At 70.8% G+C, this 57,334-nt stretch carries 47 protein-coding genes and 3 pseudogenes (1 of these 50 cut by a window edge); 33 read left to right on the top strand and 17 right to left on the bottom strand.

Going from position 1 to position 57,334, the window contains the following annotated elements:
• Positions 1–116: 116 nt before the first annotated feature.
• Positions 117–284 (bottom strand): annotated as a pseudogene (locus ACSDQ9_RS10835) (sunset domain-containing protein); the annotation flags it as partial.
• A 1,036-nt stretch (positions 285–1,320) separates the two neighbouring features.
• On the opposite strand from ACSDQ9_RS10835, the gene ACSDQ9_RS10840 reads away from it, so the two are divergent.
• A complete protein-coding gene (locus ACSDQ9_RS10840) occupies positions 1,321–1,830 on the top strand; it encodes a peptidylprolyl isomerase (RefSeq protein ID WP_435146895.1) in 510 nt (169 codons plus the stop codon).
• Positions 1,831–1,837: 7 nt separating this feature from the next.
• A pseudogene (locus ACSDQ9_RS10845) lies at positions 1,838–2,491 on the top strand (rhomboid family intramembrane serine protease); the annotation flags it as partial.
• A 164-nt stretch (positions 2,492–2,655) separates the two neighbouring features.
• Here the strand turns inward: ACSDQ9_RS10845 and ACSDQ9_RS10850 are convergent.
• Together ACSDQ9_RS10850 and ACSDQ9_RS10855 are read right to left on the bottom strand one after the other, a co-directional pair.
• Positions 2,656–2,934, bottom strand: a complete 279-nt coding sequence (locus ACSDQ9_RS10850) for an Lrp/AsnC family transcriptional regulator (RefSeq protein WP_435146897.1) — start codon at positions 2,932–2,934, stop codon at positions 2,656–2,658.
• 26 nt (positions 2,935–2,960) lie between these two features.
• On the bottom strand, positions 2,961–4,901 hold the full coding sequence (locus ACSDQ9_RS10855) for a DEDD exonuclease domain-containing protein (protein WP_435146899.1): 1,941 nt from the start codon (positions 4,899–4,901) through the stop codon (positions 2,961–2,963).
• 129 nt (positions 4,902–5,030) lie between these two features.
• Between ACSDQ9_RS10855 and ACSDQ9_RS10860 the strand changes: the two genes are divergently transcribed.
• The 4 genes from ACSDQ9_RS10860 (at position 5,031) to ACSDQ9_RS10875 (ending at position 10,039) form a co-directional block, all read left to right on the top strand.
• Entirely contained in the window at positions 5,031–5,261 is a 231-nt protein-coding gene (locus tag ACSDQ9_RS10860; RefSeq protein WP_435146901.1) for a hypothetical protein, read from the top strand.
• Positions 5,262–5,378: 117 nt separating this feature from the next.
• The gene (locus ACSDQ9_RS10865) at positions 5,379–6,488 is read left to right on the top strand and encodes an NlpC/P60 family protein (RefSeq protein WP_435146902.1); all 1,110 of its coding nucleotides are present in this window, start codon (positions 5,379–5,381) and stop codon (positions 6,486–6,488) included.
• A gap of 109 nt (positions 6,489–6,597) precedes the next feature.
• Complete coding sequence (locus ACSDQ9_RS10870) at positions 6,598–8,913, top strand: glycoside hydrolase family 3 N-terminal domain-containing protein (protein ID WP_435146904.1); 2,316 nt, start codon at positions 6,598–6,600, stop codon at positions 8,911–8,913.
• Positions 8,914–8,980: 67 nt separating this feature from the next.
• The gene (locus tag ACSDQ9_RS10875) at positions 8,981–10,039 is read left to right on the top strand and encodes an ROK family glucokinase (RefSeq protein ID WP_435146906.1); all 1,059 of its coding nucleotides are present in this window, start codon (positions 8,981–8,983) and stop codon (positions 10,037–10,039) included.
• A 2-nt stretch (positions 10,040–10,041) separates the two neighbouring features.
• Here ACSDQ9_RS10875 and ACSDQ9_RS10880 read toward each other — a convergent pair whose 3' ends face one another.
• Complete coding sequence (locus tag ACSDQ9_RS10880) at positions 10,042–10,521, bottom strand: hypothetical protein (protein ID WP_435146908.1); 480 nt, start codon at positions 10,519–10,521, stop codon at positions 10,042–10,044.
• A gap of 95 nt (positions 10,522–10,616) precedes the next feature.
• On the opposite strand from ACSDQ9_RS10880, the gene ACSDQ9_RS10885 reads away from it, so the two are divergent.
• The 10 genes from ACSDQ9_RS10885 to ACSDQ9_RS10930 all read left to right on the top strand — a co-directional run bounded on the left by ACSDQ9_RS10885 (position 10,617) and on the right by ACSDQ9_RS10930 (position 21,931).
• Positions 10,617–11,363: a lysophospholipid acyltransferase family protein gene (locus ACSDQ9_RS10885; protein WP_435146909.1), complete on the top strand. Its 747-nt coding sequence runs from the start codon at positions 10,617–10,619 to the stop codon at positions 11,361–11,363.
• 14 nt (positions 11,364–11,377) lie between these two features.
• The gene (locus tag ACSDQ9_RS10890; RefSeq protein WP_435146911.1) at positions 11,378–12,205 is read left to right on the top strand and encodes a lysophospholipid acyltransferase family protein; all 828 of its coding nucleotides are present in this window, start codon (positions 11,378–11,380) and stop codon (positions 12,203–12,205) included.
• Complete coding sequence (locus ACSDQ9_RS10895) at positions 12,205–13,386, top strand: sensor histidine kinase (protein WP_435146913.1); 1,182 nt, start codon at positions 12,205–12,207, stop codon at positions 13,384–13,386. Before ACSDQ9_RS10890 ends, ACSDQ9_RS10895 begins: the two co-directional genes overlap by 1 nt.
• 14 nt (positions 13,387–13,400) lie before the next feature.
• Entirely contained in the window at positions 13,401–14,039 is a 639-nt protein-coding gene (locus ACSDQ9_RS10900; RefSeq protein WP_435147194.1) for a response regulator, read from the top strand.
• Between the two features lie 87 nt (positions 14,040–14,126).
• The gene (locus tag ACSDQ9_RS10905) at positions 14,127–15,518 is read left to right on the top strand and encodes a class II 3-deoxy-7-phosphoheptulonate synthase (RefSeq protein ID WP_435146915.1); all 1,392 of its coding nucleotides are present in this window, start codon (positions 14,127–14,129) and stop codon (positions 15,516–15,518) included.
• A 4-nt stretch (positions 15,519–15,522) separates the two neighbouring features.
• Positions 15,523–16,581 carry a threonine aldolase family protein gene (locus ACSDQ9_RS10910; RefSeq protein WP_435146917.1) on the top strand — a complete coding sequence of 353 codons (1,059 nt, stop codon included), beginning with the start codon at positions 15,523–15,525 and terminating at the stop codon, positions 16,579–16,581.
• A 217-nt stretch (positions 16,582–16,798) separates the two neighbouring features.
• On the top strand, positions 16,799–18,151 hold the full coding sequence (locus ACSDQ9_RS10915; protein ID WP_435146919.1) for an MFS transporter: 1,353 nt from the start codon (positions 16,799–16,801) through the stop codon (positions 18,149–18,151).
• Positions 18,148–19,440, top strand: a complete 1,293-nt coding sequence (locus ACSDQ9_RS10920; protein ID WP_435146921.1) for a CehA/McbA family metallohydrolase — start codon at positions 18,148–18,150, stop codon at positions 19,438–19,440. The genes ACSDQ9_RS10915 and ACSDQ9_RS10920 overlap by 4 nt, the downstream gene beginning before the upstream one ends.
• A 39-nt stretch (positions 19,441–19,479) precedes the next feature.
• Positions 19,480–20,136 (top strand): MBL fold metallo-hydrolase, encoded by a 657-nt coding sequence (locus ACSDQ9_RS10925; RefSeq protein WP_435146923.1) that lies wholly within the window; start codon positions 19,480–19,482, stop codon positions 20,134–20,136.
• A gap of 163 nt (positions 20,137–20,299) precedes the next feature.
• Entirely contained in the window at positions 20,300–21,931 is a 1,632-nt protein-coding gene (locus ACSDQ9_RS10930) for a carboxylesterase/lipase family protein (protein ID WP_435146925.1), read from the top strand.
• Positions 21,932–22,035: 104 nt separating this feature from the next.
• On the opposite strand, the gene ACSDQ9_RS10935 is transcribed toward ACSDQ9_RS10930, so the two are convergent.
• The 4 genes and pseudogenes from ACSDQ9_RS10935 to ACSDQ9_RS10950 form a co-directional block, all read right to left on the bottom strand.
• Positions 22,036–23,361 carry a hypothetical protein gene (locus ACSDQ9_RS10935; RefSeq protein WP_435146927.1) on the bottom strand — a complete coding sequence of 442 codons (1,326 nt, stop codon included), beginning with the start codon at positions 23,359–23,361 and terminating at the stop codon, positions 22,036–22,038.
• A 164-nt stretch (positions 23,362–23,525) separates the two neighbouring features.
• Positions 23,526–24,407 (bottom strand): DMT family transporter, encoded by an 882-nt coding sequence (locus ACSDQ9_RS10940; protein ID WP_435146929.1) that lies wholly within the window; start codon positions 24,405–24,407, stop codon positions 23,526–23,528.
• Positions 24,408–24,626: 219 nt separating this feature from the next.
• Complete coding sequence (locus ACSDQ9_RS10945) at positions 24,627–25,919, bottom strand: PASTA domain-containing protein (RefSeq protein ID WP_435147196.1); 1,293 nt, start codon at positions 25,917–25,919, stop codon at positions 24,627–24,629.
• A pseudogene (locus ACSDQ9_RS10950) lies at positions 25,893–26,822 on the bottom strand (protein kinase domain-containing protein); the annotation flags it as partial. The pseudogene ACSDQ9_RS10950 and the gene ACSDQ9_RS10945, both read right to left, overlap by 27 nt.
• Positions 26,823–26,992: 170 nt before the next feature.
• Here ACSDQ9_RS10950 and ACSDQ9_RS10955 point away from each other — a divergent pair.
• Positions 26,993–27,664: a thiamine phosphate synthase gene (locus tag ACSDQ9_RS10955; RefSeq protein ID WP_435146931.1), complete on the top strand. Its 672-nt coding sequence runs from the start codon at positions 26,993–26,995 to the stop codon at positions 27,662–27,664.
• A 118-nt stretch (positions 27,665–27,782) separates the two neighbouring features.
• Entirely contained in the window at positions 27,783–28,046 is a 264-nt protein-coding gene (locus ACSDQ9_RS10960; protein WP_435146933.1) for a hypothetical protein, read from the top strand.
• Here the strand turns inward: ACSDQ9_RS10960 and ACSDQ9_RS10965 are convergent.
• The gene (locus tag ACSDQ9_RS10965) at positions 28,037–29,149 is read right to left on the bottom strand and encodes a polyprenyl synthetase family protein (RefSeq protein WP_435146935.1); all 1,113 of its coding nucleotides are present in this window, start codon (positions 29,147–29,149) and stop codon (positions 28,037–28,039) included. The two genes, ACSDQ9_RS10960 and ACSDQ9_RS10965, sit on opposite strands and share 10 nt — an antisense overlap.
• A gap of 50 nt (positions 29,150–29,199) precedes the next feature.
• On the opposite strand from ACSDQ9_RS10965, the gene ACSDQ9_RS10970 reads away from it, so the two are divergent.
• On the top strand, positions 29,200–30,099 hold the full coding sequence (locus ACSDQ9_RS10970) for a methylenetetrahydrofolate reductase (protein WP_435146937.1): 900 nt from the start codon (positions 29,200–29,202) through the stop codon (positions 30,097–30,099).
• A gap of 28 nt (positions 30,100–30,127) precedes the next feature.
• A complete protein-coding gene (locus ACSDQ9_RS10975; protein ID WP_435146939.1) occupies positions 30,128–30,691 on the top strand; it encodes a DUF1707 SHOCT-like domain-containing protein in 564 nt (187 codons plus the stop codon).
• Positions 30,692–30,801: 110 nt separating this feature from the next.
• Here ACSDQ9_RS10975 and ACSDQ9_RS10980 read toward each other — a convergent pair whose 3' ends face one another.
• From ACSDQ9_RS10980 to ACSDQ9_RS10995, 4 genes are read right to left on the bottom strand one after another with little or no spacing between them, the layout of a single operon-like run.
• Complete coding sequence (locus tag ACSDQ9_RS10980; RefSeq protein ID WP_435146940.1) at positions 30,802–33,027, bottom strand: HelD family protein; 2,226 nt, start codon at positions 33,025–33,027, stop codon at positions 30,802–30,804.
• A gap of 35 nt (positions 33,028–33,062) precedes the next feature.
• On the bottom strand, positions 33,063–34,346 hold the full coding sequence (locus tag ACSDQ9_RS10985; RefSeq protein ID WP_435146942.1) for a hypothetical protein: 1,284 nt from the start codon (positions 34,344–34,346) through the stop codon (positions 33,063–33,065).
• Positions 34,343–34,936 (bottom strand): DUF4126 domain-containing protein, encoded by a 594-nt coding sequence (locus ACSDQ9_RS10990; RefSeq protein ID WP_435146944.1) that lies wholly within the window; start codon positions 34,934–34,936, stop codon positions 34,343–34,345. The genes ACSDQ9_RS10985 and ACSDQ9_RS10990 overlap by 4 nt, the downstream gene beginning before the upstream one ends.
• A gap of 28 nt (positions 34,937–34,964) precedes the next feature.
• A complete protein-coding gene (locus ACSDQ9_RS10995; protein WP_435146946.1) occupies positions 34,965–36,017 on the bottom strand; it encodes a DUF2891 family protein in 1,053 nt (350 codons plus the stop codon).
• A 185-nt stretch (positions 36,018–36,202) separates the two neighbouring features.
• Here ACSDQ9_RS10995 and ACSDQ9_RS11000 point away from each other — a divergent pair, with 185 nt between their 5' ends.
• From ACSDQ9_RS11000 to dinB, 7 genes are all read left to right on the top strand, one after another.
• Complete coding sequence (locus ACSDQ9_RS11000; protein WP_435146948.1) at positions 36,203–36,985, top strand: LamB/YcsF family protein; 783 nt, start codon at positions 36,203–36,205, stop codon at positions 36,983–36,985.
• A gap of 13 nt (positions 36,986–36,998) precedes the next feature.
• Positions 36,999–37,670, top strand: coding sequence for a 5-oxoprolinase subunit B family protein (locus tag ACSDQ9_RS11005; RefSeq protein WP_435146949.1), 672 nt, complete (start codon positions 36,999–37,001; stop codon positions 37,668–37,670).
• Positions 37,667–38,563 carry a 5-oxoprolinase subunit C family protein gene (locus ACSDQ9_RS11010; protein ID WP_435146951.1) on the top strand — a complete coding sequence of 299 codons (897 nt, stop codon included), beginning with the start codon at positions 37,667–37,669 and terminating at the stop codon, positions 38,561–38,563. The genes ACSDQ9_RS11005 and ACSDQ9_RS11010 overlap by 4 nt, the downstream gene beginning before the upstream one ends.
• Positions 38,564–38,821: 258 nt before the next feature.
• A complete protein-coding gene (locus tag ACSDQ9_RS11015; RefSeq protein WP_435146953.1) occupies positions 38,822–39,265 on the top strand; it encodes a DUF6504 family protein in 444 nt (147 codons plus the stop codon).
• A 10-nt stretch (positions 39,266–39,275) separates the two neighbouring features.
• Positions 39,276–39,710 carry an SAV_6107 family HEPN domain-containing protein gene (locus ACSDQ9_RS11020; RefSeq protein WP_435146955.1) on the top strand — a complete coding sequence of 145 codons (435 nt, stop codon included), beginning with the start codon at positions 39,276–39,278 and terminating at the stop codon, positions 39,708–39,710.
• Entirely contained in the window at positions 39,707–43,594 is a 3,888-nt protein-coding gene (locus ACSDQ9_RS11025) for a DNA polymerase III subunit alpha (RefSeq protein WP_435146957.1), read from the top strand. Before ACSDQ9_RS11020 ends, ACSDQ9_RS11025 begins: the two co-directional genes overlap by 4 nt.
• A 47-nt stretch (positions 43,595–43,641) precedes the next feature.
• A complete protein-coding gene (dinB, locus tag ACSDQ9_RS11030; protein WP_435146959.1) occupies positions 43,642–44,784 on the top strand; it encodes a DNA polymerase IV in 1,143 nt (380 codons plus the stop codon).
• 15 nt (positions 44,785–44,799) lie between these two features.
• On the opposite strand, the gene ACSDQ9_RS11035 is transcribed toward dinB, so the two are convergent.
• The 4 genes from ACSDQ9_RS11035 to ACSDQ9_RS11050 form a co-directional block, all read right to left on the bottom strand.
• The gene (locus ACSDQ9_RS11035) at positions 44,800–45,198 is read right to left on the bottom strand and encodes a DUF3040 domain-containing protein (RefSeq protein ID WP_435146961.1); all 399 of its coding nucleotides are present in this window, start codon (positions 45,196–45,198) and stop codon (positions 44,800–44,802) included.
• Between the two features lie 148 nt (positions 45,199–45,346).
• The gene (locus ACSDQ9_RS11040) at positions 45,347–47,581 is read right to left on the bottom strand and encodes a transglutaminase family protein (protein WP_435146962.1); all 2,235 of its coding nucleotides are present in this window, start codon (positions 47,579–47,581) and stop codon (positions 45,347–45,349) included.
• Positions 47,581–48,828, bottom strand: coding sequence for a DUF58 domain-containing protein (locus tag ACSDQ9_RS11045; protein WP_435146964.1), 1,248 nt, complete (start codon positions 48,826–48,828; stop codon positions 47,581–47,583). The genes ACSDQ9_RS11040 and ACSDQ9_RS11045 overlap by 1 nt, the downstream gene beginning before the upstream one ends.
• 17 nt (positions 48,829–48,845) lie before the next feature.
• Positions 48,846–49,814: an AAA family ATPase gene (locus tag ACSDQ9_RS11050; protein ID WP_435146966.1), complete on the bottom strand. Its 969-nt coding sequence runs from the start codon at positions 49,812–49,814 to the stop codon at positions 48,846–48,848.
• Positions 49,815–50,129: 315 nt separating this feature from the next.
• Between ACSDQ9_RS11050 and mraZ the strand changes: the two genes are divergently transcribed.
• The 6 genes from mraZ to ACSDQ9_RS11080 all read left to right on the top strand — a co-directional run.
• Positions 50,130–50,570: a division/cell wall cluster transcriptional repressor MraZ gene (mraZ, locus tag ACSDQ9_RS11055; RefSeq protein WP_435146968.1), complete on the top strand. Its 441-nt coding sequence runs from the start codon at positions 50,130–50,132 to the stop codon at positions 50,568–50,570.
• Positions 50,571–50,804: 234 nt separating this feature from the next.
• Positions 50,805–51,782, top strand: coding sequence for a 16S rRNA (cytosine(1402)-N(4))-methyltransferase RsmH (gene rsmH, locus ACSDQ9_RS11060; RefSeq protein WP_435146970.1), 978 nt, complete (start codon positions 50,805–50,807; stop codon positions 51,780–51,782).
• Positions 51,779–52,453: a hypothetical protein gene (locus ACSDQ9_RS11065; protein WP_435146972.1), complete on the top strand. Its 675-nt coding sequence runs from the start codon at positions 51,779–51,781 to the stop codon at positions 52,451–52,453. The genes rsmH and ACSDQ9_RS11065 overlap by 4 nt, the downstream gene beginning before the upstream one ends.
• Positions 52,454–52,617: 164 nt before the next feature.
• On the top strand, positions 52,618–54,405 hold the full coding sequence (locus ACSDQ9_RS11070; RefSeq protein ID WP_435147198.1) for a peptidoglycan D,D-transpeptidase FtsI family protein: 1,788 nt from the start codon (positions 52,618–52,620) through the stop codon (positions 54,403–54,405).
• Between the two features lie 56 nt (positions 54,406–54,461).
• A complete protein-coding gene (locus ACSDQ9_RS11075) occupies positions 54,462–56,036 on the top strand; it encodes a UDP-N-acetylmuramoyl-L-alanyl-D-glutamate--2,6-diaminopimelate ligase (RefSeq protein WP_459251764.1) in 1,575 nt (524 codons plus the stop codon).
• Positions 56,033–57,334: the 5' portion of a UDP-N-acetylmuramoyl-tripeptide--D-alanyl-D-alanine ligase gene (locus tag ACSDQ9_RS11080; protein WP_435146976.1), read on the top strand. It continues 177 nt past the right edge of the window; 1,302 of the gene's 1,479 nt are visible here — the first part of the coding sequence; it begins with the start codon at positions 56,033–56,035; the stop codon falls past the right edge of the window. The genes ACSDQ9_RS11075 and ACSDQ9_RS11080 overlap by 4 nt, the downstream gene beginning before the upstream one ends.

The following is a 57,334-nucleotide window of genomic DNA, read 5'->3' on the forward strand; positions in this document are numbered from 1 at the left end:
GATGGCAACGGCACCAGGGGGAACATAACCACGCCCCGCGGCCGGTCACCACGATGGGTGACCGGCCGCGGGCCGTTCGGCTTTGGCGCCCCCGAGGGGGCGGGCGCCGGGTCGCGTCAGCGCTGGGCGCGGGTGAAGCCGGCCTTCTCGGCGGCCTCCTCGCTGTTGAACCAGACGTCGGCGATGGTGCGGTCGTAGCCGCCCGACTCGGGCACGTGGAACTTCATCGAACGCTCGTTGCCCTTGATGGTGAACCCCTCGGGGGCGTGCTCACCCACAAACGAACCCTCGCCGTACTTGGCGCTCTCGCCGCCCTGATCGGCGCTCTCGGTCTCGACGACCGGGGTCACGTCGTTGTCGGGGGCGAAGGCCGAGTCGGCATCGTCGAAGGCGGCGTTCGCGGCGTCGTCCTCGTTGAGGTCGGACGCCGAGAAGGTCTGCACCGGCTCCTCGGTGGCGCGCTGCCCGGGGGTGTACCCGGCCGACGGCTCGTGGGCGGTCCAGCCCGAGTCCTTTGAGGTCAGGTACTGCCGAACGGCAACCGCCGCGCCGGCCAGCAGGGCGGTCGCGGCCACCAGGCCGGCGATCGTCTTGCCCACCTTGCGCTTGCGCTTGGTCTCGGGCAGGGCCAGCTCACCCTTGGCAGCGGCCAGCGTGGCGGCGGAGCGCTTGCTGGCCTCCTTCAGCGCGGGGTGCTTCTCGGCCTCGTGCAACAGCGCGACCAGCTTGGGAACCAGGTCGTCCTGCACCTTGGTCTTGGCCTGGTCGGTGTAGGGGGCCACCTGCTTCAACACCTGATCGGCGTGGGGCTGCAGCGTCTCCTTGGCCTTGCTGGCCGCCTCGGCGGCGGTACCGGCGGCAGACTTGGCGGCGGACAGCGCGATCGGGCCGAGCTTGTCGGCGGATTCGCTGGCCTTCTCCTGGGCCTGCTGCACGTACGGCGCCAGGAAGGCGACGGCGGCATCGATGGCGTCGTGGGCGCGCTCGGTGGGCGAGGGCACCTCGATGACGACCTTGTTCTTCTTCTTCTTGAGCGACAAGGGAGTTCCTCCGTTGTGTCGGGTTGCATGGCGTGATCGCCAAGTCAGCTCGTGGTCGAGCACCGCCCACGCTAGCGCGGGGTAGGTCACCGACACCGGGGATCGGGCGTTCTCGGGGGCGGTTCAGGGTGCAGATCACGCCCCGGGGTGGGCTCGGGTAGGTCCGGTGGAAGATGGCCGCCGGATCCACCAGTCGTGCCACCCCGGTAGGCTCACGGGCACCAGAAGATGTCGGGCGCGCTTTCAGGATGCATCCGGCACAGATCCAGAGGAGCAACGAGTGGCGACTGCCATCCTGCACACCAACCACGGTGACGTGTCCATTGAGCTGTTCGAAGACCAGGCTCCCCAGACCGTGAAGAACTTCGTCGGTCTCGCCACCGGCACCCAGGAGTACCTGGACCCCGAGACCGGTGAGAAGACGACGGGCAACTTCTACGACGGCCTGACCTTCCACCGCGTCATCGACGGGTTCATGATCCAGGGCGGCTGCCCGCTGGGCACCGGTACCGGCGGCCCCGGCTACAAGTTCGGGGACGAGTTCCACCCCGAGCTCAGCTTCAACCGCCCCTACCTGCTGGCCATGGCCAACGCCGGACCCGGCACCAACGGCTCGCAGTTCTTCATCACCGTCGTGCCCACCCCGCACCTCAACCGTCGCCACACCATCTTCGGCGAGGTCACCGATGAGGAGTCCAAGAAGGTCGTCGACGCCATCGCCCACGTGCGCACCGGCTTCCAGGACCGCCCGGTCGAGCCCGTGGTGATCACCTCCGTCGAGGTCAACTGACCCGCTGATGCCGGGCCCCGCTCATCCCGGGGCCCGGCATCGTCCACCCCTTTCGTCGCAGGCCCCTTCGCCCCGCGACCCCTTCGCCCACACGACCCCCGTCGCCAATGATTCGGAGCCACCCGTGAGCAACCAGCGCCAAGACTTCCGATTCACGACCGCCCCCGCGGAGAACCGGGTGACCCTCGCCCTCGTCGGGGCGGTGGTCGTGGTGGCCTTGGCCTGCTCGTTCACCCCGCTGGCCTCGTGGCTGGTGGTCGGCAGTCACCCCTCGTTGGCGTGGGAGTACTGGCGGCCGCTGTTGTACGGGTTCACGTCGGCCGGCCTGCTGCAGGCCGCCATCAACGCGGTCATCCTCTACCTGATGGGGCGCGGGCTCGAGAATGAGCTCGGCGGCGCGCATCTCGCCGGGGCGTTCGTGCTGTGCGGTCTGGGGGCGGCCACCACCATGACCCTGGTCGGGCCGCCCGTGGCGCTCAACGGGGCCATCTGTGCCGTCTTCGGCATCGTCGCCGGGTACGCCGTGCTGAAGTATCGCGCCGGCATCGACATTCGCGCCGACATCATTCTGCTGACCCTGATGGTCATCTATTCCATCGTGGTCGGCTCGCAGAACTGGATCGGGCAGCTGGGCGGCATCGTGGTCGGCGTGGGCCTCGGCGCCCTGTACGCGTACTCGCCGTGGGCCAAGGCTCGCCTCACGACTCAAGCTCGGCGCCGCCGGTGTCGCCGTGCTCTGCCTGGTGCTGCTTGCCGCGCGCTGGTCTGCCCTGGTCTGACCGGGCCGGACGCCCTGGTCAGTCGGTCGCCGGGTCAGCTGCTGGCTCAGTTGCCGCCCAGGCTGAAGGCGGCCTCCAGGTCGTGCTGCGAGAACGACCGGAAGGCGATGTGGGTCTCGGTGTCGATGACCCCGGGCACCTTGTTGAGCCGGTCCGCAATCGTGGTGGCCACCGCGTCGTGGGAGGCGACCCGCACGATCGCGATCAGGTCGATCTGCCCCGTCACCGAATAGACCTCGGTCACTCCCGGGATCTCGGCGATCTGCTGCGCGACCTCCGGAATGCGGGAGGTCTCGGCGTGGACGAAGACGATGGCGGTGATCATGCTGCGATCTTAGGCGCGTCGGGCGCTCACGCGGGACGAGCGGAGCCCCGAGCGCTGCGGCCGCCGGCCGTGGCGTCGGCTGGGGCGGCCTCGTTCCGCCCAGGGGAGGGGACACCCGCCATCCGGAGCTCGCGGCTCGTCCAGCCACCGTCGACGTCATCGGGGTCGACCAGCGCGAGCCGGTCGGGCTGCACGTCGGCCACGTGCGCGAGTTCCCCGTCGGCCAACCCGATCCGCGCTGGCCACGACCATTCGCCGTCGATCTCGATTAGCCGCACTCCCGGGAGTTCCATCCAGCTCGCGACCCGCTCGGCCTCCTCGATGGTGGCCGCCGGCAGCCAGGCCGGGCCGTCGGGCACCGACTCGGCCAGCGCCACCGCCTCGCGGGCGACCTGCTGGGGCACGCCACCGACGGGGCAATGGGCGGCGGCCGCCAGTCGTCCGCGGCGCACGACGTGCACCTCCCAGCCCGAGTCGATGCGCCGGGCGGCCACGATCTGCGAACAGCGGGCCAACGATGCGAGGCGGTGCCAGCGGCGGGTCGTGCTGGTGTAGGTCTGCAGGCGGCGGGTCAGTTCGGTCGCCTCCTCGTAGCGGTGTTGGGCGGCCAGCCGGTTCAGCTTGCTCCCGACGGCCCGCACGACCGGGCGCACGTCCTGATCGAGGGCCCGGGTCAAGGCGTCGACCACCCGGGAGTACTCCTCGGCCGCTTCGCCCAACTGGCAGGGGGACAGGCATCGTCCCATCTCACCCAGGGCGCAGCCGGGCGAGGGACGACGGGCCGACAGCCGGGTGGTGCACTGACGAATGGGGTAGGCGTCGTACAGGGCCAGGCAGCCGTCGTGGGCCGACTGCGACGACGAGAACGGGCCCCAGTAGCGAGCACCGTCGTCGGCCACCTGCCGCACGACCGACAGCCTGGGAAATGCCTCCTGGGTGAGCTTCACCCAATGCGTGCGGTGCTGCCGTTTCGACCTTCTGTTGTAGCGGGGCGCGTGGGCCGCGATGGTGCGCAACTCGCGCACCTCGGCCTCGAGTTCGGTGGCGCAGACCACGTGGTCGACCCCGTCGGCGACCCGCAGCATCTCTTCGATGCGGCCGCGCTTCTCGGAGGCCGTGAAGTAGGTGCGCACCCGGGTGCGCAGGCTGCGTGACTTGCCGACGTAGAGCACCTCGCGGCGCGTGCCGCCAGCACCGTCGGGCAGGTCGGCAAAGAACCAGTACACGCCGGGGGCATCGGGCAGACCGTTGGCCAGGGTGCGCTTGGCGCGGCGCTGGGGCGAGACCCGGTGGGTGAACTCGGTGAGGTCCTCCAGGGTGGAGACGCCGAGGTTGCCGACCCGACCCAGCAGTCCGTGCAGCACCTCGACGGTGGCCCGGGCGTCGGAGAGGGCACGGTGATTCGGCTGGGTGGTGGTGCGGAAGAACGCGGCCAGGGTGGCCAACTTGCAGTTGGGCACCTCGTCCTTCAGCAGGCTCTGGCGGGCGAGTGCCACCGTGTCGACGACCGCGCAACCGGGCCACTCGTGACCGTGACGGGCGGTGGCGCGCTTGAGGAACCCCACGTCGAAGCCGGCGTTGTGGGCCACCAGCACGCTGCCGGTGATGAACTGCAGAAAGCTCGGCAGCACCTGTTCGATGCGCGGCGCCGAGGTGACCATCTGGTTGGTGATGCCGGTGAGCACCGCGATCATCGCCGGGATGGCCTCGCTCGGATTCACCAGCGTCTGGTACTCGCCGATCACCTCGCCACCGCGCACCTTGACGGCGCCGATCTCGGTGATGCTGTCGGCATCGGAGCCGCCGGTGGTCTCGAGGTCGACCACCACGAACGTCACCTGCGACAGGGGGGTGCCCAGGTCGTCGAAACTCGGTTGGAAGCTGCGGTAGGCGGCGGTTCCCGATCGGGCAGGGGGAGACGTGCGAGCACGCGCTCGGTTGCCGGGTGGTGGGGTGGTCGACGTCATGGCGGGAACGCTAGGCGCCGACTCTGACAAAAGCCGTCGACGCGGCCCACAGGGGGTGGCCACCGATGGGGGGCGGCCAGAAAATGTCGGCGGCACGAAATTGTCAGAGGGTCAGGGTGTGCTGGGCGTATGGACTCACTCATCGTTGACTGCTCGACCTGCCAGGTGCGCGGTGTCGGCTGCGCCGACTGCGTCATGACCGTGTTGTTCGAACCCGCCGAGACCGGCCACCACCACTTCGATGCCGACGAACAGGCCGCCGTGGCGGCGCTCGCGGGCTCGGGGTTGGTGCCTCCGCTGCGGCTCGTGCGGCCGGGGCCCGGTGCGCCGGGGGAGCCTCCCGGTCGCGCGGTCGGGTGATCGCCCTGCGCCAACGGAGGGTTGGCGTGGCGATTGGCCGCGCTCCTGAAAGTCGGTTAAGATTTTCTCAGACAAGGCCGCGGGGACCCTCCGCCGTGGCGTGGAAGGGCAGTGATCGTGGCGATCGAGAACGCGTGGCGCAAGGTCTCCCTGGCCGGCGTGGGTGTCGGCCTGAGCGTGGCGGCCCTCGTGCTCCCGATGTCGCTGACGGCGCATGCCGACCCCGATGCCGTCAAGGCCGCCCAGAAGAAGCTCGAGCAGATCGAGCAGCAGGGCACCGAGATGGCCGAGCAGTACTCCAAGCTCGACGGGCGTCTCAAGGAGACCACCACCCGCATCACCGGTCTCGATGCCGACCTCAAGAAGCAGCAGGCCAAGATCACCGCTCAGGTGGGCTCCATGGGTCAGCTCGCGCTGCTGCAGTACCAGGCCAACGGCGTCGATCTGACGACCCGCCTGCTGGCCAGCCCCGACGACACCGCGTTCATTCGCAACCTGGCCACCGTGCAGAGCGTGACCACCCTGGCCAACGACCGGGTGCAGTCCTACCAGTCGTCGCAGGCCAAGCTCGAGTCGACCAAGAAGCAGCTGGCCGCCGCCAAGCAGCAGTTGGTCACCGACAAGGCCGAGCAGGCGACCCTGATCAAGCAGCAGAACAAGCGCGAGGCCGATGCTCGCGCCGTGGTCGCCACCTTGACCGCCCAGGAGCAGAAGCGCCTCGCGGCCGAGCGTCAGGCCAAGGCCGACGCCGAGGCCCGCCGGGTCGCGGCCCAGCAGACCACGTCGCGCTCCAACGGACGCCCGGCGACCACCGGTTCGTCCAACACCGGAACCGAGACCACGAAGCCGACCGTCAGCGTGCCCGCCGGCAGCTCCCGCGGGCAGGTCGCCGCCAGCTACGCCCTGTCGAAGGTCGGTGGCCCCTACGTCTACGGCGGAACCGGCCCCACCGGGTTCGACTGCTCCGGTCTGACCGGTGCCGCCTGGCGCGCTGCCGGAGTGTCGTTGCCGCGCACCTCGCAGGGGCAGTGGGGCGTCGGCGTGCCGGTGAGCGTCTCGCAGCTGCAGCCCGGCGACCTGGTCTTCTACTACTCCGGCATTAGCCACGTGGGCATCTACGTCGGCAACGGCAAGATCGTCGATGCGGCCAACCCCCGCAGCGGCATTCGGGTGACCTCGGTGACCGGCAACTACATGCCGTTCATGGGTGCCCGCCGCGTCGGCTGAGGCAGGTTCGTCGCCAGAACTGATCAGACACTGGCGCGCATTACTGAATAGGCGTTAACCTCGCCGTGAGCGGGCAACGATGCCCGTGATCATGTCGAAGGAGACGTGCATGTCACAGGTGCCCTATCTCGACCCCGCCCTGGGAGTCGAGCAGCGAGTCGATGACCTGCTGGGTCGCATGAGCGTGGCCGAGAAGGCCGGACAGCTCACCCAGTACTTCTACTTCGGCGCCTTCGCCGAGACGGCGGCCCAGGCGCAGGCCGAGGCGGGCGACGCCGAGGCCGATGCCATGCCGGTCGACGCGGAACTGTTCGCCCAGCAACCCCTCCTGGTGGAGCGGGCCCTGGCCGAGGGGGCCGTGGGGTCGCTGCTGTTCGTGAAGGACGCCGCCAACGCCAACCGCCTGCAGAAGTTGGCGATCGAGGGCAACCCGCACGGCATTCCCGTGCTGTTCGGCTTCGACGTGATCCACGGCTTCCGCACGATCATGCCCGTGCCCATCGGCGTGGCCGCCTCGTGGGATCCGCAGCTGGCCGAGGACGGCCAGCGGGTCGCAGCCCGCGAGGCCAGCGCCGTGGGCATCCGGTGGTCGTTCGCGCCCATGCTCGACATCGCCCGCGACCCCCGCTGGGGGCGCATCGTCGAGGGAGCGGGGGAGGATCCGGTGCTCGGCGCCGCCATGGCCGCGGCCCAGGTGCGCGGGTTCCAGGGTGAGTTCGCACCGGACAACATCGTGGCCGGCCCCAAGCACTTCGCCGGCTACGGAGCCGCCCGCGGCGGCCGTGACTACGACGACTCCGACATCTCCGACTCCGAGTTGCACAACGTCTACCTGCCGCCTTTCAAGGCCGCCGTCGACGCCGGAGCGGGCAACGTGATGACGGCCTACATGGATCTCAACGGCACCCCGGCCGTGTCGAACGCCTGGCTGCTGAGTGATGTGTTGCGCGGCGACTGGGGCTTCGACGGCTTCGTCGTCTCCGACGCCAACGGCGTGCGCTCCCAGGAGACCCAGCACCACGTGCCCGACCTGGCCGAGGCGGCGGCCCGGGCCCTGGTCGCCGGGAACGACATGGAGATGTGCATGTTCGACCCGGCCTTCAGCCGCATCCCCCAGGGGGTCGCCTCGGGTCGGATCAGTGCCGAGGTGCTCGACGAGGCCGTCCGCCGCGTGCTGCGGGTGAAGTTTCGCATGGGACTGTTCGAGCACCCCTTCGTCGACGAGGCCGCCGTCAGCTCGGTGCTGTCGTCCCAGCAGCACCGCGAGGTCGCGCTGCGGGCCGCCGAACGGTCGGCCGTGTTGCTCACCAATCGCGATGCCACCCTGCCCCTGGCGGCCGACGGTCTCACCTCGGTGGCCGTCATCGGGCAACTGGGTCATTCCAAGCGCGACACCGTGGGCCCGTGGGTCTTCGATCAGGACAACGACGAGACGGTCACCATCGTCGAGGGGCTGCGTGCCCTGCTCGGCGAGGGCGTCACGGTGGAGCACGCCGATGGCGTGGGCATTCCCAATCGGGTGATCCCCTCGATGTTCGACCGCATGGATGCCCTGCGCGCCTTCACCCCCGACGACCACAACGACGAGGCCGAACTGGCCCGGGCCGTTGAGCTCGCCGCCCGCAGTCAGGTGGCGGTCGTCGTGATCGGTCAGCGACAGAACCAGATCGGCGAGGCGGCCTCGACCTCGACCCTTGAGCTCGGTGGCCGACAGGTCGAACAGCTGCGTCGCATCGTCGAGACGGGCACGAAGGTCGTGGTGGTGTCGATGTCGGGCCGTCCGCTCGACCTGCGTGAGGTGGTCGACCTCGCGCCGGCGGTGCTGCACGTCTGGTACCCGGGCACCCGTGGTGGCGAGGCGGTCGCGAACCTGCTGTTCGGTCGCGTCTCCCCGGCCGGACGACTGCCGTTCACGTGGCCACGCCACGTCGGGCAGGTGCCGATGATCCTGTCCCACTACCGCACCTTCCAGCCCGACGCGCAGGGGCAGCGCTACTGGGACGAGGAGTCGACCCCGCTGTTCGGGTTCGGCCATGGGCTGAGCTACGCCACCTTCGAGTACTCCGACCTGACCGTGACCCCCGACACCGTCACGGTGGGGGAGACCGCCACCGTGACGGTGACCCTGACCAACACCTCGTCCGTCGACGCCGACGAGGTCGTGCAGCTCTACATCCACCAGCGGTGGGGCACCAGCACTCGTCCGATCAGGGAGTTGAAGGGGTTCCGGCGGGTGCACCTCCCGGCGGGGACGAGCACCGAGGTCAGCTTCGAGCTCGGGCCCGAGCAACTGCGCTACTGGTCGGGGGCGACCCGTGACTGGGTGCAGGACGCCACCCAGATCGAGGTGCACGTCGGCGGCAGTTCGGCCACGGTGGTCGAGTCGCTGCTGACGGTGACCGCGGAGGGTGGCGCCGGCGACTGACCGCGATCGGGTCGGCCACCATCCCAGTCGACGCCGCGGGTCGGGTCGCTGGGTTAGGCTCGAGTTCGTGCTCACGATCGGCATCGACATCGGCGGAACCAAGGTTGCGGCGGGCGTCGTCACCCCCGAAGGCGAGGTGTTGCGACGTCTGCAACGCCCCACCCCGTCGCACAGCCCGACCGCCGTGGAAGACGCGATCTGCGAGATCGTGGACGAGTTCTCCCGCGAGTACCGGATCGCGGCGGTGGGGATCGGAGCGGCCGGCTGGGTCGACACCGACCAGGCCGTGGTGCGGTTCTCGCCGCATCTGGCGTGGCGCAACGAGCCCCTGCGCGACCGGATCGCCGCCCGCGTGCAGGTGCCCGTGCTGGTCGACAACGACGCCAATGCCGCCGCCTGGGCCGAGTACCGCTTCGGTGCCGGTCGGTCGGCCCGCGTGGTGGTGTGCATCACGCTGGGCACCGGCATCGGTGGCGCCGTGGTGATGAACGGACGACTCTTCCGCGGCCGGTACGGCATGGCCGGGGAGTTCGGGCACATGGGTGTGGTGCCCGAGGGGCATTGGTGCCCCTGTGGCAACCGTGGATGCTGGGAGCAGTACTCCTCGGGCAATGCGCTGGTGCGCGACGCGCGGGCCCTGATTGAGGCGAAGTCACCGCAGGCCGAGGGGCTGCTCGACCACGTCGAGGGCCACGACCCGGCGCTGTTGACGGGCCCCGACATCACCGCCGCGGCGCTGGCCGGTCACCCGATGGCCATCGAACTGATCGGCGACGTCGGCACCTGGCTCGGCCGGGGGCTGGCCAATCTGGCGGCCGCCCTCGACCCCGACCTGTTCGTGATCGGCGGGGGTGTCAGCGCCGCCGGTGACCTGCTGGTCGCCCCGGCGCGGGCGGCCTTCGAACGCGGGTTGACGGGGCGCGGGTTCCGACCGGTCGCCACGGTCGCGCTGGCGCACTTCCGCAACGACGCCGGCCTGATCGGGGCCGCCGATCTCGCCCGACACTCGATCACCGAGCCGCCGGGCCCGGCCCGCGGTTTCTGGCCCCGACGCCGAGGCCGTCCACGCTCGTCCCGGTTGCAACTGCGCATCCGTGAGCTGATGGAGCCGCCCCGTCGGGGGTGACCTCACAGGTGGATGCCGTCGTCGTCCGGGTCGCGCGGCGGGCGCCGCAGGGCGCGCACGAGCAGCCACACCACCCCGCCACCGGCGGCCACCGGGCCGACCCAGACGAGGTTGGCGGGCACGTTCAGCACGAATCCGGCCAGCAGCAGCACGACCAGCCCCACGGCCAGCACCGCCGCCGCGATCCGGATGTCGGCCGGCAACGGCGGTCGAGGGCCGGGGGAGCGGTAGTCGACGTCGTCCGCGGGCTCGACGTCACCGGCGGATTCGACCCGCACGGGCGGGGCCGACTCGGGCATCCTGGGTTGGGAGATCCTGGGCTGGGGCTTCCTGGGCTCGGGCGTCCTGGGTTCGGGCTTCCCGGGCTCGGCAACCTCGACGTCGGCCTCATGCGGAGCACCGTGATCGCCACGCATGGCGCCCTCGCCGAACTCGGCCGTGACCAGTTCGGCGAACCTGCGATCGACGTCGGTGGGATCCACCCCTCCACCGTAGGTCGGCCGGCTCGAAGAATCGAGAGCGAGAGGTCAGATTGTCCTCCACCGGGCCCGATCCCGGGTGCCGTAGGGTGTGGGGCGTGTGGTACTGGTTCCTGAAGTGGACGCTCTTTCGTCCGGTGTGCATCGTGGCGTTCCGGCCGTGGATCACGGGCAGTGAGAACATCCCCGAGGGAGCCGCGATCCTGGCCGGCAACCACCTGTCGGCCGGTGACACGTTCCTGCTGCCCGCACTGATCCGGCGTCGACTGACCTTTCCCGCCAAGGCCGAACTGTTCAAGGGCGACCGCGGGTTCCGCTCGAAGGTGGTGGCCTGGTTCCTCACGGCCGTGGGTCAGGTGCCCATGGACCGTTCGGGAGGTCGCGCCTCGGCGACCGGTCTGGGACCGGTGATGCAGACCCTGGCCGATGGAGGTCTGGTCGGCATCTTCCCCGAGGGCACCCGCTCGAGCGACGGCAACCTCTACAAGGGACGAACCGGCGTCGCCCGCCTGGCCCTCGAGGCCGGGGTGCCCGTGCTCCCCGTCGGCTTCGTCAACACCGAGTTCCGCAAGGGACTCTTCGGCATCCCGGTCATGCACCGCCCGGGGGTGATCATCGGCAAGCCGATCGACTTCGGCGAGTTCGCCGGTCGCGCCGACGAGCTCAAGGTGCTGCGCCACGTCACGGACCAAGTGATGGCCGGCATCCAGGAGCTGACCGGGCAGTCCTACGTCGACGTGTACTCCACCAGGGTCAAGTACGGCGATCTGGCCGGCGGCGACCTCACCGAGCACGTGCGCGTCCGCCCCGGGGGCGATCGCGGTCGACCCGACGCCCGGGCCTGACAAGCGAGGACACCATGCCGTCGTCGAATGCCAGCTCGTTCCGCGCCGTGAAGCGCGTCGCCGGGCGCGTCGTCCATCGTGCCCTGACCCTGGTGGGAGCCCCGGCGGTCGCCGAGTTCCGCCACCTCGAGGTCGAGGGTCTCGACAACGTGCCCGCGACCGGGGCCGCGCTGATCGCCTGCAACCACCGCTCCACCCTCGACACCGCCATCGTGCAGGCCGCCCTCGACCGCACGGCACGGGTGGTGTCGGTGGAGAATGCCTGGCCCGGTCACGGTGAGGACGAGGCCGAGCGTCTCGCCGACCTGGTCGCCCAGGGCGAGCTGCTGCTGACCTTCCCCGAGGGGCAGCCCAGCCCCGACGGGCTCGTGCACCGCGGCCACATCGGGCTGGGTGCCGTCGTGCTCACCCATCAGCTGCCGGTCATTCCCGCCGCGCTGGTCGACCACGGACGATCGGTGCGCTTCGGCACGCGGGTCACCTTCGAGCGCCACGCGGGCCTGCCCGTGACCCGCACCCTGGCTCGCGCCGTCACCGACGAGGTGATGGAGGCCGTGCTGCAGGTCTCGGGCCATGACTACGACGACTCGACCTCGGCGGGCGCCCGCTCCCAGGCCCGCCGCGAACGCCGCGAGCAGATCACTGCGCGGCGGGTGTCGGCTGCAGCCCGCCGTCGCGCCGTCAAGGTTGCCGAGGTGGCGCGTCGCAACCAGCGTGAGCTGGAGCGGGCCGACCTCGCCCGCCGTGCCGAGGAGGCCGAGATCGTGGCCCGCCGGCATGCCGAGGACGCCGCCCGTCGCGATCGGGAGCACCACCACGACGGCACATCGCGGGAGCGCTGATGGCCTGGCTGATCGCCCGCCAGCTCGCCCCGGAACGCCATCTGCTGCGCCCCACCTTCCGGGTGTTGAACGCGACCCGACTGCTGCTGGTCGGGCACGCCGTCATCTTCAACCTGATGCGTGGCGACGCCATCCGGCACCTGGCGCTGGTGGTGGGCGCCGGAATCGTGATGCTGGTGTGGACCGCCATCTGCTGGTGGACGAGCAGCCGCGAGGTCGAACCCCGCGACTGGTTCCACGTGGCCGATCTCTCGGTGACGGTGGGTCTGGTGCTCTCGTCCAGCTGGCTGTTGGGGCTACACACCTACGAGCGCGGCTACATTCCCGTGACCGTCTACTGGCATGTCGCGGCTCCTCTGTCGATCGCGGTCGCCAAGGGAGCCCGATGGGGGCTGGCGGCGGCCGGTGCCGTGGGGGCGGCGACCATCGTGCTGCTGCCGTCGCTGGAGCCGCGGGGCTGGTCGGGTGCCTTCGCCGTGTGCGTGATCGCCTGGGGCGTGGGTCAATTGGTGGGACTGCTGCGGTCAACCATCCGTGAGCGCGACGCCACGGTCGCCCGGGCCATCGCGCTCGCCGAACGCGACCGGGTGGCTCGCATCGTGCACGACGGCGCCCTGCAGGTGCTGTCGATGGTCGAGCGGGAGGGCCCCGCCCTGGGCCCGACCGGCATGCGGCTGTCGCGCATGGCCCGCAACCAGGAGACCCGCCTGCGGGCCATCCTGCAGGACCGCACCGTCGACATCGTCGACTCCGGTGATGAACAGGCGATGGTCGATCTGGTGCCGCTGCTGGACGCGCAGTCGTCCGATCAGGTGACCGTCTCGATGATGGCCGGACAGGTGATGATGCCTCGGCGGCGTGCCGGCGAACTGATGGCGGCCGTCAACCAGGCTCTGTACAACGCGCAGCGACACGCCGGGCCGGACGCCCGCGTCTGGGTGCTGGTCGAGGAGATGGACGGCGAGGTGACGGTGTCGGTGCGCGACAACGGCGTCGGCATGGATGCCGACCAGATCGCCGCCGCCATGGCCTCCGACCGCATGGGCATGCGGGCCTCCATCAGGGGACGGCTGGTCGACCTGGGCGGCACGGCCACGTTGAAGTCTGACCCCGGACGTGGGGTGGAATGGGAACTCAAGGCCCCGTTGACCGATTCCCGAGCAGAGGAAGTGAGCCCGTGAGCGGCAAACGAGTGATGTTGGTGGACGACCATCCCATGTGGATCGACGCCCTGCGCGACGACCTCACCGCGGAGGGGTTCGAGGTGGTCGCCGAGGCCCACACCGGTGATGAGTGCCTGCGACGGGCCCGGGCCACTCGTCCCGACGTCGTCGTGATGGACCTGCAGATCCCCGAACCCGACGGCGCCTCGTGCACGGAGATCCTGCTCAAGGAGTTCCCCGAGATGCGCATCCTGGTGCTGTCGGCCTCGGGGGAGCGGGACGACGTGCTGCGCGCCGTCAAGGCCGGCGCCCTCGGGTACCTGCTGAAGAGCGCCTCGAAGCCCGAACTGCTCGACGGGGTTCGCCGCACCGCCGACGGTGATGCCGTCTTCACTCCCGGACTGGCCGGCCTGGTGCTCGGCGAGTTCCGCCGCATGGTCACCGTCGCGCACCAGCACAAGGAGGAGGGGCCGATCCTCACCTCCCGCGAGGTCGAGGTGCTGCGGCTGGTCGCCAAGGGCCTCGCCTACCGTGAGATCGCGGACGAGTTGGTGGTCTCGCACCGCACCGTGCAGAACCACGTGCAGAACGTGCTCCGCAAGCTGCAACTGCACAACCGCGTCGAGCTGACCCTGTACGCCATCGAGCAGGGCTACTCGGAGGGCCCGTAGGGCTGACCGGCCCCCGGCCCCGCCCCTCGTTTCCGCCAGTCGGGAATCGGTTCGGCCCACGCCGACCAACCGACTAGCCTTACCGCCATGTCTTCGCTGATTCCCTCCTTGGCCGACCTGCGTGAACGACCCCTCATCCAGCAGCCGACCTATGCCGACCTTGCGAAGCGTGACCAGGCCATCGAGACCCTGCGCGGGCTGCCGCCGCTGGTGTTCGCCGGCGAGTGCGATGACCTGCGGGCCAAGCTGGCCCAGGTGGCCGAGGGACGAGCCTTCCTGCTCCAGGGTGGCGACTGTGCCGAGACCTTCGCGTCGGTCAACGCCGACAACATCAAGGGCAAACTGCGGGTGCTGTTGAGCATGGCCGTGGTGATGACCTACGCGGCGCAGGTGCCGGTGGTCAAGGTCGGGCGCATCGCCGGCCAATACGCCAAGCCGCGCTCCAACAACGACGAGACCCGCAACGGGGTCACCCTTCCTGCCTACCGCGGCGACGCGGTCAACGGCTTCCCGTTCACCGCCGAGGCCCGCGCCCACGACCCGCAGCGGCTCGTCCGCGTGTACAACGCGTCGGCGGCCACGCTCAACCTGGTGCGCGCCTTCACCCGGGGAGGGTTCGCCGATCTGCGCGGCATCCACGCGTGGAATGCCGACTTCGTCCGCAACTCCAATGTCGAGGCCAAGTACGAAGACCTCGCGGCCGAGATCGACCGTGCGCTCGCGTTCATGGTGGCCTGCGGCATCGACGCCGACGAGATGTCGACGGTCGACTTCTACGCCAGCCACGAGGCGCTGCTGCTCGACTACGAGCACTCGCTGACCCGCATCGACTCCCGTTCCCAGCTGCCCTACAACACGTCGGGCCACATGGTTTGGATCGGCGAGCGCAACCGCCAGCTCGACGGTGCCCAGGTCGAGCTGATGCGCCACATTCAGAACCCGGTGGGCGTGAAGCTCGGCCCGACCAGCGATGCCGAGACGGCGCTGGCGCTGGCCGATCGACTCGATCCGGAGCGCATCCCGGGCAAGATCACCTTCATCACGCGGATGGGTGCCAAGAACGTGCGCGACAAGCTGCCCGGCATCGTCGAGGCGGTTGAGGCGTCGGGCCGCAAGGTGGTCTGGGTGTGTGATCCCATGCACGGCAACACCTTCGAGGCCGCCAACGGGTACAAGACCCGCGCGTTCTCCGACGTGGTCGACGAGGTCAACGGCTTCTTCGACGTGCACCACGACCTGGGCACGTGGCCCGGGGGTGTGCACATCGAGCTCACCGGGGACGACGTCACCGAGTGCGTCGGCGGCGCCGATGAGCTCAAGGAGGAAGACCTCGCCAGCCGTTACGAGACGGCCTGCGACCCCCGCCTCAACCGCAACCAGTCGCTGGAGCTGGCCTTCATGGTGGCCGAGCGGCTCCGCGAGGGTCAGGCCAAGCGGGGGACGAACCCCGTGCAGGCCTACCAGTCGCGCGAGCTGTGAACCGGTGACCGGGGTGGCCTCGATCGATCTGCGGTCGGACACCGTCACCCGCCCGACCGAGGCGATGCGCGCCGCGATGGCGCAGGCCCCGGTCGGTGACGACGTCTACGGCGAGGATCCCGCGATCCTCGAGTTCGAGGCGCGGGTGGCCGAGCTGTGCGGCAAGCCGGCGGCGCTGTTCTGCGCGACCGGCTCGCTGTCGAACCTGCTTGGGGTGAACGCCCTGGTCGCTCCCGGCACCGAGGTGCTGTGCGAGGCCTCGGCCCACATCGCGCGAGCCGAGATGGGTGCCCACGGCTCGCTGCACGGGGTGACCATGCGCACCTGGGTGGCCTCGGGGCGTGAGTCGGGCACGCCCGGCGTGGCCCGGACCGCGCAGGTGGCCGAACTGCTGTCGCCCGATGCCGGCCCCTATCTGGTGTCGACCGCCGCGGTCGAGATCGAGAACACCCACAACTTCGCGGGCGGCGCGATCCAGCCGATCGAGCACCTGCGCGAGGTCTCGGCCCTGTGCCGCGAGGTGGGGGTGGGGCTGCACCTCGACGGCGCGCGGCTGTGGAACGCGCACGTCGAGACGGGAGTCTCGATCGCCGACTACGCGGCCCTGTTCGACACGGTGTCGCTGTGCTTCTCGAAGGGGCTCGGAGCCCCGGTGGGATCGGTGCTCGTCGGGTCGGACGAGGCCATCGCCGGGGCCCGGGTGCAACGCAAGCGCCTCGGGGCCGGGTGGCGGCAGGCCGGCATGCTGGCCGCGGCCGCGCAGTTTGCCCTCGACCACCACGTCGAGCGGCTGACCGATGACCATGCAGCGGCCCGCGCGTTCGCCGAGGCGGTGGCCCTCGCGGCCCCCGGTGCGGTCGATCCCGAGCGGGTGCCCACCAACATCGTGGTGGTCGCGACCGGCGATCGTCCGGCGGGTGAGGTGGTGGCGGCAGCGGCCGAGCGCGGAGTGCGGCTGAGTGCTGTCGGGGCGCGCGTCGTCCGGGCGGTCACCCACCTCGACGTGACCACCGACCAGTGCCGGGCTGCCGGCGCGATCCTGGGCGAGTTGCTCGCCGGCTGAGCCCCCTCGCCGGCTGGCGGGTTGCCGGTCTCGTGAACACACCGATCCGAATCGGCGCGCCCGTGCGAGTTCTTGCCACCAGGTGGCAAGAACGCGCACGGGGACACCGTTTCGGATCGCTGCGCCGACGAGAGGCACGTGTGTGCGGGGAGAGGGCATGCGTGTGTGGGGAGCGACACGCCTGTGTGGGGAACCGCGCCTCGATAGGGTCACGCTCGTGACCGACACCCGCCAGACCGCACCCTGGCGCTACGCGCTGGGCATGTTCGGCATGAGCATTCCGATCACCATGATTCGGGGCTCGCTGCTGCTGTTCTACGTCGACATCCTCGGCCTCGACGTGCGGGCGTACGGCATCGTGATGGGGGTCTACGCCGTCATCGACGCGATCGACAACCCCGTGCTGGGCTGGCTCTCGGACCGCACCCGCACCCGCTTCGGGCGCCGCAAGCCCTGGCTCGTGGTGGGCACGGTGCTCGTCTGCGCCGGCTTGGTGGCGTTCTTCACCGTGCCCTCGGCCGCGGAGGGTGCCGCGCTGGTCGCGTGGTTCGCCGTGTTCGCGATCCTGTGCGAGGCCGCCGACTCGATGGTCTCGGCCAACTACGGGGCCCTGCTGCCCGAACTGTTCCCCACCGAGCGGCAGCGCGCCCTCGCCAACGGACTCAGGCAGGGCTTCCAACTGGTGGCCCTGGTGATCTCGCTGGCCCTGACGCCGCTGCTCACCACCGCGGTCTTCGGCACCGAGACCTCGTCCGAGGGGTTCTCGACCACCGCCGTGATCTATGCGGGGATCGCGCTCGTCAGCCTGCTGGTGATGGCACTCGGGGTGCACGAGAACCCGCGCTACGCCCACGAGTCGTCGCCGCCGTTCCTGTCGTCGATCCGCAGCATCGTCACGACCCGGCTGTTCTGGGTGATCGCCGTGGCTGGCGCCTGTTACCTGATTCCGCTGGCCATGGTGGTGGGCGGCCTGCAGCTCTACATCAAGTACTGGCTGCGTCGTCCGGTCAGCGACGCCCTCGTGCTGCAGGGGCTGGTGATCGTGGTGGCCGGTGCCTGCGTGGCCGGCTGGACCGCCGTCATCCGCCGTCGGGGTGCCCCGATGGTGTGGCGGATCGGTTACTGCTTCCTGGTGGCTGGTTTCGCCGCCCTGTGGTGGGCCCGCGGTCTGGTGGGCGCCATCGTCGCCGGCTGCATCATCGCCGTCGGATGGGCGGGCCTGATGGCCACCACCGACCTGATCCAGGCCCGGCTGCTCGACGACGACGCGCGCCGCCACGGGGTGCACCGCGAGGGTGTCTTCCTGTCGGTCTTTGGCGTCTTCGGACGACTCTCCGCCGCCGGCAACGGGCTGGCGCTGGCCTCCCTCGCGTGGCTCTACGGCTACCACTCCGGGGACGACCCGGGGCCTCGTCCGGGGGAGGCGTTCCGCACTTATCTGGGGCTGTACCCGGCGCTGATCGCCGTGGTCGGGCTGGTGTTGGCCTTCGTCACCCGGGTGCCCGAGGCTGGCGCGGTACCGGTGGCCGACCTCGACGACATCCCCGAACCCGAAGGAGCGCGACCGTGACCCTGATCACCCGTCGGTTCACGCTGGCCGACCAGCTCGAGAACCGCTACCCGACGGTGGCGTTCGACGTGCCCGCAGGGGTTGACTCGTTCGAAGTGCGGCTCGCGTACGACCGCTCCGGCGCCGTGGTCGACCTCGGCTGCGAGGCACCCCTGGGTGCCTTCGAGCAGCAGTGGCGCGGCTGGTCGGGCGGTGCGCGCGACCGGTTCGTGGTCGGACGAGACCGCGCCACCCCCGGCTACCTGCCCGGGCTGGCCCCCGGCACCTGGCACGTGGTGCTGGGGCTCCACCAACTCGCCCCGGCGACCGATCCCAGGCAGCCGTTCACCCGGAACGTCGAGCCGCTCGAAGTCACCGTCGAGGTGCTCATGCCCGCCGAGAGCACCATCCGGGAAGAACCCCTGGCCCCGGTGGCCGACACCGTGGCCGAGACTCCCCGTGGCAGCGCTCGCGGGCTGCCCGCTCCGCCCGGACTCACCTGGTTCGCCGGTGACCTGCACGCCCACACCACTCACTCCGACGGCAGCCTGTCGATCGACCAGTTGGCGGCGTTGGCGGCCTCGCGCGGACTCGACTTCCTCGCCGTCACCGACCACAACACCACCAGCCACTTTCCGCACCTGGCCTCCTCGTCCGCGCGCCACGGCGTCCGACTGGTGCCCGGCCAGGAGGTCACCACCCACCGCGGCCACGCCAACGCATTGGGTGACATCTCGTGGGTCGACTTCCGGACGAACCCCGACGTCTGGGTGTCGCAGGTGCTGGTCGAGGACGGCCTGCTGAGCGTCAACCACCCCATTCAGGACGACTGTGCCTGGCAGCATCCGCTGATGGTGCGCCCACCGCTGCTGGAGTTCTGGCACATCTCGGGCTTCCTCGACCAGACGGCGACCGGGGCGTGGGCGTTCTGGCGACAGTGGCGCGAAGCCAGTCGCGCCGCCGGCTGGCCCGACCCGATCCTGGTGGGGGGTTCCGACTTCCACCACCCCGAGCAGGGCTACCCGCCGGGCACGCCCACCACGTGGGTCGCGGCGCGGGACTCGTCGGTCGATGCGCTGCTCGACGGCATCGCCGAGGGGCAGGTCGCCATCAGCCGGTTCCCGGGGGCGGGCGAACCGGTGATGGTGCGGGTCGGCGACGAGGTGGTGGTGGTCGACGGGGATGGTTGCGTCGCCGTCACCGAGAGCGGTCTCGGACGAGTCGTGCGCGGCGATCGCTGGACGATGCCCGCACCCGAGGGAGTACTGCGGCTGGAGGCCGTGGACCGCACCCTGCTGGCCGTCTGCTGACCGCTCCGCCGGCCGATCCCGCGTGGCAGAGTGGGTGCCATGCGGATCACTCACCTGGGACATGCCTGCGTGCTCGTCGAAGTCGCCGACCGGCGCCTGCTCATCGACCCAGGCAACTTCTCGACCGCCTGGTACTCGGTGACCGACCTCGACGCGGTGCTGGTGACCCACCAGCATCCCGATCACGTCGACACCGAGCGCGTGCCTGCCCTGCTGGCGGCCAATCCCGACGCCCAGGTGTGGGTGGAACCACAGGTGCTTGAGCGGGTGGACCTCGGTGCCGCCGCCGGTCGCGCACAGGGGCTCGCGGCAGACTCGTCCGTCGATCTGGGGTCGGTGCGGGTCAGCGCCGTCGGCGGACTGCACGCGGTCATCCACCGCGACATCCCCCAGATCGGCAACGTGGGGCTGGTGGTGGAGTGCGAGGGGGAGCCGCGTTTGTTCCACCCCGGCGACTCGCTGGCCACCTGCCCGGCCGGCGTCGACGTGCTCGCGGTGCCGGGCTACGGGCCGTGGGCCGCGATGAAGGAGACGGTCGACTTCGCCCGTGAGGTGGCTGCGCCGCAGGGGTTCATCGTGCACGACGGGCTGCTCAGTGAGCGCGGGTTTGCCCTGGTGCACGGCCGGATCGGCGAGATGACCCCGACCTCGATGGTCGACCTGCGCGCGGGGGAGCCGTGGACTCCGACCGCCTGACCTGAGGCTCGGTGACCAGCCTCGGGGGCCTTCTCGGAGCGAGACAATGGAGCAAACCTATTGCTGAACAAGCGTTCAGTATGGTTGGGTCGAGGTGAGGCTGTGAGCCTTCCGACCGGACGACCGGTCGCGAGTCTTGTTCAACGACGAATGGGAGTTCGCCATGCCATCCCTGTCCCGACGACACGTTCTGGCCGGGGGTGCCGCGGCCGCCGCGGCCTCGGCCCTCACCTGCACTGCGGCCCAGGCTGCACCAGCCCAGGCCGCCCCCACCCAGGCCAGCCCCACCCGAGGAGCCACCGTGAAGGTCACCGGCGGAGTCGTCCGCGGAACGGTCGACGCGAATGGCGTCAAGGTCTTCAAGGGCATCCCGTATGCCGCGTCGACGGCCGGACCCAACCGCTGGGGCGCACCGCAACCCGTGGTGCCGTGGACCGGCGTTCGTTCGGCCACCGAGTTCGGGCCGATCGCCGTGCAGAACGTCGCCACGGCGCCGTTCGGGCCGTGGACCTGGGAGTACCTCGACACCTTCATGAGCCTCGAGAACGGGCTGATGGGCGAGGACTGCCTGCGCGTGAACGTGTGGACGACCGCCACCCCGAACGCGAACCGACCCGTGATCGTCTACATCCACGGCGGCGCCAACACCTCGGGCAGCGGCGGCAACGAGGTCTACACGGGCGAGAACATCGCGCAGCAGGGTGTCGTGCACGTGACCATCAACTACCGCGTGGGCATCTTCGGCTTCTTGGCGATGAAGGACGCGGCCGGCGACGAGGTCACCGGGAACTTCGCCTTCCTCGACATGGTCGCGGCGCTGCGTTGGGTGCGTGACAACATCGCGGCCTTCGGCGGCGACCCCGGCAACGTGACGGTGGCGGGTCAGTCGGCCGGCAGCAGCGACATCCAGACGCTGATCGCCTCGCCGGCGGCCGCGGGTCTGTTCCGTCGGGCGGTCACCATGAGCTCGAACAGCATCGACCGGGCTGTCACCTCGCTGGCCCAAGCTCAGGACCGCGCCGGCCAGGCGTTCGGGGAGTTCACGCTGGCGCAGTTGCGCTCGATGAGTGCCCAGCAGGTGCAGGCACTGACCTCGCGGTACAACCCCTCGGGGGCCGTGATCGACGGCGCGGTGGTGACCAGCTCGTTGACCGAGGCCTACGCCGCGGGCACCGCCAACGCCGTCGACCTGATGATCGGCAATGTCGACGGCGACGCCGGTCTGTTCGGCCTGCTGCGGCTGCCGGACGACAACAGCGACGCGTTCGATCGGGTGCAGACGGTCACCCCCGCCGCCTACGCCCAAGCGGTCACAGAACAGTTCGGGGCGAAGTTCCTTGAGCTGTACCCGGCCGACCCGACCGCGACCAATGTGATCGAGACGGCCCGCGCCCTGCAGGCCGACGGTCTGGTCGCCCAGGCCATGCGGCAGGCCGAGGTGCGCGCGAGCCACTATGCCGACCGCACCACGCTGGTCTACGAGTTCTCGCGCGACGTGCCCGACACCCCCGAGCGGATGGCGGCCTTCGGCCCGTTCCACACCGGCGACGTCGGCTACTGGTTCAACTACTTCTCCGACACCTGGCACCGTCCGTGGACGAGCACCGACCGGGCGTTGGGGGTGGCGATGTCGAACCGGCTGGTCGAGTTCGCCACCACGGGGAAGGTCAGCGGCTGGCCGGCGCTGCGCGGTGGCGAGTCGGCGCGGGAGTACCTGCACCTGACCGATGCCGCGAGAACTGCCGAGTTGAGCCCTGCGAAGGCAGCGGCCTGGGCGCGGTACTGGACGCCCTGACATCTGGACACCCTGACACCCTGACGCGATCGTGACTGCTCGACGCCGGAACCGGGCCCACAGGGGGCCTGGTCGGTGTCGAGCAGTCACATCTGCGTCACCCGTCAGTACGGACGAGCCCCGGGGATCGGCTGACGCGGCTCCGGGGCCTCGACCGCGGACCGGCTCTGGCCCCCATCGAGGTCGGCTTCGATGGCGCCATGGAGCGGCACCGGCGGCACGGCCAGCCCGAGGTTCTCCCAGACGTAGTTCGGCACCCGACTGAAGAAGTCGAGGAAGAAGGCCCGCCCGCCCTCCATCGAGTCGAGGGTGTGCTCGCAGTTGACGTGCAGCCGACCGTTGTCGAACTCGAAGGGCGGCGGATTGACCTCCATCAGCCACTGCATCATGCGCGGATGGAAGATGTCGTGGGCGAAACGGGCGTCGGGGGCGCGCACCGTGAACCGCTCGTTGAAGTCGATGGACTCGAACTGTCGCTTGTTGCCGAACCAGCCCGAGTTCACCTTGAACTCCCCGAAGGGGAATCCCGGGTGGAACTCCCGCAGATCCTCCGAGTGGTGGTCCGTCACCGTCCTGGTGCGGGTACCGCCGTTGCCGTCGGACTCGGTGACGGTGCGGGTGGTCGTCCAGTGATGGGTGAGCGCCACGATGGTGATCGGCCCCTCGGAGGTGAACATGACGTTCTTGGCCTGGTGGTTGGAGCCGGCCGTGGTGTGCTCGACCTGGGCGAGGATGCCGTCGTCCCGGGGGCGGTAGGTCCAGTCGGTGCGCTGGTAGAAGCTCAGCTCGGCCGGGGCGGGTTCCCCCTGGAACTGCTGGAACGACGGCCCGGCCAGGGCCTGCGCCCCGATGGCGAGGGCCTCGATGAACCCCTGCAGGGCGTCGGCGTCCTTGGGGGCGCCGAGGCCGACCAACGAGGCGTGGTCGATGGTCACCTGCGGGGGCACGACCTGGGAGAGGGCTCGCAGGCTGGGGTCCAGCGCCTGGGCGGCGGCCTGCACGAACGAGGCATCCTGCCCGATCTGGCGCAGCCCCCCGACCTGGCTGAACTCAACGGCGTTGATGCCGGGCCTGGCCGTCCCGACCGGGAAGGTGTGGAACTCGGGCATGGCATGCGGCAGCGGCATCACCACGATGTAGCCCTCGCCAGACGAACTCGCGCTCGAGGAGTACTTGAACGCCTGGAAGGGCACTCCCGAGGACGACCTCCCGACGATCTGGTCGTCAACCTTGCGGTCGAAACCGATGCCGAAGGGCGGCACGTTCAGCCCGTGCACGATCGACACGGTGGGCGAGGTGATGAACTGCCAGCCCTTGTCGCGCAGCGACTTCACGTACCGCGCCCGCACCACACCCCAGGCGATCAGGCAGGCAGCCACGATGCCCACGATCACCAGCAGCAGGATGATGAAGCCTCCCGCTCCGTCCATGTCGGTCTCCTCTCGTCAGCCCCAAGCTTGTCACGACCGGTGTCGAGGCAGCGGGCGACCATCGGACGAACCTCAGCCCCGCTGGGCTCCGACCAACCGGCCACGACAATCGCGTGACGCAGTCACCGCTGGATGGCGTTGGAGGGCCCACAACGGCCACTGCGTCACGCGATTGTTCCGACCTCCGTGCGGGCGGCGGTGACCCGACCACGGGAGCGAGTCGCTCGTCCGCGCCAACGGCCGACGGGGGCGATCACCAGAGCGATTGCCACCATGATCGCCGTGCCACCCAGCAGCAGGCGCAGGGTGACCGACTCGCCTCCCAGCCCGACGGCGAACAGGGCGCCCCACAGCGGCTCGGTGCCCATCACGACGGCGGCCTTGGTGGCCTCGACGTGGGCCTGGGCCCAGACCTGCAGGGCCAGCGGCAGGGCGCCACAGATGACGGCCAGGTAGGCGAGCTTCCACCACAGGGCGGCGGTTGAGGGCAGGCTGACGCCATCGGGCACGGCGACGAACGCGGTGGCGACCGCGATGGTGATCGTCTGCACCAGCGTGAGGCTCATGGCCGTGCGCGGGGTGACCACGCGGCCGATGGCCAGGATGTGCACGGCGTACAGGACGGCGCCCATCAGGGTGAGCAGCTCACCTTGTCCGATGCCGCTCCCCGCCGAACCCAGCGAGAGGGCGGCCAGGCCCAGGGTCGACATCGCGACCGCCGCCCAGACGTTGCTGGCGGGGCGCGCGCGGAACATCGCCCAGCCGAGCAGGGGAGTGGCGACGATGTAGAGGCCGGTGAGGAAGCCCGAGACGGAGGCGTCGATGTCGAGCAGCCCCCAGGTGCTGGCGAGTTGTCCGCTGACGAACAACAGCCCCAGGCCGATCCCCTGCAGCAGGGTGCGCCGCGACATCCGCAGGGCGCGCGGAACGATCAGCAGCAGGGCGAGGGCGGCGATGGCGAAACGGACGAAGACCAGATCGGTGGCGCCCATGACGGCCAGCAGGTCCTTCATCACCACCAGGGTGGAACCCCACAGAACCGCCATCGCGACAAGAGATGCGGGGGCAAGGCGGTTCACATGCAAGTTCTTCACGTGGCCTCAGCGTACAGGGAGTGAAATTTGTTCCCAAATCGGGACGCGACGCCATAATGTTGTGTTGGTCACACTCGCGGCCACGCGCGAGGTTCATCACGCTGGAGGTTGATCATGCCGGGGGTTGATCATGCTGGGGCTGGTGGGCGAGGGAGCAGCCGGTGCCGCGGGTCAGCTGATGTAGACGGTGACCGTCGACCCCTTGGGAATCAGCTTGCCGCTGCCGGGATCCTGACCCGCGACCACATTCAGTCTTAGCCAGTCCGGAGTGTTGTAGACCACCGAGACCTTGAACCCGGCTTGCGTCAGCAGCGCACGGGCGGCGGCCTCGTCCTTGCCGGTGACCCGGGGGACGCTGACGAGCACCGGCCCCTTCGAGACCACCAGGGCGATCTTGTCACCCTTCTTGCCCGTGCCCCGCGCGGGCGTCTGGGAGATGACCGCACCCTTGGCGACCGTGTCGGAGTTCTTCTCGGTGCTGGTGACCTCGAACCCGAGCTTGGTGAGCGAGTCCTTGGCCTCGACGGCCGGCTTGCCGACGAGACTCGGGATGGTGATCGGCTGCGGCCCCTTCGAGACGGTCAGGTCGATCGGCGTGTTCTTCTTCAGCGGTGCACCCTCGGACTGCGAGGCCTTGAGCACCTGCCCCGCGGGCACCGTCTCGTGCCAGGTCTGGGTCACGGTGCCGAGCGTGAGGCGGCCCTGCGTCAGGGCTTGCTTGGCCTCGTCGAGGGTCAGGCCGACGAGCTTGGGGGCGGGGTAACGTTCCGGCCCGGCCGAGACGAACAGGTGCAGTTGGGTGCCCTTCTTCACGCGCTCCCCGGCCACGGGCTCGCTCGAGATGACGTCACCCTTGGGCACGCTTTCGGAGAACACGGTGTCGGTGACCAGTGAGAAACCGGCCGAGTGGGCCTCGGCGGTGGCCTGCCCCTCGGAGAGGCTGACCAGCGCGGGGGCGGTGGTGTACGACCAGCGGGTCACGTAGAGATAGCTCGTCAGCACCAGCGACGCCACCAGCACCAGCACGAGCACGGCGGCCACCAGTCCACGCCGGCGGCGGTGCACCGGCTCCTGGGAGATGTGCGCGAACACGGGCGTGCGGGGACTGCGCGGGCTGCGGCTGGGCGTCAGGTGGGTGCGCGGACGAGCCGAGGTCCGGGCCGGGCGCGGCACCGAGAAGGAGTCGGAGTCCTGGTCGTCCTCGTCCAGATGGTTGGGCGAGGTGAGGTCGCGCCCGGTGAGGTCGAGGCGATAGTCGGAGCCGTGGCCGGGCGCACTGTGGTCGACCGGGCTCTGCGGCGTGGGGGCGGGCAGGCGGTGGGCCGACGTTGCCAGTGCCGGCAACGGCTCCGAGTGTGGGGAGGTGGGCCGGTGGCTCACTGGGCGCGGCGGCGCGGTTCGTCCGTCGGGATCGGGGACGGTGCGCTCGTCCCGGGTGGGGTCGGGCCGGGTCGAGGCGAGCATCCGCTCGGTGAGCGCGGGGTCGTCCATCACTCCCTTGCGCAGCGCGCGACGGGCGGTGCGGACGAGCGCCAGCAACTCCCGGGCGTCGCGCGGACGATCGGCGCTCTGTCGACGGGTGCAGGCGACCACCAGCGCATCGAGGTAGGGCGGGATGATCCGGGTGGACTCCGTGGCCTTGCCCAGCAGGGTGCTGGGGGCGGGGATGTCGTTGTGCACGTGGCTCCATGCGACCGCGATCGGGGTCTCGGCGACGTGCGGCTTCTGCCCCGTGAGCATCTCGAACAGCACGATGCCGGTGGAGTAGACGTCGCCGGAGGCGTCGGCGCGCGCCCGGGTCACCAACTCGGGGGGCATGTAGCTGACCGTGCCCATCAGCAGTCCCTGGGTGGCGGTCGCGGTCTGGGCCGTGACGGCGCGGGCGAGACCGAAGTCGGCGACCTTCACCTGACCACGGCTCGAGATCAGCACGTTCTCGGGCTTGACGTCGCGGTGCACCATGCGGGCGTCGTGAGCGCTGGCCAGGGCGTGCACCACCGACTCGATCAGGTCGAGGGCGCGCAGCGGCTCCATCGGCCCCTCGCGATTGAGCAGGTGCCGCAGCGTCGAGCCGTCGACGTACTCCATCACGATGTAGGGACGACCGTTGTCCTGGCCCTGGTCGAAGACGCTGACCACGTGGGGGTTGGTGAGGGTGGCGGCGGCGCGTGCCTCGCGGTCGAACTTCTTGGCGAAATCGGTGTCGCCACCCAGACCCTCGTGCATCACCTTGATGGCGACCGTGCGGGTGAGTCGGCGGTCCTGCCCCCGGTAGACCGTGGCCATGCCACCCCGCGCGAGGCGCGCGAGGATCTCGTAGCGCCCGTCGAGCACCTGCCCGACCAAGGGGTCGCTCACGCTGGTCATGGTCACCAATAGCTCCAAACACGGTCGGGGAAGGGAGGCCGTGCAAGCCTGCGGCCCATCGTAGACGACACCCGTGTGATTCGTCGGTGCGCACACGCGCGCGTGTCGGGGCGGCCGCCGGTGAAGCACGAAGGCGCCCGCGCGTCGCGGTCGCTGGTTAGTCTGAGCGGGTGACTGCCCTGATCTCCATGCGTGACAACCTCCGTTGGTCGAAGCTGCACCTGATCACCGACCTGGGCGCCGGCCGCGGTGTGAGCGGCGACGACCTGCCCCGGTTCCTCGGCGATCTGTTCGATGCTGGCGTCGACCTCGTGCAGCTGCGCGACCCCGCCCTGGGCGCCAACCGGGCGCTGGTCGAGAAGGTGCACGAGGTCGCCTTCGAGCGTCGCAAGTTGGTGGTCGTCGGACGAGACGCCGCGGCCGCCGCCGCCCAGCAGGCAGATCTGCTGCATCTGGGCGCCAGCGACGGCGATCTGGGGCAGGCCCGCCGTCGACTCCACGAGTTCGCCCTGGTGGGGCGCTCGGTGCACACGGTTGCCCAGTTGGAGCATGCCGCCCGGGAGGCCGACTACGCCTACGTCGGCCCGGTGTTCGCCGAGGACGGTCCGGTTCCGGGGCTCGAGCTGGTGCGGGCTGCCGCTGCCCGCGGCGACGAGCCCGTGTGGGCGGCCGTGGGGGGTATCACCCCGGCCAACCTCGAGCAGGTGCTCGACGCGGGTGCTCGCCGGGTGGCCGTGTCGGCGGCCGTTCTCACTGCGCAGGACCCGGTGGCCGCGGCGGGTGCCCTCGCCGATGCCATACGGGAGCGCGTCGGGTTGGGCGCGGACCTGCCCCAAGGCTGACACTCTCGCGCTGGCGCCCTCGCCCTGGACGCCCCGGGCCCGGGCGGGTGGGAGAGACGCGGGTGGAGGGCTCGACGGGTACAGTGGAGTGATCCCCGCAACCCCGTGACAGGTACCCGTGACCAATCTCTTCGAGATCTTCAATCCCAACGCCGCGCACTGGCGGCGTCAGCGCGACCTCGACAAGGTGGCGGTGGTGCCGAGCCGCAACGGCGCCCAGGGGCCCATGCGGATCGACCTCGACAAGGGCACCATCGTGTTGCCGGCGAAGAAGGCCACGGACGAGGTGGACGCATCACCCCAGAAGTCGTCGGACCAGAACCCGGCGGACGCGTCCCCGGCCGACGAGGCCACCGACGCCGCGGACGAGCCTCAGGACTGACGCCGCACACTCGCCTCGGCGAGCGCGGTCAGGGCCTGTCGTCCCTCGTCGGTCATCGGGGTGGACGACAGCGCGGCCATCGCCTTCTCGTAGGCGCCCGCGATCGCGCGCTCGGTGGCGGCCAGCGCCCCACTGCCCTCGATGATCGCGCGGGCGCGGTCGATGTCGTTCGCGGTCAGGCTGGCATCGCCGAGCATGGCGTCGAGTTCGGCACCGTCGGTGGGCGAGGCCAGCGCCAGCGCGTGCGCGACCAGCACCGTCCGCTTGCCCTCCCGCAGGTCATCGCCGGCCGGCTTGCCAGTGACCTCCTCGTCGCCGAAGACGCCCAGCACGTCATCGCGGTACTGGAAGGCGTGACCCAGCGGTGAGCCGAACTGGCCCAGTCCCTGCACCAGCTCCTGGCTGCCGCCGCCGAGTGCGGCACCGATCTGGCACGGACGCACCACCGTGTAGCGCGACGTCTTGAACTCCACCACCCGCTCGGCGAGGGCGACCTCCTGGGCGAGATCGGACGAGTTGCCGGGCTCTACTCCCAGCCTCGCCTGGGCCAGCACGTCGAGGTATTGGCCGGCGGTCACCTCGTGGCGCACGGCGTCGAGCAGCGGCTGGGACCGGGTGAGGGCATCGTGGGGCATGCCGGAGGAGGAGAAGAGTTCCGCCGACCACACCAGCAGCAGGTCGCCCAGCAGGATCGCCCCGGCTCGTCCGAAGGCCTCGGCGCTGCCGCGACCCGTGGCGGCCTGGTGTTCGGCCTCCAGTTGGCGGTGCGCCGAGGGCACGCCCCGGCGGGTGTCGGAGCCGTCCATCACGTCGTCATGCATCAGCGCCGACACGTGCAACAGGTCGACCGAGGCGCTGGCCCGCAGCAGGGGCTCGGGGTCGTCCGGTTGCCCACCGGCGGCGACGTGGCTCCAGTAGACGAAGGCGGGGCGCATCCGCTTGCCACCGGAGGTGAAGGTGGTGGCCAGCTCGCCCAGCCGCGACAGCGGTGCGGCGATCTGCACCAAGTCGGCCGAGCGGCGCTCGATGAACGTGGCGAGGGATTGGTGGATCGCCTCGCGGAAGTCGTCGCTGAGCGGGGTGCTGGGGTCGAAGGATGCCACCCACTGAGCCTAACCGGTGGCGTCGCGGCCGTCGCTCTAGGCTGGAAGGCGTGCCCACGCAGGATTCCCGACCGACAATTGCCGAGCGCCTGGCCTCCGCCGAGCGCCCCCTGTTCTCGTTCGAGTTCCGCCCGCCGCGGTCGGAGGAGGAGTTCGAGACCCTCTGGACCGCGATCGAGCGTCTGGAGCCGATGGATCCCGACTTCGTCTCGGTCACCTACGGCGCCAACGGGTCGCAGCGGGAGCGCACGCTACGCGCCAGCGAGCAGATCATGCAGCGCACCCAGCTCGAGACCATCGGCCACCTGACCTGTGCCGACCAGTCGGTCGACGAGCTGCGCCGGACAATCCGGGCCTACGCCGAGGTGGGGGTGACGCACATCCTGGCGATCCGGGGCGACATGCCCGGTGGGCCGACCGTGCCGTGGCAGCGCCACCCCGAGGGGTTGGACAACGCCACCGAGCTCGTCCGGCTGATCAAGTCGGAGGGTGATTTCTGCGTGGGGGTGGCGGCCTTCCCCACCCCGCACGCCGACAAGCGGGACCCCGATCTCGACGCCCGGCTGCTGGTCGACAAGTGGCAGGCGGGCGCGGAGTTCGCCATCACCCAGTTGTTCTTCGAACCCGACCAGTACTTCGACCTGGTCGACCGGGTGCGCGCGTTGGGCTGCCCGATCCCGATCATCCCCGGCATCATGCCGGTCGCCACGGTGAAGCAGGTGACCATCTTCGCCGAGTTGTCGGGCGCCCCGCTGCCCCAGCTGATGATCGACCGGCTCGAGGCCGTCGCCCACGACCCCGAGCAGGTGCGGGTCGTCGGGGCCAGGATCGCCTCGGAGTTGGCGGTCACGCTGCTGCGTGGGGGAGCACCGGGGCTGCAGTTCTTCACCCAGAACCGCTCCCGGGCGACCATGGAGATCTTCCAGCGGCTGCAGCAGCGCCACTGGTGATGGAACTGGCCGGGTCTAGCCTTGTCGGATGGATCTGAACACCCGCATCGGCCACGACCAGCGTGACGAGGCCGTGCGTCGACTGCAGGACCATCTGGCCGAGGGACGCCTGGAGATGGCCGAGTTCGAGGAGCGCATGGGGCGTGCTCTGACGGCCCGCACGATCGGCGAGCTGATCGACATCTTCGACGACCTGCCCGACGAGGACTGGATGATCTCCTCGGATGAGCCGTCGCGCGCGCTGGCAGTCGACGGCCCCACGGCCGACCGCCCCCCTGCTGGCCGACCCGCTGACGAGGCGGCAAACGGGGAGCTCGTCACCGTGCGGGTGGGTCCGCCCGGAAACCCGGTGACGTGGGCGCTCTGGTTGGTGCCCGCCGCGGTCGCCGCCTGTTGGGTCACCGGCATCGACCTGTGGCCGGCTATCGCCGTGGCCGTGCTGGTGGCCGTCATCACCCTGGCCGGGCGGGCCCGCAGCCGCCGTGACCAGGGGCGGTCCATCACCTACCGCAAGGGCGACCTCGACAGCGAGGTGCGGGCCTGCTGGCCGCGGGACGAAAGGGCGTGGCCGTCAAGCGGTACCGGGAGGTGACCGGCGTCCGGCTGAAGCAGGCCTACCGGGCCGTCGAACGGATCGAACGCAGCCTCCCCAGCCTTCCCAGCTGAACCCTCTTGAACCAGCTGAGCAGGCTGCGGCCCTGCTCAGGCCAGCGACCTCCGCCAGGCGGCGTCGGCGCTCAGGTCGAGCGTGACCAGCCGCTGGGTCGGGCGGGTCAGGGCCACGTAGAGCACCCGCACCCCGCCGGGCATCTCGGCGACGATGTCGTCGGGCGAGACCACCACCACGGCGTCGTACTCCAAACCCTTGGCCTGCAGGGGCGTGATCACCCGCACCCGATCGGGGTGGGTGTCGGCCAGCGCGGCCCGCACCCGTTCCAGCAGCGACGGCGGGGCGATCACGCCGATCGTCCCGGTCACCAGTCCCGCCTGCTGGTCGACCAGCCGGCGCAGGGCGTCGTCCACCTCGTCCGGGCTGGTGGTCTGCAGGTCGGGAGCGAACCCGGTGCGCCGCACGGCGTCGGGCAGGTCGGCGTCGGGCTGCACGGCCGTGATCACGCGGGCGGCGAGGTCGAAGACCTCGGCGGGTGAGCGGTAGTTGGTCGACAGCCGGAACTGGCGGTGCGGCGCGCGGCCGACGAGGTCGGTCATCGCCCGGGCGCTCTCCTCGGGCCGCGGGAACGAGCTCTGGGCGGGGTCGCCCACGATCGTCCAACTGGCCTGCGGGCCGCGGCGGCGCAGCATGCGCCACTGCATCGGGGTGATGTCCTGCGCCTCGTCGACGAGCACGTGGGCGAACGTCTCCTGGGGGTCCTCGTCGTCGTCGGCGTGGCCACGCTGCTCGGCCATCCGTTCCATGGTGGTGACGAGTTCCTCGACGTCGGCGCCGCCCTCGAAGACGACGGAGCGGTCGTCCTCGACCTCGATCGGCGGCAGGCCCACGATGGCGACGAGTTCGTCGAGCAGGGCGATGTCGGCGATCGTCCAGGCGCGTCGGCTCTCGGAGTCCGCGGCCAGGTGCGGCGCGAACGAGGCCAGCAGCAGCCGGCGCTCGTCCGCGGTGAGGGTGGTCGCGACCCGGTCGAGCGTGGACTCGTCACCCAGACGGGCGAGCAGGTCGCTGGGGTCGACGGCCGGCCACCAGGCGTACATGAACATGGTCCAGGCGGCCTGGGAGGTGACCGCGTCGTCGAACTCGTCGCGGGTCAGCTCGTCGTCGTTGGTGAACATGCCCCACAGGGTGCCCAGCGCCACCTTCTCGGCATTGTCGCGACCCTGGTTGAGGCGGTGGCCGGCGAGCACCTGCTTGCGCAGCCCCGCGACCCGCTCCGGACGAAGGGTCAGCACCTCACCCTTCACGCTCACACGCAGCGTCGGCTCGGTCTCACCCGGAGGCAGCTGCGCCAGCGCCTGCAGCACCGGGAGCATGCGGATCGACCCCTTCAACGTGGCGGTCTCGGCGTCGTCGTTCACGTCGGAGGTGAGGCCGAGCACGTCGGTGGCGAGGGCCCCGACGGCACGCAGGGTGACGGCATCCTCACCCAGCGACGGGAGCACGCGCTCGATGTAGTTCATGAAGACCCCACTGGGGCCGACCACCAGCACGCCGCCCTTCTCGAGGCGCTTGCGGTGGGTGTAGAGCAGGTAGGCGGCGCGGTGCAGGGCCACCACGGTCTTGCCGGTTCCGGGGCCTCCCGAGATGACGGTGAACCCCTGGTAGGGGGCGCGGATGGCCTCGTCCTGCTCGGCCTGGATGGTGGCGACGATGTCGCGCATGGCGTCGCCGCGGGCCCGCTTGAGCGCCGCCATCAGGGCGCCCTCGCCGACCACCACCAGGTCGGAGTCGGCGGACGAGTCGAGCAGGTCGTCCTCGACGCCGGTGACGGTGGCGCCCTGGCTGCGCAGCACGCGACGGCGGACGACGCCCAGCGGGTCGTTGGGGGTGGCCCGGTAGAACGGCTCGGCGGCCGGAGCGCGCCAGTCCATCACCAGCGGCTCGTACTCCTCGTCACGGACGCCGATGCGACCGACGTGCCGCACCTCGCCGTCGGTGAGGTCGAGTCGCCCGAAGACCAGCCCCTCGTGTTCGGCGTCGAGCGTGGCCAACCGGCGGGCGGACTGGTAGGCGAAGGCATCGCGCTCGAACATGGCGGTGCCGTACTCCTCGCGCATGTAGTCACCGCGGTCACTCTTGAAGGTCTCGCTCCCGGCGCGGGCGACCTGCTTGGCCGAGGCGGTGGCCAGGTCAAGGGCCCGGTAGACCCGGTCGACGTGTTCCTGTTCGGCGGCGATCTCGCGGCGAACGACGTCGGGATCGGGGGTGGTCGCGGACTGGCGGGGCCGGTCCTGACTTGCGGGTGATGAGTTCACGAACTTCCCTCACACGGTGAGACTGACGCTCCAGCCTACTCGCGTGGGTGGCTCACGTCGGTATTGGGGCCGTCAGCCGATCGCGGAACGGGGCGCAGCCGCGGTGGGGTGGGGGCGTTGCGGTTCGTCGGACGAATGTCCTCGCCGGTCAGGTGCTCGTGCACCTCGTAGGCGATCAGCGCTCCGGTCAGCAGCTGGGCCCACGACTCATTTCCGGCGTGGCTGGCGGCGCTGCCCCTCCAGTGGTTCTCGTCGACGCGCAGGGGTGGGCGGTCGCGCCAGTGCCGGAAGGTGTCGATGGTCCAGCCGCCGGTGGGGGCGGGCGGATTCATGGGGGAGTCCCAGGTGGACGTGACCGCACGTCCTTGCCAGCGCCACGTGACCACCGGCCCGGACTCATCCATGTGATCGACACACTCCGACACCACTCCCATCGGAAGGTCATTGTCGTCGTCTCGTGACTCGAAGACAGGGGCCCACACCCGTGGTGCGGGGCCCCACGGCCACCGGGGACGTGGCGGGACAGGAAGCGTCGCATCGACCTCGGCCCGTGCCATCGCTGCGCGGGCCGGAAGGCCACGGTTGTGGACGCCGAGGGTCCCGGCCCGAGCGACCAGAAGGTCGACGAGGCGACTCAAGGGTTGCACGTGGCGGGTGTCGGTGTCGATCAGATGCCACCGCCCGAAGATGCGTTCGACGGACCAGCGGGAGGAGAGCAACGCCGGGGCACGGCTGTCGCCGGTGACTTCAGAGTGCTCGGCACCCGCGCGTATGGCCATGCTGTTCCAGAGCATCACCAGCCTGGGATCCCTCAGCTCGGTCGCCAACTCGCCCATGGTCGTGCGCGGAAGGAGATCGCGAAGGTCGGCATTCGGGTCGAACGGTCGCTCTGTTCCGTGGCGTCTCAGCCCTTGCCACAGGGTGTCGGCGCGATCCAGCAGTCGCGCCCACGACTGGGCCTGGGAACGACCGACCAACGGTTCGAGCGCGCGAATCTGCGCGCCCCGGTCGGTGGGCAGGACCACCTCAGTGCCATCGAAGAAGCGATGCGTCGGTGGCGGGGCCTCGACCAGTTCGAGGTGCGCGGCGTTGAGCACGCCAGCCATGGGTTGGCCGGTCTTGGTGAACAGGTCGCGCCAGGCGGCGGGGAGGGTGGTGATCGGTGGTTCGGCGCCGGGAGCGGGTTGCCCGGGGGTGTCGACGAGTTCGACGACATGCCCCCAGCGGGCCAGCCGGGCGGCGACCGAGAGCCCGACCAGGCTCGTCCCGTGCACCCTGACGTCGGGCTGGGCGGGGCTCCTGGTGGTGATGCTGCTCATGTGGTGCGAGGCTCGCGCCCGAGCCAGCGTCGGATCGCCCGGTAGCCCTTCTTCACCCGCGAGAACGCGAACCACACGATGATCGCCGTCGCCAGCAGCAGCACCCCCGCGATGCCGGCGGCGACCAGCGGGAAGCTGGCGGCCAGCGCGGCCACCCCCACCACACTGACGTCGCCCGCGGTGGACGCGGCCACATTGGTGACCGGCTCGGGCGAGGTGTTGATCGCCAGTCTCAGTCCCGACTTGGTGACGTGGCTGAGCAGCGCCGACACCCCGCCGACGGCGGCCAGGGCGATGGTGAGCAGGCTGCCCGACTGTCCGGCGATCAGGGCACCGATCACCGCGCCGGCGATGGGACGAATGAACGTCGAGATGGTGTCCCACGCCGAGTCGAGGTAGGGAATCTTGTCGGCCACGAGCTCGAGCACGGCGAGCACCGCCATCACGATCAGCACGTCGGTGCGTTGGAACCCGGCGGGCACGCTCGGCTCGTGGGCGAAGCGGCCCATCAGGCCCAGCACCAGCACCGTGGCATAGGCGTTGATGCCGCTCGCCCAGCCCGAGGCAAAGGTCATCGGGAGCAGTTCCATGGGCTCACAGTAGGGCCGCGGTCACCGCTCACCCGGGATTGGGCTCCATCAGGGTGGCGAGCAGGGCGAAGCTGACCAGCCAGTGGGTGCTCATGAAATGCCCGTGGGTGATGGCCTGCGTCGCCGAGGCCACCTGGGTGTCGGACGAGGCCAACGCCGCCTCCCGCCGCGGCCCCTCGAGGTGGGGAGCGAGGGCGCGCAGTTGGGCGGCCCGGCTGAGGGCCAACCCGTGCAGGTGCACGGCCTGACCGTCGGTCTCGTCCAACACCACGGGGGTCTCGAGCAGCCGGTCGCCAGGTTCCGCGAGCACGGGGAGGAAGGTGTTCAGCCAGCCGCCGAACTCGCCCGACGGCAGCACGCGGCGCATCAGGTCGGCCTCGCAGAGGGCGGGAGACAGGAAGTCGGCGCCGCTGGGTTCCCACTGGCTGGGGTAGTCGAGGTCGTTGAGGAAGAAGCGGTGCGCGGCCTCGTCGATGGCCCGCACGGCGTCGTCGACCCCGAGGGCCTCGTAGGCGTCGCGGGCCAGGGTGAGCCCGAAGGCGGTGTTGGAGTGCACCCCGTGGCGGATCGGGTGGGCCAGCTTGGGGAGCCACGCGATCAGGTGGTCGGCCACCTGGTCGGCGACCGGCTGCAGGGAGGTGGCCCATCCGCGGGCGTTCGTGCGGAGGGGGTGGGTGGTGTCGGCGGCCAGCGCCGTGGCGGCGGCGGTGAGGGCCGCGACCCAGCCCCATCCGTAGGGACGTTCGTAGCCCGGGTTGGCGGCCAGGTAGTCCGTCTCGACGCGTCCGTTGGCCTCGGTGAGGCGCTGGTCGAGTTCGGCCACGAGGGCGGCTCGCGTGTCGTCCGCGATCGAGGAGGAGGCGTGGTGAAGCAGGGTGATGGCCGACCACTGCATGTGCGCCGAGGAGTGCCAGTCGAGGCTGGCGTGGAACATCGGGTGCAGGCGGGTGGGGGTGACGTCGCAGTCGTCGGCGGAGCGGCTGGCGTGGGCGGCGGCGTAGGGCCACGGGGTGCGGAGCACGTCGACGATGGTGTCGGCCCAGGCGTCGGCGTGCGGGGTGAGCAGAGTGGCAAGCGACATGAGGTCGAGCGTAGTTGGCGGGGCGCGGGTGGGTGCGCGGGGGTGCGCGGGGTGAGGGTCGGCGAGGCGGGTCTCTGGGGAACACCGCTCCGAAATGGCGTCCCGGAACTGCCTGTCCGGCCGCGTCCCACGGCGAGGGCGCCCACTGAGGGAGCATCGGGGGCCGGAGCTTGCGAGAATGAGGCATGCGCATCGACCTGAACGCCGACCTCGGGGAGTCCTTCGGCTCGTGGACGATGGGCGATGACCAGGCCCTGCTCGACGTGGTCACCTCGGCGAATGTCGCCTGCGGGTTCCACGCCGGCGACCCCAGCGTGGCGCTGGCGACCCTGCGAGCCGCGGCCGAGCGAGGGGTGGTCGTGGGGGCCCACGTCGCCTATCGCGACCTCGCCGGGTTCGGCCGCCGGTTCATCGATGTGGCCCCGGACGACCTGCGGGCCGACGTGCTCTACCAACTGTCGGCGCTGGCCGGGATGGCGCGGGTGGCTGGCGCGAGGCTGGCCTACGTGAAACCGCACGGGGCGCTCTACAACGCGATCGTCACCCATCGCGGTCAGGCCGAGGCGGTGGTCGGGGCGATCGCCGACTTCGACCGATCACTGACCCTGCTGGGGCTGCCCGGGGTGGCCCTCGAGCTGGCCGAGCGCGCCGGGCTGACCACCGCGGTCGAGGCATTCGCCGATCGTGGCTATCGGTCCGAGGGCACCTTGGTGCCCCGCCGCGAACCCGGGGCGCTGCTGCATGACCCGGACGAGGTGGCCGCCCGCATGGTGCGGCTGACCACCGAGGGTGAGCTGACGGCCGTCGACGGATCGACGGTGGCCGTACGGGCCGACTCGATCTGCGTGCACGGCGACAGTCCCGGTGCCGTGGCGATGGCGACCGCAGTGCGGGCGGCGCTGGCCAGCGCGGGGGTCGAGCTCGCCCCGTTCGTCCACCCGCTCGACCACCCAGTCGCCGACGCGTGAGCGGCTGGCTGCCATGAAGGTCGACCTTCGTCGGTTGGGGCTCACGGGGCTGCTGGTCGACTGCGGATCGGCCCCGGCCCGGCGGGCGTTCGCGGCGGCCCTCGACGCCCGGATCGACGAGTTCCCGGGGGTGCTCGAGGTGGTTCCGGCCGCGTGCACCGTGGCCGTGCTGGTCGACTCCGAGCAGCGGATCGCCCCGCTGCGGGACTGGCTGGTCGAGCTCGCCCGCGAGGCCGAGCCGGCCCACGAGGGAGAGGGGGAGCAGTATCCGCCCGCGTCCCGCGGCAGGGGCGTCGACCTGGTCGTGCCCGTGACCTACGACGGGGTCGATCTCGCCGCGGTGGGCGACCTGCTCGACCTCACCCCCGCCGAGGTGGTGGCCTGGCACACGGGCCAGGTCTGGACCTGTGACGTCACCGGTTTCATGCCCGGCTTCGGTTACCTCACCGGCGAGCACCCCCGCGAGGTGCCGCGGCTGGCCAGCCCTCGTCCGCGCATTCCTGCCGGCTCGGTCGCGCTGGCCGGGGTCTGGACCGGCATCTATCCCGGGGAGTCGCCGGGAGGCTGGCAGCTGATCGGACGCACCGATCTGGCGATGTTCGACCCCACGCGCTCCCGGCCGGCCCTGCTGGCGCCGGGCACCCGCCTGCGCTTCGAGTCGGTGGGACGAGGGGCGGGCGGATGAACCGGCCCCAGAACGCGGTGCTGCGGGTCGTCGACCCCGGCCCGCTGACCCTGCTCGAAGATCTCGGACGAGTCACCGGTGCCGCCATCGGCCTGCCTCGCGGTGGCGCCGTCGACCGCGCCGGCCTGCGCCTGGCCAACCGGCTGGTGGGCAACCCCGAGCACGCCGCTGGGTTGGAGGTGCTGTGGGGTGGGCTGGTGGTCGAGGCCTTGGCCGACACGGTGATCAGCGTCTGCGGCGCCCCCGTGTCCGTGACGATCGACGGACGAGCCGAGCGCAGCCACACCGCCGTCCCGGTGAGGGCCGGGGCCGTCATTGCGCTGGGCCGTTGCGTGCTGGGCCGTTGCGTGGTGCGCGGAGTGAGGCCCCTCGTCGCGGTGGCCGGTGGTCTGGCGGGTGAGTCCCTGCTGGGGTCGGTGTCGGCCTCGCCGGCCGCCGGCCTCGGCAGGGCGCCCCTGGTGGCCGGTGACCTGCTGATGAGTGCCGGCCTGCCCACGACCCCGTGGATCACCACCGACCTGGGTCTGACCGTCGGCCACGACCCGCACCGCCCCTTGCGGGTGATCGGTGGCCCCCGCGACGACTGGCTCACCGACACCGCCCGGGGGCTGTTCGCCACCACCGGCTGGCGGGTGGGCCCGCAGTGCGATCGGGTGGGGATCAGGCTCGAGGGCCCACCCCTGGCCTGGTCCCACCCCGGGCGCGAGTTGCCCAGTGAGGCCGTGGTTCCCGGGGCGGTGCAGGTGCCTCCCGAGGGTCGTCCGTTGGTCTTTCTGGCCGACCATCCCACCACCGGCGGCTACCCGGTGGTCGGGGTCGTCCACCCCGACGATCTCGACGCGTTGGGGCAGGCCGGCCCCGGCGACGAGGTGCGTTTCCGCTGGTGGCGGTGACCTCGGCGGGATCGGCACCGATCGAGGTCGGGAGCCGTTCGCGGGAGGGCTTGACGTTGTGTCGGAGGGTGCTCCTATAGTGGTACCTGTTCGAACACCTGTTCGATTGCGAGAGGTCACCCACTGCTCGCCATCGCCGATCGGGAACTTGGGGAAGGGCCCGCTCGGTTCGACAGGTCGGACGAACACTGGGACCGCTCCGGCGTGGTCGGCTTCGACCCCCGGCCACGTCGGGGCTCCCTTCACGGGTCGAGTGTCATGCCGGTTTCGGCGAGGTCAGGCTCGGGGAAGGAGCCCAAGGTGCGCAGGCGTGGGGATGCGATCGAGGTCAGGCTCGGCAGGATGGACGATCCCGCCCAGTTCCTGTGGCGGGACCAGCTGTGGCGGGTGCTGGCGATCGAGAGTCGGTGGATCGAGTCCGGGGAGTGGTGGACGTCGGCCCAGGTGCGCGCCGCCCGCGGCGACGAGGACTGGCAGCACGGCCCCCTCGGTGGGGCGGCCGGAACCGCCACCCTGAGCCGCGAGGTCACCACGCCCGCTCCTCGTCCCTCGACCGGCGGTGCGGACGACGCCGACCTGCTGCGGGAGTGCGAGGTCTGGCGCGTCGAGGCGGCCAACGGCATGGCCGGCAGTCGCGGTGTCTACGAACTGGCCCACACCTTCCACGACGGCGCCTGGCACCTGCGCGCCGTGATCGACTGAGGGGCGGGCGATGTCGAGTCATCCCAGCAGCAGCCCGACCGTCGCGCGAGTGGCCGACCGTCATCGGGTCGACCTGGCCCACCTGCAGGGGCTGGTCGTCACGGCCGACCTGACCCCCGACGCGGCCGACCGCTACCTGGCGGCCCACCATGCCCTGCGCGAGACCGCCGCGCTGGCGCTGGCGGCGCGCAGTGTCCACACCCCGGTCAGTCATGCCCGGCACCTGTGGACCGGACTCGCCCACCTCGCCCCCGAACTGGCCGAGTGGGCGGGCTACCTGGCGGCCATCCAGCCCCGCCACGACGCGACCGTTCGCGGTGAACTGCCGATTGGCGACCGCGAGGCCGACGATCTGGTGCGCGACGCCCAGACCTTCCTCGAGGCGGTGGGGCGGTTGCGGATCGACGCCCGCCCGCCGGTCGCGGGCGGGGGGAGCCGACGATGAGCGATCCCTTCGTGCACCTGCGGGTGGCCTCCGGTTACTCCTTCCAGCACGGTGCCTCCCATCCCTCCGCGCTGGTGGCGAAGGCGGCCGAGCACGGCCAGTCGATGCTGGCCCTCACCGATCGCGACGGTCTCTACGGGGCCATCCGGTTCGCCAAGGCCTGCCTGCAGCACGGGGTCTCGCCCGTGCTGGGGGTCGACCTGGCGGTGCCCGAACCGACCCGGCTCGGTGCGGCCGGCGCGCCCCGCCGCACCGCGGCCCGGGGCGGCGAGATCCGTGACCAGCGGCATCCGCGGGTGGTGGCCATGGCCTCGTCCAAGCGGGGGTGGGCGAGCCTGTGCAGGCTGGTCTCGGCCACCCATCTGGCGGGTGAGCGCGGACGGCCCGAGAGTTCCCTGGACCAGCTCGAGCGGCACCTCGACGACGTGGTGGTCACCCTGGGCAGCGACTCCGCCTTCGGGCTGCGCGTGGCCGCACGCGACCGTCGCGGTGCCGAGACCGAACTGCGCCGCTGGACCGATCGGCTGGGAGCCGAGCGGGTGGTCGTGGCCGCCACCAACCATCAGGTGGCCGGCACCGGGGTCAACTCCGCCGCCCAGGCCGGGGGCATGGTGGCGCTGGCCGACCGGTTCGGGCTGCCGGCCGTGCTCACCAACCAGGTGCGCATGGCCGAACGCCACCAGGCCGCCACCATCGACGTGCTCGACGCGGCCCGCCGACTGGTGCCGCTCGACCTGCGCAACATCGACCGCCGCAATGCCGAGGGCTTCCTGAAATCGGGCAAGGCGATGGTCGAGATCGCCGAGCAGGTCGCCGACCTGGCCGGACGAGGCACGGGTGGCGCCGAGCGGCTGCTGCAGGACACCCGCACCCTGGGGCTGCGCTGCCAGCTCGACCCGCGCGCCGACTTGGGACTGGGCGACATCCACCTGCCCGAGTTCGGGGTGCTGGGCACCACGGCCGCCGAGGTGATGGGCGTCCTGAAGCGGCGATGCGAGGCGGGGGTCGGGGCGCGGTACGGGTCGTCGCCCGAGGTGCTCGCTCGGGTCGAGCGACGCCTCGACGAGGAACTGGCCGTGATCGAACACCTCGGGTTCGCGTCGTACTTCCTCACCGTGGCCGACGTGGTCGACCTGGTGCGCGACCTGGGCATTCGCTGCGCGGCGCGCGGTTCGGGGGCCGGCAGCATGGTCAACCACCTGCTCGGCATCTCGGGGGTCGACCCGATCGCCAACGGGCTGATCATGGAACGCTTCCTGTCGCCGCTGCGCAAGGCGCTGCCCGACATCGACCTCGACGTCGAGTCGGCCCGGCGCACCGAGGTCTACGAGAAGATCCTCGACGTCTTCGGCGGTGAACGGGTGGCCTGCGTGGCCATGCTCGAGACCTACCGGGTCAGGCATGCGGTGCGCGATGTCGGCGCCGCCCTGAGCCTGCCGCCGATGGAGGTCGACGCCATCGCCAAGGCCTTCCCGCACATTCGCGCCCGCGACGCCCGCGCCGCCCTGCGCGACCTGCCCGAACTGCGGGCCGCCGGGCTGGCCGAGCGCCGCCTCGACGTGCTCTTCGACCTGGTCGAATCGCTCGACGGGCTGCCGCGCCACGTCGCCCTGCACCCCTGTGGGGTGCTGCTGTCTGACGCCACGCTGGGCGACCGCACCCCGGTCGAGGCCAGTTTCGGCGGGTTCCCGATGAGCCAGTTCGACAAGGACGACGTGGAGGACATCGGGTTGCTCAAGCTCGACGTGCTCGGCATCCGCATGCAGTCGTCGATGGCCCACTGTCTCGACGAGCTGGAGCGCACGGGGCACCCTCGTCCCGACATCGACGCCCTGGCACCCTTCGACGACCCCGACACCTACGACCTGATCGCCCATGCCCAGACGCTGGGCTGCTTCCAGATCGAGTCACCCGGGCAACGGGAACTGATCGGCAAGTTCGGCCCCACCACCTTCACCGATGTGGTGATCGACATCTCGCTGTTCCGCCCGGGGCCGGTGAAGTCCGACATGGTGGTGCCCTTCCTGAACGCCCGGCAGGGCTGGAAGGAACCGGTGTACCTGCACCCCGACCTGGTGCCGGTGCTCGAGGAGACCGGTGGCGTGGTGGTCTTCCACGAGCAGATCATCAAGATCGTCGCCGTGATGACCGGGTGCTCGCTCGCCCAGGCCGACGAGGTGCGCCGGGCGCTGGGCGACGAGGCGGGCCAGTTGGACGTGCGCGACTGGTTCATCCCGACCGCGCTCGACCGCGGCTACTCCGAGCCGGTGGTCGAGAAGGCGTGGACCGTGCTGGCGGCGTTCGCGTCGTTCGGGTTCTGCAAGGCCCACGCGGCCGCCTTCGCGCTGCCCACCTATCAGTCGGCCTGGTTGAAGCGGCACCACCCGGCGCACTTCATCGCCGGCGTGCTCACCCACGACCCGGGCATGTATCCCAAGCGGCTGATCCTCGAGGAGGCCCGCCGCATGCAGGTGCCGGTGCTGGGGCTCGACGTGAACGCCTCGTCCGACGTCTACCGGGTCGAGTGCCTGCACCGCCTCGACGACTGGTCCGACGAGCAGGAGCAGCAGGGTCTCGAGCCGGGCAGCGACCCGGCCACCGGGGTGCGTCCGCTCGACCCGCAGGGGCTTCCGCAGGATCCCGGCCACGGCATCCGGATGGCCCTGAGCGAGGTGAAGGGGATCAGCGCCATGGAGGTCGCCCGCATCGTCGCCGGCCAGCCCTACCACTCGCTCACCGACTTCTGGAACCGCGCGCAGGTCGAGGCTCCCGTCGTCGAACGGCTGGTGCTGGCCGGTGCCTTCGACCGGCTCTACGACATCGGACGAGCGGCCGCCGTGCACCGTCGCGGGCTGCTCACCCGCCGCGACCTGGTGTTGGCGGTGGCCGACCTGCGTCGGCTGCAGGTGGTGGAGGCGCGCACGGCCTCGCGGGCCAAGGGGTTGCGGCGCAGCGCTGTTGCGGCGGCGACCGGCGACGACCCCCGCGACCTCGCCCGCCGCCAGGCCAAGGGTGAGGTGGTGAACGCGCGGCGCACCGAGGCCTTCGCGGGGGTGCAGTTGGCCCTCGACTTCTCCGATCCGGGGGTCGAGGACGAACCGGACGCAGCCGGGCACCCCCCGTCGCGCCCTGTCGCGGTGGGGCCCGGGGACGTCACCCCCACGGGGCTGCCCGAACTGGACGACCGCCAGCGCCTCGAACTGGAACTCGAGATCCTCGGCATGGATGCCAGCCAGCACGTGATGGCCTTCTACCGCGCCTTCCTGCAGCGGCTGGGCACCACCCGCTCGCCCGACCTGTTGGGGCAGCGCTCCCAGGCCGACCTGCTGGTCGCCGGGGTGAAGGTCGCCACCCAGACCCCGCCGGTGCGCAGCGGTCGCCGGGTGGTCTTCCTCACCCTGGACGACGGCTCCGGCCCGGTGGACGCCACCTTCTTCGAGGACGCCCAGGGGCCGTACGCGGCGACGGTGTTCTCGAGTTGGCTGCTGGTGGTGCGCGGGGAACTGCGCCGCACCGGCCCGCGCGGGGTGTCGCTGCGGGCGACGGGGGCGTGGGACCTGCAGGCCCTGTATGCCACCTACCGTGACCACCTGGTCGCGCACGGCGACGTCGATGCCGCCATGCAGGCGGTGGTCGACGAGATCAACACCCGACCGGCCGATCTGGTGGCGCCGGCGCCGCGTGCCGACCGGATGACGGATGCTCGTCCGGCCGCCGATGCGCAGACCCACGGACGAGGGGGCGGCATGGGTCCGAGGCGGGTGCTGGTGCACGCCAGCGGGTTCAAGCAGTCGCCCTACGCCGACGTGCAGCCGGCCGGCACCCCGGCCGCGCAGGCACCGCGCAAGCTGTGGCACTCCAGCCCGGGGAGTTCGGGATGGTGACCGGCCACCCACCATCCTCGGTGCCGCCGGCGCCAGAACAGGTGCTGATGCACGTCGACATGGACGCCTTCTACGCCACGGTCGAGCTCGCCCGCCGCCCGGAACTGCGGGGGCGCCCGATGTGGGTGGGCGGGGCCGAGCGCGGCGTGGTGCTGTCGGCCAGCTACGAGGCCCGGGCCGCCGGGGTCAGGTCGGGCATGCCCAGTTCGCGGGCCCGCCGGCTGTGCCCCGACGGGGTGCCGGTGCCGCCCGACCACGACACCTATGCGGCGGTCTCGAAGGGGGTGTTCGCGATCTTCGGTGGCATCACCCAGCGGGTCGAGGCGGTCTCGATCGACGAGGCCTTCCTCGACGTCACCGGTGCGGTGCGCCGGCTGGGCGACCCGCGCCTGATCGCCGAACTGATCCGTGCCCAGGTGGCCGACGAGCAGCAGATCACCTGCTCGGTGGGCATCGCGCCGTCGAAGTTCGTGGCCAAGCTCGCGTCGAACCAGGCCAAACCCGACGGAGTGGTGCAGGTCGCGCCGAGCCGGGTGGTGCCGTTCCTGCACCCCCTGCCGGTCGAGAAGGTGTGGGGCGTGGGGGAGCAGACCGCCGCCCGCCTGCACAAGCTGGGTCTGACCACCATCGGCGAGGTCGCCCACACCTCGCGCCAGACCCTGCAGCGGGCGATGGGCAACCATGCCGGCGGATGGTTGCACGACCTGGCCTGGGGAAGGGACGACCGCCAGGTGGTCGGCGAGGCGGTCGAACGCAGCATCGGTGCCCAGGAGACCTTCTCGCGCGACACGGACGACCCCCGCATCGTCACCACCGAACTGCTGCGCATGGCGGCCCGCACCGCCAGTCGCATGCGGCAGGCCCAGGTGCTGGGGCGCGGGGTGAGCATCTCGATCAGGTTCGCCGACTTCACCACCATCAGCCGCACCACGGCGTTGGCGACCCCCACCGACGTCACCGACGAGATCTATGCCGCCGCGCTGCGCTGCTGGCGGGGGCTCAACCTGCAGCGGGCACGCATCCGCCGGGTGGGGGTGAGGGTCGAACGGTTGGTCGACGCGGACGAGGCCTACCAGCAGTTCACGCTGGACGCCCCGGAGAGGGGGATGAGAGAGGTGGAGCAGGCGGCCGATGCCGCCGTGATGAGGTTCGGGCCGCACGCCGTCAGGCGGGCGAGCCTCACGGGGTGAGGCCGGTGCTCCGGCTCAACGCCCCTCGTTCTGGCGCTTGCGCCAGCGTTCCTCGAACTTGTCCATCACCGAGGCCGAACTCGCCTTGGCGGTGGCCCGCTGCTTCGGAGCGCCCGAACCGGGGGAGGCGGCGGGTCGTCCGGTGTTCAACAGGCCCAACCCGACGGCGGCCGACGCGGCCATCACGACGAACCCGACCACGCTCACCACCCAATGGGTCTCGATCCCCAGCACGAGCAGCGCCAGGCCCACCACACAGCCCAGCACCCCGGCCACCAGGTGCCGCGGATTGCGGGTCCGCCCACCCGTGCGGGGCTCGTTGCCACGCATGAGGTGGGCCAGCTTGGGGTCGTCCTCGGCGAGGGACTTCTCGAGTTGGGCAAGGAGGCGCTGTTCCTCGTCGGAGAGAGCCATGCCAGCCTCCTTGTCAGTTGTGCCGAGCCGGTGATCGAGGGTCGCTGCCCTCGGCGTGCTCGACGGCGATCCACGTGTGGCCCAGTCTAGGTCGCGGCGGGGGCTGCACAACACCGCCGACGCCGAATCGTGTCCGAAGCGCCGCCCGTCAGCCCCGCAGGCGTTGGGTGACCCAGTCGCCGAGGTTCGCCCACAACGACTTCGGCCACAACGCCACGCCCAGGGCGCGGATGCCCTGCTGCTGGTCGCGGACCTCCTCGGTGAAGAAGGTGGCCTCGTCGACCAGATCGGGCTCGAGATCGTCCATGGTGCGGGCGTAGCGGGAATGTTCCACCGCCAGTCCCAGCCGGTCCAGCGCGGCCGCGGCCTCGGGCGAGACCCTGTTCGACAGGGCCGCCACCTTGGCGCGCGGGGTGCCGGCCGGCCAGGCCGTGCCGGCGTCCACGAGGGTGTCGCGCACCTCCGCCCACCAACCAGCCACCACCGTGTGCGGGTCACCGGTCGCGCGCAGTCGTCCGCGTCGGATCGACCCTCGCACCAGCCACGGCACCATCACGACGATGATCAGCGCCGCCAGGCCACCCATGATGCCGGCGACCGTGCCCCACGGCAGTTGACCGATGCCACCACCGTCATTCGCGACGGCGCCGCTGCTCTCCTCGCTGGGCAGCGGGCTCGCCGCGGTCACGCTCGACGAGCTGGTCGGCTCGACCGAGGGGTCATCGGTGGACGAGGCGCTGGGGGTCGGGGTGTTCGCCGGCGACGTGACGGTCCACATCGGGGCGTTCGCGACGGCCGCGGTGGGTTCGAACCGCACCCAGCCGAAACCGGCGAAGTACAGCTCGGGCCAGGCGTGCATGTTCTTGCCGCGCACCTGCCACTGGTCGCCGTTCTGCTCACCCGGCAGGAATCCGACGGCCACCCGGGAGGGAATGCCCTCCAGACGCGCCATCAGGGCCATCGCCGAAGCGAAGTGGATGCAGTAACCGGCCTTGTCCTTGAACAGGAAGTTCGAGATCACCTCGTAGCCGTCACCCGAGGGCGCCGTCGTCGAGTAGGTGAAGTTCCGCGGGTCGCGCAGGTACTCCTGGATCGCGGCGGCCTTCAACACCGGGGTGGGGGCGTCCTTGGTGATCGAGGCGGTCAGCTCGGCGATCTCGGCGGGAACATCCGTGGGCACCTCGGCCGAGACCTTCGCATCGGGGGGTGTGCCCGACACCGCACTGTTGAAGTCGGCGGGTACCGGGTCGGTGTCGACGCTGGTCACCTCGTAGGACAGGTTCCTGGTCGACTCGGTGCCGTTGGCCTGGGTCGAGACCAGGGTCAGGGTGTTGCGGTCCCAGCCCCACTCGCCGCTGGCCTGGAACGAGTCCGGGGCGTAGGGGGCGGGCAGGTACTGGGTCGAGAAGTCGCCCACGTTGATCTGGGTGGTGCTGCGCTGCGAGCGTCGCACGCCGGGGGCCTGGGGCAGCGTGCCGGTGCTCAGTTGCATCGGCGTGAGCTTCCAACCGGTGCGGTCGATCTGGGTCAGCGAGGTCAGTCGGATGTACTGCCCGTCGGCCTTGTCGGTGGAGTAGGTCAGCACGACGCGGTCGGACTGCTGGGCGAGGTTCTTCTGCAGTTCGATGGTGGGGTCGACCAGCTGGATGGGCCCGTTGCCGCGGGGGCGGCGGGCATTGAGGTCGAGCGATCCGGCCAGCGGCAGCACGCCGCCGACGGCGATGGCGGCGGCCAGCACGGGAATGCCGACCACGGCGGCCATCCGCCACACGCCCCAACGGGAGTGCGTCCGTTCGGCGGAGTCAGAGATGAGGTTCCTCGTCCACGTACCCAGGCGGTTCGCGGTGTCGGCGGCGAGCACCACCAGGTAGCCGAGTGCCACCAGGGCGAACGCCCACCACGAGACACCGCCGGGCAGCGCCAGCGCGGGGATCAGGTAGATCGACAGCAGCGGGGCCAACGACCACGCCGGCGAGGCGAGCGTCAGCACGAGCAGGTCGATCAGCACCGTCAGCAGCCCCAGAATGAGCAGGAACAGCCAGCGCACGGCCGCGTTGCTCTCCATGGGTGCCGACTCGGTGCGAATGGTCAGCAGGGCCTCGAGGTACAGCTCCCCGATCTGCTGGAGCCAGTTCCCCGAGCCCGGCTGGGAGCTGAGCCCCAGGCCCACGCCGGCTCCAGCCACGACCAGCAGCTGCCAGATGTGGACGAGCCAGGAACCCACCCGCAGACGTCGGGCGCCGGCCGAGACGGCCATCAGCACGGCCACCAGACCGATGCCGAAGACGAAGAAGAGGCGGTCCGTGGTCAGGGAGCGCATGGCCAGGGTGGCCAGCGCCATCGCGGCGAAGGTGGCCAGCGCCAGCCGATCGGTCGTTCTCATCAGGCACTCACCGCCACCCGGTCGAGCGAACGCCAGGCCTCGTCGACGCCGGTGCGGCCGTCGACCTCGACCACTCGCCAGGCGTGGCGGCGCAGCAGCGAGATGGCCTCGGCGTGCTCCTGGGCCTGCGCCTCGTCCCCGCGGAATCGGCGGGCGGTGAAGGTGTCGGCGTCCAGCACCATGGCGAGCCCCTGGGCGCGGTGCGAGCGCATCGTCACCAGCGCCTTGACGTCGCTGAGGGTCAGTCGCCCGGTGATGGCGACCAGCACCTCACCGGTCTGGCGACCGGCGGCGGCCTGCGCCATCGCCTGCAGGGAGTCGTGCTCCTCGGTGACACTCTCGTCGGTCAACGTGAGCGCCACCGACTCGCGCAGCTCGTCGGGGGTCAGCGTGTCGGGTTCCACGAGCAGCCCCTCGGTGTCGAGCATGGTCAGTCGGAAGCCCGACGAGATCAGGTGCATGGCCACCGACGCGGCAGCCGAGACGGCCCACTCGAAGGAGCTGTCCTGACCGAGGCCGGCGTGGGCGACGGCGCGGTTGTCGAGCAGCACCGAGACGCTGGGATCCCAGGCCTGCTCCTCGCGGCGCACCATCAGCTCGTCCCGGCGGGCGGTGGAGCGCCAGTGGATGCGCCGCACGTCGTCGCCGGCGCGGTACTCACGCACGAGCACGTCGTCCGCCCCGACCAGCCCGATCTTCTGGGGCGTCGAGTCGCCGCTCTGACCGTGCCCGGTGGCCGAACCGAGGCTCGACAGCGGGACGATGCGCGGGGTGATCACGGCCTCCTTCGTCGAGGCGAATCGGCGGTCCATCTTGGCCAACCCGAACGGGTCGGTGGCCCGCACCAGCAGCGGTCCGACCTGGAAGCGACCGCGCTCCAGCCCTTCGAGGGGGTAGTTCACCCGACGCACCCACTCGCCGGCGAACCGGTGCACCGTGAAGCGCGGACGACGGCCCAGCTCCCGCGGGACGGCCTCCTCGAACTGCAGCAGACCCAGGGGCAGGTTGCCGCGCTTGGTGAGGGTCAGGGTCGCGCGCAGGTGGTCACCGAGCGGAGCGCGGGCCGGGTCGAGGCGGCGTTCCACCGACAACGACATGCGCGACCGCCCGACCATCACCATGGCCACGATCGGCAGCGCGAGCAGCAGCAGCCCCAGCCACAACAGGTCGTTCTGGCCGAAGATGAGTGCGGCGGCGGTGACGATCGCTCCCAGGATGACGAGCGTCCAGCCCCGCGATGTCAACATGCGCAGGACGCCCATGGTCACCGACGATCGGGGATGACCACCGAGGACACCGCCTGGTCGATGATGTCGGCCACCGAGCGACCGTCCAGCTGGGCGGCCGTCGAGGGCAGCACGCGGTGCGAGAGCACGGGCCGGGCCAGCGCCTGCACGTCGTCGGGGATCGCGTAGTCGCGGTCGTGCAGGGCGGCGTGGGCACGCACGGCGCGCAGCAGGTGCAGGCTGGCGCGGGGGGAGGCCCCCAGGCGCAGGTCCTCGGTGCGCCGGGTCGCGGCGACGACGTCGATGACGTAGTCCTTGACCGACGGAGCCACGTAGACCTCTTTCACGATCTCGATCAGGCGCACGATCTGCTCGGCGTCGGTGACCGGCTGAAGGTCGGTGAGGGGCTGCTTGGCGCCATGGTGCTCGAGCATGTCCAACTCGGCGGCCCGCGTGGGGTAGCCCATCTCGACGCGCGCCATGAAGCGGTCGCGCTGCGCCTCGGGCAACGGGTAGGTGCCCTCCATCTCGATGGGGTTCTGGGTGGCCACCACCATGAACGGCGAGGCCAACTGGTGGGTCACACCGTCGGACGAGACCTGTCGCTCGGCCATCGCCTCGAGCAGGGCCGACTGGGTCTTGGGGGAGGCGCGGTTGATCTCGTCGCCGACCACGATGTTGGCGAAGATCGCCCCGGGCTTGAACTCGAAGTCGCGGGTCACTTGGTTGAAGACGCTGACCCCCGTGATGTCGCTGGGCAACAGGTCGGGGGTGAATTGCAGGCGGCGCACGCTGCAGTCGATCGAACGGGCGAGTGCGCGGGCCAGCATGGTCTTGCCGACGCCGGGCACGTCTTCCACCAACAGGTGGCCCTCGGCGAGCAACACGGTCAGGGCCAGGGTGATCTGGTCGCGCTTTCCCTCGATGACCTGCTCGATCGCGCCGCGCACGCGGCCCGTGATGTCGACGACCTCATCGATGGCCACGGCCTGATTCGTGTCTGCCACGGTTCTCCCTTGCTGTGCTCGGTGCTGGTGCTCGGTGCTGCTGCTCGGTGCTTGGGGGGCTCTTGGTTGTTGCCGCTTCTCGGTGGGCGCCGGTTCTGGATCCCGACCCCGGTCACGGCCTGCCTCAGCCTAGCCACTGCAGCAAAGGGCGGGGAAGACGAGCCACGCGTCATCCTGCGCTCCCCCCAGCGGTGGGGGCCGCCCCCGGGGGAGCAAAACACCCGTGTTTGGTGGCTCAAGTGGAGCGAAGTGGAGTATGGTGGAGCGCAGTGGAGCAGACGGGTGCTTCCGTGGAGCCGCAGGGGAGGGGTCGGGATGTTTCTCGGTACCTACTCGCCCAAGCTCGACGAGAAGGGTCGTCTGTTCCTGCCGGCGAAGTTCCGGGAGGCCCTCGCAGAAGGAGTGGTGGTCACCAGGCAGCAGGATCGCTGTCTGGCCATCTATCCCCTCGAGGCCTTCAGGCAGATGACGTTGGCGAGCATGAAGGCCCCGAGCACCTTCAAGCGAGTGCGTGACTACCAGCGCATGCTGGCGGCCAGTGCCTCCGACGAGGTGCCCGACAAGCAGGGACGAATCACCATTCCTCCCCGGCTGCGCGAGTACGCCGGGCTCGACAAGGAACTCGTCCTGGTGGGCTCGATCGATCGCCTCGAGATCTGGGATCCGGCTGCGTGGGAGGCCTATTCCGCGCAGAACGAGGACGCCTTCGCCGACATGAACGAGGACCCGTTCCTCGGGTTCGACCAGACCACCTGACGAACCAGCAACACCGAACCAGCAACACCGAACCAGCAACACAGAACAGAACAGCGCTTGTGCTTCGCGGCTTCAGGCCGGAACCGCAGCCCCCTGGCGCACCTTCCCCGGTGCCAGGTGGCCTTCCCGGCGGCCCGGACTGAAACCACGAGTCACAAGCGCTTTCCTTGCCAGATCAGTGCCTGGCCAGATCACCTGTCCAACCACACGAACATCCCAACCGGGAGGGGTCGAATGTCCGAGGTGGACGCCTCGCAGTCGCCGGCTGCCGAACTGCACGAACCGGTCATGGTCGACCGGATCGTGGAGTTGCTGGCGCCGGCCCTGCAGCGGCCCGGTTCGGTGCATGTCGACGGCACCCTCGGCATGGGCGGTCACGCGGAGGCCATCCTCACCGCCTGCCCCGAGGCCACGGTGATCGGCATCGACCGCGACCCGCAGGCGCTCGCGCTGGCAGGGGAGCGCCTGTCCCGCTTCGGTGACCGCGTGCGGCTCGAGCGGGCGGTCTACGACGAACTGCCGCAGGTGTTGGCCCGCACGGGTGTGGGGCGCATCCAGTCCATGTTGCTCGACCTGGGCCTGTCGAGCCTGCAGATCGATCACACCGAGCGCGGTTTCGCCTACTCCGTCGACGCCCCGCTCGACATGCGCATGGGTGACGAGGGGCCGACCGCCGCCGAGGTGGTCAACGGCTACGACGTCGACGCCCTCGAGCGGCTGCTGCGGGTCTACGGCGAGGAGAAGTTCTCCCGGCGCATCGCCCAGCGGATCGTCGCCGCGCGCGAGTCCGAGCCCTTCACCCATTCGGGGCGCCTCGTCCAGGTGATCTCGGACGCGATCCCGGCGGCGGCTCGCAACACCGGCGGCCACCCGGGCAAGCGCACCTTCCAGGCCCTGCGCATCGAGGTGAACGGCGAGCTCGATGCCCTCGCCGGCGTGCTCCCCGCAGCGGTCGCCGCCCTGGCCGACGGTGGACGACTGGCCGTGCTCGCCTACCACTCGCTGGAGGACCGGCTGGTCAAGCAGGTCTTCCGCGAGGCCACCTCAGACCGGGCCCCGGCCCACCTGCCGATGGTGCCCGATCACCTGCGCGCCGAGTGCGTGTCGCTGACCCGTGGCGCCGAGAAGCCCACCCCCTCCGAGGTCGCCGCCAACCGGCGCGCCGCCTCGGCCCGATTCCGAGCCATCGAACGAGTGAGGACCCACTCATGAGCGTCGTGGAAACCCTGACCTCCTGGACCCAACCCGACCGTGTCGTCGGCGCCCCGCAGGGTCGTGGCAAGGATCAACGTCACCTGCGGCCGGTCGAGTCGGCGCCCGCCACCGCGGCCCGGGTGCCCTTCGTCGCCGTGCTGGGGGCCGTGCTGGTCGCGGGCCTGCTGGGGCTGCTGGTGCTGAACACCGCCATCCAGTCGCAGGCCAAGCAGCTCAACTCCCTGCAGAACGAGGCCACGGCCCTGGGCTACCAGCAGGGTGAGCTCACCACCCAGGTGCAGCAGTTGCGTTCGGCCTCGACGCTCGAACAGAAGGCCTACGCACTGGGCCTTCGTCCCAACCCGCACCCGGCGTTCATCACGCTGGCCAACGGCACCATCGTCGGCACCCCCACCCCGGTCACGGGCAAGGAACTGCCCGACCAGAAGTGGTCGTCGTGGCAGCAGCAGCAGACCAGTCAGGAAGCGGCGCGCGCGCAGGTGGCCGCCGAGGCCAAGCGCAAGGCGGACGAGGCCCGACGCAAGGCCGAGGAGCTCAAGAAGAAGCAGGCCCAGGAAAAGAAACTGGCTGACGAGAAGAAGAAGGCCGAAGAGCTCAAGAAGGCCGGCTCCGCCAGTGCCAAGCCCAGCACGAGCACGGCTCCGACCGCGACCACGGGGAACCGCTGATGTCCGACGCCCGCCGCACCCGCCAGCCCGCCCAGCGCTCCGGCCCGCGCACCCTGTCGTCCAAGCACCCGTCGTCCAAGCGGCCGAGCAGCCGGCGCCCCACCGGCAAGCGACCCTCCTCCGGGCGGGGTCGCGCCACCTACGGACGCACCATCCGCCTGCGGCTGGCCAACTCCTCGACCCGGCTCAACGTGCTGCTGCTGGCGATGATGCTGACCCTGGCCGCGTGGGCGGGGCGCGCGTTCTACCTGCAGGCCTACGACGCCCAGGCCAATGCCGCTCTGGCCGCCAACAAGATGACCTACACCAAGACGCTGGTGGCCCAGCGGGGCACCATCTCCGACCGCAACGGCGTGGTCATGGCCAGCTCGGAACAGGCCGTCAAGGTGGTGGCCGACCCGCTGCTGATCAGCCGCAACGGCGTCGACTCCCGCGTCGAGATGACCAAGGGTCAGAAGGCGCGTGCCGCGACCGCCGCGGCCGACATCGCCGCCGTCCTGGCGAAGTACCTGGGCGGCACCCCGGCCGACTACCTGCCCAAGCTCACCGACTTGAAGCTCAAGCACTACACGGTGGTGAAGGCGCAGGTGCCGGCGTGGACCTACGAGCAGATTCGGCGCGAGCTGGCCGCAGCCCACGAGGGCATCGGCCTGCACGGCATCTCGAAGGAGGACGACCCGATCCGCAGCTACCCCGCGGGCGATGTCGCCTCCAGCGTCATCGGTTTCGTCAACGCCGAGGGTGAGGGCGCCGGTGGCCTGGAGTACTCACTCGAGGCCTCGCTGGCGGGTACCGACGGCAAGGAGTCGTACGCCTCCAGCGCCAACGGACGCATCCCGCTGGCCAGCACCACCCTGGTGCCGGCGGTGAACGGCACCAGCTACACGCTGACGCTCGACACCGAGATGCAGCTGATGGCCAACCAGGCCCTCGCCGCCGGTGTCACCCGGGCGGGAGCCAAGACCGGCACCGCCGTCGTGATGAACGTCAAGACCGGCGAACTGCTGGCGCTGTCGAGCACCCCCGGGTTCGACTCCAACAGCCCGGCCACGGCCGACCCGGGCAATCTGGGCAGCCGCGCGGTCAGCGCCCCGTACGAGCCGGGTTCGGTGCAGAAGGTGCTCACCATGGCCGCCCTCGCCGACCAGGGGTTGGTGACCGCCGACACCCGCGTCGAGGTGCCCGCGCGCATCGCCTCGGGCGACGGCAAGATCAAGGACGCCTTCGAACACGGCACCCTGCACCTGACCGCGCGCGGGGTGATCGCCAACTCGTCCAACATCGGCACTGTGCTGCTGACCCGGCAGATGGACAAGCAGAAGCTGCGCCAGTACCTGCTCGACTTCGGGCTGGGCAAGAAGACCGGGGTCGGGCTGCCCGGTGAGTCGGCGGGCTGGCTGCCGCCGGCGAGCATGGCCGACTACTCGCGTGACCAGATCAGCTTCGGTCAGGGCCTGTCGGTCAACGCGCTGCAGGAGTCGGCCGCCGTCGCGGCCATCGCCAACGGTGGCCTGTACAACCCGCCGACCCTGATCAAGTCCGCGGTCGACGGCACGGGCAAGGCCGTCCCGATCGAGAAGGCCGAACCGCACCGGGTGATCTCCGAGGCCGCGTCGGCCCAGGTGCTCGACATGATGGAGTCGGTGATCACCAAGTCCGACTCGCGCGCCATCGCCAACTACCGCATGGCCGGCAAGACGGGCACCGCCCAGCGCGTCGACCCCCAGTGCTCCTGCTACCGCGGCTACACCGCCAGCTTCGTCGGGGTCGCCCCGGCGGAGGATCCGCAGATCCTGGTGTACGTCGTCGTCGACCAGCCCACCAAGGGCACCGACGGTTCGGCACTGGCGCTGCCGGTCGCGCAGCAGATCATGAGCCTGGCCCTGCCGCGCTACGGAGTGCTCCCGTCCAGCACCAAGCCCGGCAACGGTCCGCTTACATATGAACCGTGAGTCCTGACTCGATGACAGGTGGCCAAATGACCGCTGGCCCGATGACAGAAGGCCCGATGACACCCGACCGAACGCTGGGCTGGCTCGTCGACGGGGTCGCGGACCTGCCCGACAAGGCGGCTGGCCTCACCGTCGCGGGCCTGGTGCTCGACTCGCGGTCCGTGCGCCCCGGCGACCTGTACGTCGCCCTGCCCGGGCAGCGCTCCCACGGCGCCCAGTTCGTCGACTCCGCCGCGGACGCCGGGGCGGTGGCGGTGCTCACCGACCGGCAGGGCGCGGGGCTGGCCGGCGACCGACTGCCCGTCGTGGTGGTCGACGACGTCCGCACGGCCATGGCCGACCTGGCGGCCCGCTTCCACGGTCGACCCAGCGAGCAGGTGACCATGTTCGGCATCACCGGCACCAACGGGAAGACCACCACGACCTTCCTGCTCGAGGCGGCCCTGGCCGCCGCCGGTCACGCCGTCGGCACCATCGGCACCATCGGCTTCCGGTTGGCGGGGGTGCCCCTCGACATCGCCCGCACCACCGTCACCACCCCCGAGTCGATCGACCTGCAGGCCACGCTGGCCAGGTTCGTCCGCGAGGGCGCCGACAGCGTCGTGATGGAGGTCTCGAGCCACGCGCTGGCGCTCGAGCGGGTGCGCGCCGTGGCCTTCGGGGTCGCCGGCTTCACGAATCTGGGCCGCGACCACCTCGACTTCCACCCCACCCTCGAGGACTACTTCGAGACCAAGGCTCGCCTGTTCGAGCCCGAGCGCTGCCGCCACGCCGTCGTGATGACCACCGACGAGCACGGACGAGAACTGGCGCGGCGCATCCGAGACCGCGGCGCCCCCCACCTGACCACCGTCGGCGCCGAGCCCACCGACGACGTGCGCATCCTCGTCAACGAGCCGACCTCGTCGGGCGGCACCCGGATCCTGCTCGCCGGACTCGCCGGCCCGGCCCCCGCCGATGCCTCGCCCGAGCGGGAGGTCGTGATCGACCTGCCCGGGGCACACAACGGACGAAACGCCGCCCTCGCGCTGGCGATGGCCGCAGCCGCCGGCGTTGACCCCGACACGGCTGCGGGTGGCCTCGCTCACGCGCAGGTGCCCGGGCGCATGCAACGCATCGCTCTGGCGCCACCGAGGGCGGGGGAGCAGGCCGCGCCGACGGTGTTCGTCGACTTCGCCCACACGCCGCAGGCCATCGACGAGGCGGCCCGGGTGGGCCGCCAGTTCGCGCGCACGGCCATCGTGGTCGGCGCCGGGGGAGACCGGGATCGGGCCAAGCGGCCGCTGATGGGTCAGGCCTCGGCCAGGGCCGCAGATCTGGTGGTGGTCACCGACGACAACCCGCGCACCGAGGACCCCGCGTCGATCCGTGCCGCCGTCATCGAGGGTGCCCTGCTCGGGAGTGCGCAGTCAGGGAGTGACGGGACTGGTCCTGCCGAGGTGGTCGAGGTGGGTGACCGGGCGCAGGCCATCGCCCACGCCCTGGCCTGGGCCGGAGCCGACGACGCCGTGCTGGTGCTCGGCAAGGGGCACGAGCAGGGCCAGCTCGTCGGCGACCGGGTGGTGCCCTTCGACGACGCCCGCGAGGTCGAGGCCGCCTGGGCCGCCATCGTCTCGGGAGGTCGAGCATGAGACTGCACACCCTCGCCGAACTCGCCGCCCGCGTGGGCGCCGCGCTTCCCCCCGAGGCCGACCCCGACCTGACGATCGGCCCCGACGTGGTCATCGACTCGCGCCGGGCCGGTCACGGCTCGCTGTTCGTCGCCCTCCCCGGGGAGCACGTCGACGGCCATGACTACACCGGCGCTGCCGCGGAGCGGGGGGCCGCGGCCGTGCTGGCCTCCCGGTCGACCCCGGCCGAGGTGCCCCACCTGCTGGTCGACGACCCGATCGCGGGTCTGTCGTCATTGGCCAGAGCGGTGGTCGACGAGGCCCGGACCGCGGGCCTGGTCACTCTGGCCGTCACCGGTTCGTCGGGCAAGACCAGCACCAAGGACCTGCTGGCCCAACTGCTCGAGGCCGCCGGGCCCACCGTCGCCCCCGTCGGCAGCTTCAACAACGAGATCGGGGTGCCGCTGACCGCCACCCGGGTCGACCGTCACACCCGCTACCTCGTGAGCGAGATGGGTGCGCGGGGCGTGGGGCACATCCGCTGGCTGTGCTCGATGACCCCGCCGCAGATCTCGATGGTGCTGAACGTCGGCACGGCCCACCTGGGTGAGTTCGGATCGGTCGACGGCATCGCCCGCGCCAAGGGCGAGATAGTCGAGGCGCTGCCCGCCGACGGGTGGGCGGTGCTCAATGCGGACGACGCCCGCGTCGCCGCCATGGTGAGCCGCACGGCGGCGCGCGTGGCGTGGTTCTCGATCGCACCCGAGGGGCCGCCGGGGGAGGGGCCGCCGGTGGAGGGGCCGCCGGGGGAGGGGCCACTCGTGTGGGCGGAGGCCATCGAACTGGACGATCTGCAGCGACCCCGGTTCACGCTCGTCTTCTCCGAGTCCGGCGACGTTTCCCGGGCCGAGCGCCTGCCCGTCTCGCTTCCGCTGATGGGTCGCCACATGGCCGCCAACGCCGTCGCCGCGGCGGCCGCGGCCTGGAGGGCCGGGCTGGAGCCCGCGACGATCGCGGCGCGGCTGTCGTCCGTGGAACACCGCTCGGCGTGGCGCATGGAGCTCGGGCACACCGCCAACGGTGCGGCGGTGATCAACGATGCCTACAACGCCAACCCCGACTCGATGGCCGCCGCGCTGCGCACCCTGGAGCCCATCGGCCGCTCCCGGCGGGCGAGTCACCCCGGGGCCCGCGTCTATGCCGTGCTGGGCGACATGCTCGAGCTCGGCGGTGAGGCCGTCGAGCGGCACCGGGAGGTGGGTCGGCTGGCCGCGCAGGCCGGGGTCGACGAGGTGCTGGCGATCGGTGAGCACGCCGAG

Source organism: Aestuariimicrobium soli (assembly GCF_051192575.1).
In the GTDB taxonomy this organism is placed as follows: Bacteria; Actinomycetota; Actinomycetes; order Propionibacteriales; family Propionibacteriaceae; genus Aestuariimicrobium; species Aestuariimicrobium soli.

Bases quoted from the DNA above. Each gene is read 5' to 3' on its own strand.
- ACSDQ9_RS11010 (WP_435146951.1), top strand. From the start codon at position 37,667: ATGAACCGGCCCCAGAACGCGGTGCTGCGGGTCGTCGACCCCGGCCCG.
- ACSDQ9_RS10925 (WP_435146923.1), top strand. From the start codon at position 19,480: ATGCGGATCACTCACCTGGGACATGCCTGCGTGCTCGTCGAAGTCGCC.
- ACSDQ9_RS10890 (WP_435146911.1), top strand. From the start codon at position 11,378: ATGCCGTCGTCGAATGCCAGCTCGTTCCGCGCCGTGAAGCGCGTCGCC.
- ACSDQ9_RS10895 (WP_435146913.1), top strand. From the start codon at position 12,205: ATGGCCTGGCTGATCGCCCGCCAGCTCGCCCCGGAACGCCATCTGCTG.
- ACSDQ9_RS11015 (WP_435146953.1), top strand. From the start codon at position 38,822: ATGCCGGTTTCGGCGAGGTCAGGCTCGGGGAAGGAGCCCAAGGTGCGC.
- ACSDQ9_RS10995 (WP_435146946.1), bottom strand. From the start codon at position 36,017: ATGTCGCTTGCCACTCTGCTCACCCCGCACGCCGACGCCTGGGCCGAC.
- ACSDQ9_RS11000 (WP_435146948.1), top strand. From the start codon at position 36,203: ATGCGCATCGACCTGAACGCCGACCTCGGGGAGTCCTTCGGCTCGTGG.
- ACSDQ9_RS10930 (WP_435146925.1), top strand. From the start codon at position 20,300: ATGCCATCCCTGTCCCGACGACACGTTCTGGCCGGGGGTGCCGCGGCC.
- ACSDQ9_RS10900 (WP_435147194.1), top strand. From the start codon at position 13,401: ATGTTGGTGGACGACCATCCCATGTGGATCGACGCCCTGCGCGACGAC.
- ACSDQ9_RS11035 (WP_435146961.1), bottom strand. From the start codon at position 45,198: ATGGCTCTCTCCGACGAGGAACAGCGCCTCCTTGCCCAACTCGAGAAG.
- ACSDQ9_RS11065 (WP_435146972.1), top strand. From the start codon at position 51,779: ATGAGCGTCGTGGAAACCCTGACCTCCTGGACCCAACCCGACCGTGTC.
- ACSDQ9_RS10905 (WP_435146915.1), top strand. From the start codon at position 14,127: ATGTCTTCGCTGATTCCCTCCTTGGCCGACCTGCGTGAACGACCCCTC.
- ACSDQ9_RS10860 (WP_435146901.1), top strand. From the start codon at position 5,031: ATGGACTCACTCATCGTTGACTGCTCGACCTGCCAGGTGCGCGGTGTC.
- ACSDQ9_RS10855 (WP_435146899.1), bottom strand. From the start codon at position 4,901: ATGACGTCGACCACCCCACCACCCGGCAACCGAGCGCGTGCTCGCACG.
- mraZ (WP_435146968.1), top strand. From the start codon at position 50,130: ATGTTTCTCGGTACCTACTCGCCCAAGCTCGACGAGAAGGGTCGTCTG.
- ACSDQ9_RS10945 (WP_435147196.1), bottom strand. From the start codon at position 25,919: ATGCTCGCCTCGACCCGGCCCGACCCCACCCGGGACGAGCGCACCGTC.
- ACSDQ9_RS11040 (WP_435146962.1), bottom strand. From the start codon at position 47,581: ATGAGAACGACCGATCGGCTGGCGCTGGCCACCTTCGCCGCGATGGCG.
- rsmH (WP_435146970.1), top strand. From the start codon at position 50,805: ATGTCCGAGGTGGACGCCTCGCAGTCGCCGGCTGCCGAACTGCACGAA.
- ACSDQ9_RS10935 (WP_435146927.1), bottom strand. From the start codon at position 23,361: ATGGACGGAGCGGGAGGCTTCATCATCCTGCTGCTGGTGATCGTGGGC.
- ACSDQ9_RS11020 (WP_435146955.1), top strand. From the start codon at position 39,276: ATGTCGAGTCATCCCAGCAGCAGCCCGACCGTCGCGCGAGTGGCCGAC.
- ACSDQ9_RS11045 (WP_435146964.1), bottom strand. From the start codon at position 48,828: ATGTTGACATCGCGGGGCTGGACGCTCGTCATCCTGGGAGCGATCGTC.
- ACSDQ9_RS10985 (WP_435146942.1), bottom strand. From the start codon at position 34,346: ATGAGCAGCATCACCACCAGGAGCCCCGCCCAGCCCGACGTCAGGGTG.
- ACSDQ9_RS10870 (WP_435146904.1), top strand. From the start codon at position 6,598: ATGTCACAGGTGCCCTATCTCGACCCCGCCCTGGGAGTCGAGCAGCGA.
- ACSDQ9_RS11025 (WP_435146957.1), top strand. From the start codon at position 39,707: ATGAGCGATCCCTTCGTGCACCTGCGGGTGGCCTCCGGTTACTCCTTC.
- ACSDQ9_RS11005 (WP_435146949.1), top strand. From the start codon at position 36,999: ATGAAGGTCGACCTTCGTCGGTTGGGGCTCACGGGGCTGCTGGTCGAC.
- ACSDQ9_RS10940 (WP_435146929.1), bottom strand. From the start codon at position 24,407: ATGGCGGTTCTGTGGGGTTCCACCCTGGTGGTGATGAAGGACCTGCTG.
- ACSDQ9_RS10990 (WP_435146944.1), bottom strand. From the start codon at position 34,936: ATGGAACTGCTCCCGATGACCTTTGCCTCGGGCTGGGCGAGCGGCATC.
- ACSDQ9_RS10975 (WP_435146939.1), top strand. From the start codon at position 30,128: ATGGATCTGAACACCCGCATCGGCCACGACCAGCGTGACGAGGCCGTG.
- dinB (WP_435146959.1), top strand. From the start codon at position 43,642: ATGCACGTCGACATGGACGCCTTCTACGCCACGGTCGAGCTCGCCCGC.
- ACSDQ9_RS11075 (WP_459251764.1), top strand. From the start codon at position 54,462: ATGACACCCGACCGAACGCTGGGCTGGCTCGTCGACGGGGTCGCGGAC.
- ACSDQ9_RS10850 (WP_435146897.1), bottom strand. From the start codon at position 2,934: ATGATCACCGCCATCGTCTTCGTCCACGCCGAGACCTCCCGCATTCCG.